Consider the following 55,695-nt stretch of genomic DNA (forward strand, 5'->3'; position numbering starts at 1 on the left):
TCGGAACGGAACCCAGGGCGCTTCAACGCACCCCACGTCGTCGCCCTCGTCCGAGCCGGCAAGACCTTCGAGAAAGGCAAACTCGTCGAATCCGACACCCCATCAACATCGCAAGAGGAGGCCGCCTGAAACAACCTCATCCACAGGTCTTGACAATATCTCCGATACGAAGGCGCCATTTGCACTGACAATTGAGACCGCGCTCCTCGTGGGAGTTATCACGCTGTCGGGCGAGGGGCGGGTGCTCCATGACCTTGGGGGCTGGGCCGTAGTCTGGTACGTCGTTGGCATCCTCCTCTTAGTAGCTAGCGTCCTATGTGCGGCCTGGGTTGTGCGTCCCCGGCTACGGGCCTCCAACCTCGAGGTTGAGGCGCCGGACAACTTTGTCTATTTCGGACACCTGCGGCACCTGACGCCCGAAGCCGTTCAGGATCGGCTCGAGGGCCCGACTCTTCTTCCGGTACTGTCGAAACAGCTCGTGGAGATGAGCAAGATAGCGTGGACAAAGCACCGGCTTGTGCAGTTGTCTATGAGTCTTTCTCCGATTGGCGTTATGGCACTTGGCATATGTGCGACATGCTGACTTGTGTGAGGCGATGCTCGGTCGTCAGAGCAGAGGGGTTGCCGCTGCATGGGCGCCGCAAGAGATCGATCTACGCCAAATGTTCGCCGAAAGTGACTTGGATGGCCGACCACATGGAGAATCAAAATTGACACGACTCATCGAGGCACGCATGTTCTGTCAGACTTCCGGGGGTAGCGCTGCTAATCTCCGCTGCATCTCGACAGCGCGACGCGGGTTGTCGGGCTTGAGCCTCGCCCCAACCCCCTTCTCAGTTCAGCCACTCCCGGCTGTACACGTCCTGCCATCGCACATGCACCTGGGCGCCGGCCCGCCGTGCGCTGTCCGGGCCGAGGGTCTGGCCCAGAACCTGTTCGACGGCGTCGCGGACTCGGTCGGCCTCGGCGTGGAGGTCGTCGCGGTAGCGGGCGACGAGCCCGATCGTGAGGCCGGTGAGTTCATCGTCGTCGCCGTCCAGCCGGACGTGGACCACCAGGCGGCCGACGGCGTTCCGCACCCGCGTGGCCAAGAGTTGCTTGAGGACGCGGTCGTTGACGCGGACCCTCGGGTCGTCGGTGGCGAGGTCGCGGCCGGGCCGACGGAGCCGGGGCAGTCCGGACGCGATCGCCGAGACCAGGCGTGCGACGTCGCCGGTCGGCTCATCGAGGCGGCGGCTCGCGTCCACCAGCCAGGCGTCGGTCGGATCTCCGCCTACAGCCTCTGAATTCATGTCCGCGTCCTCCTCTCTCGACTCTGTCGCTGTGCTTCGGGTTCGCCGATGCGTTCCTCCGGGCTCGGCATCCCGCTACTCCCAGGCTTCCACGGCGCGAGGCGAGTGGTGAGGAAGGTCCGACTGCGCTGGAGGTGCCCACGCACCGAACCGTTGCTGATCTTCAGTACCGACTCGATCTCGCCGAGAGAGAGGCCCTCGACCTCCCGAAGCCACCACACCGCCCGCGGTACGGGCGGCAGGTGCGTCAGTTCGGTGCGGAGTGCTTCGACCAATTCGGCTCGCTCGGCGGCCTCGCTCGGCAGCGGCTGGGCCGACTCGAGGTCGGCGAATTGCTCGTTCTCAGTGGGCAGTTCCCGGCGGCGGCGATAGTGGTCGATCACCTTGCGATGAGCGATGCCGAGCACCCAGGTGCGGACCGCGCTGCGGAACTCGAAGTCCGGCAGTGCGCGCCACACCGCGATCATCGTCTCCTGCGCGACGTCCTCGGCGACCTGCGGATCGTCGATCATGCGCCGGACGAATCGCAGCAGGAGCGGCGCCGTTCGGCCGATCAGGACGTCGAAGGCCTCCGGATCACCGGCACCTGCGGCGGCGGCCAACTCCTCGTCGGAGAAGTCGTCCAGACCTGGGCTCGCCCGGTGACCGTTGGTGTGATTCAGATCATTCACCGATTCGCGTGCAACTTTCTGTTCGGCTGCGACTGACTATATACAACCCCGGAACCGACGGGGTCCCTTGGAAAGGACCAGCATGAGCGAACAGACCACCGCGAAGTCGACCGACGCAGGCACCGACACCGACGGTCCGCGCACCACCGGGCGCGACGTCCAACTGGCCCGGAACTCGACGACCGCGCTCAACGGCAGCCTCGGCACCACGTCGATCGCGGACGTCGTCGTCGCCAAGATCGCGGGAATCGCCACCCGCGAGATCGACGGTGTGTACGACCTCGGCGGTACCACGGAACGCGCTGTCGGCAAGGTCCGCGACGTGCTGCCGGGTACCAGCACCAGCGTGACTCAGGGAATCGACGTCGAGGTCGGGGAGCGGCAGGCCGCCATCGACATCTCGATCGTCGCCGAATTCGGCGTGGCCATCCACCAACTCGCCGGGGCCATCCGCCGCAACGTGATCAACGCGATCGCGCAGATGACCGGCCTGGAAGTGACCGAAGTGAACGTGACCGTGCACGACATCCACTTCGACGACGAGGACCAGGACTTCGGCGAACCGCGGGTCCAGTGATGGCGCCGCCTTCGGCCGACGACGCGCTGGTGAAGGACATCGCCGCCGCCGTGCTCGCGGTACCCGGAGTGGTGGAACTCGACGGCGGAATGTTCGGCGAGGTCGCCACGTATCTCCCGGGCGAACGGGTCAGCGGCATCCGGCTCTCCGACGAGGAGGGCTCGGTGCACATCGTGGTCGATCTACGCCACGACCTGCGCGAGGTGGCGGCGCAGGTGGCGGACACGGCCAGTGAGATCAGCGGCCGCCGGTTCTCGGTGACCATCGAGGACGTCACCACCGGAGAACCCGCCGCCGCCGGGACCGCGACGACCGAATCTGAAGGAGAACTCGATGACTAAAGCTGCGACGATCGGCCTGTTCGCGGGCCTGCTGCTGGCGTTGGCGGCCACCACCGGCGGATTCGGCGGTCTGATCCTGGCGCTGATCCTCGGAGCCGTCGGGCTGATCGTGGGCCTGCAGGTCGACGGCACCATCGATGTGCGCGCGATCGCGCGCGGACGCAGCCGTGGCTGACGTCTCGGCCCCGTCGGCCAACGTGCCGGACACCACCGCGCCCGGTCGGCTGACGATGGCGGACAGCGTCTTCGAGAAGATCGCGTTGGCCGCCGCGTTGAGCGTCGACGGCGTGGTCCGTCACGACGGATCGATGGCGGGTCGGCTGGGCGCGTTCGTCGGCGGTGAGGCGACCGCGGGCTCCGACTATCCCCGGGTGCGGGTGGAGAGCGCGGGCGGCGCCGCCCATGTCGTGGACCTCACGTTGGCGCTCGCGTGGCCCTCACCGATCTCCGCCACCTGCTCACGGGTGCGGCAGAAGGTCGGCGACGAACTCGACCGGCTCACCGGGAACCGCCCGGTGCGCGTGAACGTCGCGGTGGAGGCGGTGGTGCCCGGAGCCGCCGCGAGATTCAGGAAGAACGGCTTCGTGCAACTGCCCGATCCCGACGACGGGCCCGCTGCAGGCGAAGCCGTTGACGAAGGGGGAAGACCATGACACCGTCGGCCGCCGAAGACCGTGACGACGAGTTGCGGGACATCAGCGATGAACCGATTCGCGATCCGGCGGGGTTCCCCGGAGCCGCCATCGCCGGCGGGCTGCTCGGGGTGGCGCTGCTCGTGCTGTGCGGGGCGATGATCCGGGACTTGCTGGTGACCACCGGCGCCGTCTCCGGGGAGACCTGGACTCACCGTGCCGCCGACAATCTCGGGTCGTCCACCTGGAGCGGTTGGATGTGGGCGATCCCCGCCGTCTGCGCCGTGGTCGGCCTCGTCCTGCTCTGGCTCGCGGTGAAGCCCCGCCGGCGAACGCACCTCAACGTCGACGGCGTCCGCGTGGTGTGGACCCGCCCGGTCGACGTCGCGCGCCGCGCGAGCGCGGCGGTCTCCGAGGTGCCCAACGTTCGGCATGCGCTGACGACGGTGGGACGCCGCCGCATCAGGGTGACCGTCCGCACGTCCGGGCCCGTCGACCGCGATCGCATCGCGCAAGTGGCCGATGACGCGGTCGGGGCGGTGAGTTCCGGCAAGCACGTGGTGGTGAAGGTCCGGGGGCCGAGGAAAGAGTTCGTCGAATGAACCGCGGAGCCGCAGCCCTGCACCGACTGTCGATCGGTGTGATCGGGCTTCTGTGTCTGGTACTGGCCGCAGGGGTGATCCTGCACCAACTGTCGGTGCACCCGGTCGAGGGGTGGGTGGACCGAATCGACACCGGAGGCATCCGTGACGCGACCGCCGCCGGTTGGTTCGCCGCCGTCCTGGTCGCCGTCGCACTGCTCGCGTTGTATTGGGGCTGGAGGCTGATCCGGACCACGATCGCGCCGCGCCGACCCGAACTCCTGGTGCTGAACGGCAGCGGGCCCGAGGGGATGATGACGGTCTCGCTCAAGCAGGTGGCCTCGGCCGTCGAAGAACAACTCGCCACACAGACTGTCCTGCGCCAGGTGCGCGTGCAGGCGATCGACGACCGCGGCGAGGCGATCATCCGCATCACGGTCGACGTCGCACCCGAGCGCTCGTACGACGAGATCGTCGGCATTGTGACGCCGACGATCGAAGACCTCCGAATCGCGCTGGGGGATTCGGATGTGCACGTCCAGGTCTTCATTCACCTGGACGCGCTGCAATAACCGAAGTGAAATCCGAGAAGAGGAGTTGCCGCAATGGCGATGGAAGACAAGATGAGCAACAAGGCCGACGAGCTCAAGGGCAAGGCCAAGGAGGCCGGCGGCTCGCTGACCGGCGATGACGACCTCAAGAACGAGGGCAAGGCCGATCAGGCCGCGGCCGCGGTGAAGAAGGGCGTCGAAGAGGTCAAGGACGCGGCCGCCAAGGTGAAGGACAAGCTCACCGGCGACAAGTGATCGCACGCCGGCCCGTCGGGAACTCCCCGGCGGGCCGGCGCTTCTTTGTGTCCGCACGTTACCTTCTGGAAGGTAAACTGGCCGGATGGAGTCCGAGACGCGGGTGCGCATCCTGCAGGCGGCCAAGGAACTGGCCCAAGAGAGCGAATCGGTGCAGGGGGTGACGATCTCCCTGGAGTCGGTCGCCGCTCGTGCCGGGATCACCAAACCCGGCCTGATGTACCACTTTCCGACCAAACGGGAACTCATGCTCGGTCTGGTGGAATACGCTGCGCGCCACTGGGACTCGCTGTTGCGCGCGCACGCCGGAGCCGGTCCCGCCGACCTGGCCGTCTTCGACCGCTACCGCGCGTACGTCACCGTCGCCACCACCGCCGACGTGTCCCGGGCCGACTACTGGATCTTCACCGATGCGCTCTACCACCCCGCACTGACCGAACCCTGGGCTCGTGTCCTCGGGCCGTGGTTCGCACTCGAGGACGTGCCCGCACCGGCGCGGGCACGGCTGACGGCCGCGCGTTTCTGCGCCGACGGGGCGTGGATGTCGGAGGCCACCGGCGTGTTCCCCGCCGACGATCTTCCCGCCGTCCGACGCCACGCGCTCGCGCTGATCGATGCCGCCGAGGGGGCGGAGCGGTGAAGTGGCTGCTGCTGGGCGGCGCCATCGCCGCCGAGGTGACCGGAACGCTCACCCTGCGCGCCACCGTCGACCATCCCGGCTGGATACCCGTGGTGATCGTCGCCTACTGCGCGGCTTTCGCTCTGCTCGCGCAGACCCTGCGCGCCGGTATGCACATCGGCGTCGCCTACGGGATCTGGGGTGCCTCCGGCGTCGCCCTCGTCGCAGTGCTCGGCGTGGTGATCTTCGGTGAGACGCTCGGGGTGCGGGCGATCATCGGAATCGCGCTGATCATCCTCGGTGTGGTCGTGGTGGAGACGGGGGCGAAGACCGTCGGCACCGCGAGCGAGGAGCAGGTGCTGTGAGCTGGGTGTGGCTGCTGCTGTCGATCGCCTCGGAGGTCACCGGCACCTTGGGCTTGCGTGCGGCCGGTGCCGGTCGCCGTCGCTGGCTGATCCTGGTGGGGGTCGGATACACCTGTGCCTTCGTCTTCCTCGGCTTCGCCCTCGACGCCGGCGTGCCGGTCAGTGTCGCGTACGGAATCTGGACCGCCGTCGGCATCGTGGCGATAGCGACGCTCGCCCGCGTGATCTGGAAGGATCCGTTGACCGGCCGGATGCTGCTGGGCACGGCCCTCATCATCGCCGGCGTGCTGCTGGTGGAACTCGGCTGACGCTCGTTTCGTCGACGTCCAGAATCTTGGACATTCCGCGTGCGGACTACGCGCGCATAGTGGGTTCACTCTCAATCAGCCAATCGAGGAGGACTCCTATGACCGCGTTATCCGACCATATCGTCGATGCCCACAACCGAGGACTTGCAGAGAAGGATATGGAATTGTTCGGCAGCATCTTCGCCGATGACGTCGCCGTGGAACTGCCGGGCGGGACGAGTTTCGAGGGCCGCGACGGGATCGTGCAGACAGCCGTCGCGTTCTACACCGCCTTTCCCGACATCCGGCTCACGCCGCGCCAGATCTGGGCCGACGACAACGGCGTCGTGGTGGAGCAGGTCTTCACGGGGACGCACACCGGCCCGCTGGCCACGCCGAACGGGGAGGTGCCGCCGACCGGAAAGAAGGTGGAGTTCGGACTCATCGACACCTTCCTCGTCACCGACGGAAAGGTGAGCGCGCACCGCGTCTACTACGACAACCTCGCACTCCTGGGACAGCTCGGGCTGGCCTGACGGACAGACACGACGGCGGGGCGGATCACGGCGGTGTGCCGGGTCCGCCTCCCGCGTGTTCCGGAGCCCGTCACCGTTCGGCGTAGTTCTCCAGCAGCCGCCGGCCGATGATCATCCGCTGGATGTCGGCGGTTCCCTCGCCGATCAGGAGCATGGGGGCCTCGCGGTAGAGGCGTTCGATCTCGTACTCCTTGGCGAAACCGTATCCGCCGTGGATCCGGAAGGCGTCCTCGACCACGTCGCGGCAGTACTCGGAGGCCAGGTACTTCGCCATTCCGGCTTCGAGGTCGTTCCGTTCGCCCGCGTCCTTGACGCGGGCGGCGCGGACCACCATCTGATGCGCGGCTTCGACCTTCGTCCCCATCTCCGCGATGCGGAAGAGGACGGCCTGGTGCTCGGCGATCGGCTTGCCGAAGGTCTCGCGCTGCTGGGCGTACGAGGTGCCGAGCTCGAAGGCGCGGTGGGCGACGCCGACGGCGCGTGCGGCGACGTTGACGCGGCCGACTTCGACGCCGTCCATCATCTGATAGAAGCCCCGACCCGGCTCGCCGCCGAGGATCTCGGCGGCGTCGATGGAATAGTCGTCGAAGAGCAGTTCGGTGGTGTCGACGCCCTTGTACCCCATCTTCTCGATCTTTCCGGGGATCGTGAGGCCAGGGGCCGCCTCGCCGAATCCGGGCGTCTTCTCGATGAGGAAGGTCGTCAGATTCTGATGCGGACGGTCGCGCCCCTCGGGAGTGCGGACCAGGACGGCCACGAGTGACGAGCTCGCGCCGTTGGTGACCCACATCTTCTGGCCGTTGACGGTGTACCGTCCTCGGCCGTCGGGGGTGGCGGACGTCGTGACGGCGGCGACGTCGGACCCCAGACCGGGCTCGGACATGGAGAAGGCGCAGGTGAGGTCGCCGGCTGCGAGGCGGGGAAGGTACTTCGCCCTCTGTTCCGGTGTGCCGTGCTGCTGCAGCAGGTAGGCGACGATGAAATGCGTGTTGATGATGCCGGAGACGCTCATCCAGCCACGGGCGATCTCTTCCACGACCAGCGCATAGGTGAGCAGCGACTCGCCGAGTCCGCCGTACTCCTCGTCGATGGTGAGGCCGAAGAGCCCCATCTGCTTCATCTGCGCGACGATCTCCGTCGGGTACTCGTCCGCGTGTTCCAGATGGGTGGCCATGGGCAGAATCTGCTGGTCGACGAAATCCCGGACCGTCGCGAGGATGTCTCGCTGTTCGGTGCTGAGGTTCTCGGTCGCACACAACTTGCCCATGGGTCCTCGTCTCTGTTCGCTGCCCCAACCATCGTGCATAATATGCGGTTCTGCCTCCGGGGTGAGGCGGATCTGGTGACGTACGCCGCCCAGGAAGCTCTTCGACCTGCCGTGATGTCACTGGCAGAAGCGCCGGTGCACCCGCATCTCGTGGCACGTGAGACCTTCGTAGAAGTGGAGGGCGTACCGCAGCCGGCGCCCGCGCCGCGGTTCAGTCGGACGCCGGGCTCCATCTCGCGGCCTCCGGCCGAACCGGGTGAGCACACCGACGAGGTACTGACCGACTGGGGCTTCGACGCCGAGCGCCTCGCCGCACTGCACGCATCGGGTGCCATCAGCTGAACCGCGCACGGGTCAATCAAATTGCAACGCACGACGCGCCGGACACTCGAGTGCCCGGCGCGTCGTGCGCATTGTGTGAAAGATATTATCCAGGTGACAGAACCGACACCAGTGAGGCGGCAGATCATCGTGAGTGCACCCGTGTCGACAGGCCGTGGACGGCATAAGCAGTTGCCGGACGCGGTCACGAGCTACGTCCGTGAACAGATCATGTCGGGCAACCTCAAGCCGGGCGAATTCTTGCGGATGGAGCCGATCGCGGAGACGGTCGGCGTCTCGATCACTCCGGTGCGCGAGGGCCTGCTGCGCCTGTCGAACGAAGGATTCGTCACGGCCGTGCCCCGCCGTGGTTTCGTGGTCGCGGAGTTCACGCGACAGGACGTGCGCGATCTGTTCTGGGCGCAGGCACAGTTGTCGGGAGAACTCGCCGCGCGTGCGGCCGAGCGGATCACCGATGTCCAGCTCCAGCAGCTCGAAGAAGTGATGGCGCAGTGCGATGCCGCGGTGAGTTCGGGCAATACCGAGGCCATCGGGGACCTCGGACACCAGTTCCACCGGCTGATCAATCTCGCGGCCGACTCCGACCGGCTCGCTCGACTGCTGGCGTCCATCGTCAAGCACCTGCCCAACTCGTTCTACGCGTCGATCGAGTCGCATGTGCGCACGGTGACGCCCGAACACCATCAGATGCTCGACGCGCTGACCGCGCACGACGCCCAGCGCGCACGCGAGATCACCGAGAAGCACATCGTCAACAGCGCCGACTACGTGGTCCAGATGCTCGAGGAGCGCGGACTGTGGAAGGACGCGGAGTAGGCGTGCCGGTCACGACGTCCGTCGAGGCGTCCGCGCCGGTTGACATTCAAGTAGGTCGAAGCCGGATGATGTCCGGGTGGCAGATTCCAGGTTGATGTCGATCGGATCGTTCGCGCGGCGGAGCGGTCTGACGGCGAGTGCGTTGCGTTTCTACGCTGATGCAGGTGTGCTTCTGCCTGCACAGATCGATCATTACGAAACCCGGCACCGCGACGCTCGAGTCGCCGGACGAGGACGGTCGCGTCCTCGAGGCGCTGCTCGACAGCCGCTGGAGCTGCCGCGGCTATCAGGAGGGCCGGCAGGTTCCGCGTGCGGACATCGAGCGGCTGCTGTCGATCGCTCAGCGGTCGCCGTCGTGGTGCAACACGCAGCCGTGGCAGGTCATCGTCACCCGAGGGCGAGGGAACGGAGCGATCCCGCGCGGCTCTGACCGAGTGGGATCGGCGAAGCAGGCGATGGAGAACTTCCGGCTCTTCGGTGCGCCGCACGTCGCGATCGTGACGACCGACGCGGTGCACGATGTGTACGGTGCCGTCGATTCCGGGCTCTACGTGAGCAACTTCCTGCTGGCGGCGCGGGCACTCGGTCTCGGCGCCATTCCGCAGGCGGCCCTCGCGATGGCGTCTCCGCTGATCCGGTCGCATTTCGCGATCGCCGACGATCGCAAGGTCCTGCTCGGCATCTCGTTCGGCTACGCCGACCCCGACCAACACCTACCGCACCTCGCGTGCGGAGCTGTCGGACGTGGTGCGCTGGGTCGACGCCTGAGAGAGGCCCGGACGCGGCCCGCTCACTGCGCGGCCGCGCCTGCGTCGCGCTCGACCGGTGCGACCTTGACGTGATCCGGCCGCTTCAGCGTGCCCTCGCCGATCAGCTCCACATCGGCCTTGATGTTGAGGGCCGAGCGGATCCGGTCCTCGATGGCGGCCTTCACCTCGGGGTGGCGTGCGGGGTCGACGGCGTCGGCGACTTCGGCCACCACAGGCAGTGGACGCTGGGTGGAATGACCCTCGAAGTCGGGGCGGATACGGATGTGCCCGGTGGTGAGCGGCGCCATCTCCTCCACGAGTTGCTTCACCGCTGACGGGAACACGTTGATGCCGCGGACGATGAGCATGTCGTCGGTGCGCCCGACACACCGAACCTTGTATCCGGTCCGACCGCAGGCGCAGTCGGTGGCGGTGACGACGACGTGATCGCGGGTGCGGAAGCGCAGCAGCGGCGACGCCCGACGCCCGAGGGCGGTGTACACCACTTCCCCCTCGACGCCGGCCGCGGGGGCGAGCACCTGCCCGTCGGCGGGATCGATGATCTCGGCGATGATCAGATCCGGCGAGTGGAAGTGCATGCCCTCCCCGGCTTCGCATTCGCCCCAGTAGATGCAGCCGAGGTCGGTGCCGCCGAGCATCTCGCGCGAGGTGGCGCCCCACAGCGACTGCAGCTTGTCGCGGATCGCGGGCAGTCCGCCGCCCGGCTCGCCGCCGACGCTGATGCTGCGGACGCCCAATTCGGCGGCGGGCACACCGACGATGTCCGGCGCCTGTTCGGCGAGGTAGGCGAGGAAGTTGGGCGTGCCGATGAGCGCCTCCGGACGCTGGTCGGCCTGTACGCGCAGCAGACGCTCGGCACCGGCCTCCGCGCCGATAGGGATGTCGACGATGCCCATGTGCCTGGCGATCTGGACCACCGGGAGCCCGCCCACGAAGCCTTTGCTCATGCCGAATCCGTGCAACATGCGGTCGCCCGGCCGGAAGCCGTTGGCGTACAGGGCCCGGGCGCCGAGTTCGCTCCAGATCGTGATGTCCGATTCGGTGAGGCCGACGTACGACGGGCTGCCGGTGGTGCCCGACGACGCCTGGATCTGGACGATCTCCGACATCGGCGCCGCCACGTGCGAGCCGAGCGGAGGATGCTCCGCCAGACTGTCCCGGAGCTCCTGCTTCTCGGTGAAGGGGAGATCGGCCAGGTGGTCGAGCGTCGTCACTCGGTCGATGTTCACCGAGTGCTCGGCGAATTTCGCCCGGTAGAACTCGCTGTTGGCGGCGAGGTACGCGAGCTGCTCGGCCAGCCGCGACTCCTGCATCGCCCGCGCCTGGTCGGGGCCGATCACCTCGACGGCGCTCCAGTAGTCGGCGGAGAACGGTCGGGTGCTCATGCTGTCTCGGCTCCTCTTCAACGCGATCCGGGTCGATGCGATCCGGCCGGCGCACCGGGGCTGCTGCTGTGTCCCGGGCCACTGGGTTATCTGAGCATAATATATTATGCTACCGATGATGGACGTGATCCAGACGACGATCCCGGCTAGAAAGGCTTTCAGCTCATGGCACTGACCAAGGACGAACAAGAGATGGTGTCGTTGGTCCGCGACTTCATCGACCAGCGGGTGGCCTCGCGTGTTCGGGAGTTCGAAGCCGACGACATCTATCCCGAGGAATTCATCGAAGAGATGAAGGAACTCGGCTTCTTCGGTCTGCTCGCGCCCGCCGAGTACGGCGGCGTCGACGTCAGCATGGCGTGTTTCGCCCGGGTCTGCGAGGAACTGGCGCGCGGGTGGATGAGCCTCGCCGGCGCGATCGGCGGACACTCGGTGATCACGTATCTGATCAAGACCTTCGGCACCCAGGAGCAGAAGGACAAGTACCTGGCGGAGATGGCCGAGGGCAAGATCCGCGCGACGATGGCTCTCACCGAGCCCGGCGGCGGCAGCGATCTGCAGGCCATGCGCACCTACGCGGCGCCCGGCGAGGACGGCTTCACCATCAATGGATCCAAGACCTGGATCTCCAATGCGGCGCACTCCGGACTGTTCGGCCTGCTGTGCATCACCGACCGTGACGCCAGCCCGGCCCACAAGGGCATGAGCGTCATCCTCGTGGAGCCGGGCGACGGCTTCACCGTCTCCAAGAAGCTCCCGAAGCTCGGCTACCGCGGCGTCGAGGCCTGCGAGCTGGTCTTCGACGGCATGAAGGTGCCCGCCGACGCCGTCCTCGGCGGAGAGCCGAACAAGGGCTGGGGCCACATGATGCGCGGCCTCGAGGTCGGGCGCATCCAGGTGGCCTCCCGTGCGCTCGGCGTCGGTCAGGCGTCGCTCGAGGCGGCCACCAAGTATGCGCAGGAGCGCGAGTCGTTCGGCAAGCCGATCTGGAAGCACCAGAGCGTCGGCAACATGATCGCCGACATGGCGACCAAGCAGCAGGCCGCCCGCCTGCTCACCGTCGACGCCGCTGAGAAGCTCGACCGCGGCGAGCGCGCGGACCTCGAGGCCGGAATGGCCAAGCTGTTCGCGTCGGAGACGGCGATGCAGCTGGCTCTCGACTCGATCCGCGTCCACGGCGGCTACGGCTACTCCAAGGAGTACGACGTGGAGCGCTACTTCCGCGACGCACCGCTGATGATCGTCGGTGAGGGCACCAACGAGATCCAGCGCAACGTCATCGCCGCGCAGCACATCGCGCGCAACAAGATCTGATCGAGAAGGAACTGGACTTCACCATGACTCAGCAGACCCTTCGCCGCGCGGCCATCGTGAGTCCGCTGCGCACCCCCCGTCGGCACGTTCGGCGGTTCCCTCAAGGATGTGCCGGTCGAGGATCTCGGCGCCGGCATCATCAACGCGGTCGTCGAGCGTTCGGGCATCGACCCGGAGCGCCTCGACGACGTGGTGTTCGCGCAGTCGTACGCCAACTCCGAGGTGCCGTGCGTCGGCCGATGGCTGGCGCTGAACGCCGGCCTGCCGATCGCCCTGCCCGGAATGCAGCTGGACCGTCGATGCGGCGGCGGACTGCAGGCCATCGTCACCGCGGCGATGATGGTGCAGACCGGTGCCGCCGATGCCGTGCTCACCGGCGGCATCGAGTCGATGAGCCGGATCGAGTACTACTCCACCAGCAATCGCTGGGGTTCGCGCGCGGGCAACTCGGTGCTCTACGACCGCCTCGACCGCGGCCGCGAGCGCAGCCAGCCCGAGCATCGCTTCGGCAAGATCTCCGGAATGATCGAGACGGCCGAGAACCTCGCGAAGGACTACGGCGTCTCCCGCGAGGCCGCCGACGCCTACGCGGCCCGCAGTCATCAGCGTGCGCACGCGGCGTGGGAGGCCGGGAAGTTCGACGACGAGGTGGTCCCGGTGACCGTCCCGCAGCGCAAGGGCGATCCGATCGTCTTCGCCCGCGACGAGGGCATCCGTCCCGGTTCCACCGTCGAGACGCTGAGCAAGCTGCGCACCGTGAGCCCGGGCGGCACCGTCACCGCGGGCAACGCCAGCCAGCAGAACGACGCGGCGGCGGCCTGCATCATCGTGGCCGAGGACAAGCTCGACGAGCTGGGTCTGGAACCGCTCGGCTTCCTCACCGGCTGGGCCGCCGCGGGCTGCGATCCGGCGCGCATGGGCATCGGTCCGGTACCCGCGGTCCAGCGGCTCGCCGCCCGGACGGGCGTGTCCGTGCACGAACTGCTCGACGCGCTCGATGTGGTGGAGCTCAACGAGGCGTTCGCGGTCCAGGTCCTGGCGGTCCTGGAGGGCTGGGACTGGCGGGACGAGGAGCGCGTCAACGTCAACGGCTCGGGCATCTCGCTGGGGCACCCGATCGGTGCGACGGGCGTCCGGATGGTCACGACGATGCTGCACGAGTTGCATCGCCGCGGCGGAGGCAAGGGCCTCGCGACCATGTGCATCGGCGGCGGCCAGGGCATGGCGGCCACGTTCGAAGCGGTCTGACAGAGCGGTTCCCGGGATTTCGGTCCCGGGTTCCGTTCCTTATTGTATATAGTACTAGCAAGCTGTCATTGGGGATCGCCATGCAACACCCGCCCCTCGAAGGCATCCGGATCCTGGAGATCGGCGGATACAAGACTCCAGCCTCTTCGACGTCCGAGCCGCCCACGGACTCAAGATGGTCGGCTTCACGGCGGCGGCGGGATCGGAGGCGGCACGTCGGCTGCCGCTGAGCGGATTCGCCGATCAGCCGGTGACGACCACCAGGAACTCGGCGATGCACGAGGGTTTGGCGGCGCCCTCCGCGGTGATCACGTACTTCGCGGTCACCGTCGCACCGGCCGGTCCCTCGGCGATGTCGGTGAACGTCACCGTGGCGGTCAGCGAGCTGCCGACCGGGACCGGCGCCGGAAACCGGACCTTGTTCAGGCCGTAGTTGAGTCGGGCCGAGCCGAACTCGATCGAATACAGATCCCGCCCGAAGAGCGGGATCAGCGAGAGCGTCAGGAATCCGTGAGCGATGGTCGTGCCGTACGGGCCGTCGGCGGCGCGCTCGGTGTCGACGTGGATCCACTGGTGATCGCCGGTCGCATCGGCGAAGGCGTCGATGCGCTCCTGTTCCACGACGAGCGGCGCGCTCGGGCCGATCTCCTCGCCGAGGGCGTCGCGGAGCTGATCGAGCGACGAGAACACGCGGGTCATGACCAGGCTCCCTGGTCGGTGGTGGTTCCGGTGGCGAAGGCGAGGTCGATCGCGGTGTGGACGTCGCCACCGGCGCCGACGAGTTCCACGCGGGCGTCGATGCCCGTGCCCGAGTACACCAGCGCGGCGTCGTCTCCGCAGAACAGCGGCTTGGAGTTGCGATGCGAGACGGTGTCGACCACGGTGCCGTCGGCCAGCAGGCGATGAGTCTCCGCCAGCGACAGCGTCATCAACGGTCCGTGCACCACCAGTCCCGGATAGCCCTCCACACGGGTGGCGTACGGCCAGTCGTAGTGGATGCGATGGGCGTTCGCGGTGGCGGCGGAGAACCGCATCAGGAGCGTCGGGTCGGTCAGGAAATCCCACCGGCGGGTCTCCGACGGCACGATCGGGCTGCCGACCGGGACGAAGGCCGAGGCCGGAGCGGGGTCGGCCGCCGGCTGCGCGGAGACGGGTGCCGCTTCCCGGTAGATGAGGTTCTGCTTCTCGCGCACCGCGGCGGTGCCGTCCGGCGCGTACAGCGTGGTGGCGACCACCACGATCACCAGCCGGCCGCTGCGACCGGTCTTGTCGGTCACCGACTCGACGGTCGACTCGCGGGTGATGGTGTCGCCGACCCGGATGGTTCCGGGGAACGAGACCGTGCCGCCGGCGAACATGCGCCGGGGCAGACCGACCGGCGGCAGGAACGAACCGAGCCGCGGGTGTCCGTCGAGACCGAGGCTGCTCGAGACGGACCACTCCGGGAGCGCGACCCAATGCCACAGCGGGGGCAGCGGATCGCCGATCTGCGGTACGGGCAGACCGTCGTCGAACAGATGCGCCAGGGCGCGGACCCGGCCGGCGTCGACCACTTCCTCGGTGGTGACGGTGTGAGCGGTCCAGCCCTCGAAGACGGGAGTGTCGGCGGTGCCGGTCATGGTCACATGAACCGCCCGCCGGTGACCTCCATGACCGTTCCGGTCATGTACGAGGACAGGTCGGAGGCGAGGAACAGCGCCACCTTGGCGATCTCGTCGACCTCGCCGGCGCGGCCCATAGGGATCTCGACCATCTTCTGATCCCAGACCTTCTGCGGCATGGCCTCGGTCATCGCCGTGCGGATGAGGCCCGGCTGAATCGCGTTGACGCGGATCCCCACGTGGGCGAGTTCCTTGGCGGCGGCCTTCGACAGACCGACGATGCCGGCCTTGGCGGCCGAGTAGTTGGTCTGGCCGGCCAGACCGATCTTGCCCGACAGCGAGGACATGTTCACGATCGCTCCGCTGCCCTGCTCGCGCATGATGGTGGCGGCCAGGCGGGTGCCGTTCCAGGTGCCCTTGAGATGCACGTTGATGACCTGGTCGAACATCTCCTCGGTCATCTTGCGCATGGTCGCATCGCGGGTGATGCCCGCGTTGTTGACCATGACGTCGAGGGAGCCGAAGGTGTCGACGGCCGTGCGCACGAGCGTCTGGACGTCGTCGGAGGAGGTGACGTCGCCCGCGACGCCCACGGCGACCTCGGGACCGCCGAGCGCCTCGGCGGCCTTGGCGACCTGCTCGGGGTTGATGTCACCGAGCACCACGCGGGCGCCTTCGGCGATGAAGCGCTGAGCGATCGAGTAGCCGATGCCCTGCGCGGCACCGGTGATGACGGCGGTCTTGCCTTCGAGAAGTGGTCCGGACATTTTGCGGTGCTCCTGTGGGTTGAGGTTTGTCGAGTTTCGAGTTCGAGGTCGGGCGCTACGCGCGGTCGAGGATGCTGCGCGCGCGATCGACGACGGGTTTGTCGACCATCTGGCCGTCGACCACGGCTACGCCGTCGGTTCCCAGCGCTTCGATGATCCGCCGCGCCCACGCGATGTCGTCTGCGCTGGGGGCGAACGCCGACGAAGTGGGGTCGAGCTGCTTCGGATGAATGACGAGCTTGCCCGCGAAGCCGAGACGTCGCGCGTACGCGACGTCGGCGCGGACCCGGTCGGGATCGTCCACCGATCCGGTGACGCCGTCGACGGGACCGGTGAGACCGGCGGCCGCCGAGGCCAGGACCAGCGCGCCACGGGAGGCCGCGAGGGCTTCGGTGTCGGTCGGGTCGACGCCGAGTTGCGCGGCGAGGTCGAAGGTACCGATCGCGAGACGGACCACGCCGGGAGCCGATGCGATCGACGCGGCCGCCAAGACGCCGCGCGCTGTCTCGATCAGGGCGATCACCGCGCTGCCGGTGGTCTCGGTGAGCCGCGCGGCCGCCGCGGGATCCTCGGCCTTGGGCAGCATGATCGCGGCACCGCTGCCCGCGAGGGCGGACACGTCCGCGTCGAAGTGCTCGGTGTCGGCGGCATTGATCCGCACCGCGCACGTGTGACCGGCGGCGATCCACGCCGCGGCCTCGGCACGAGCCTTCGCCTTATTGGCCGCGGGCACGGCGTCTTCGAGGTCGACGACCACGAGATCGGCACCCGCGGCGGCGGCCTTCTCGAACCGCTCCGGGCGGTCGCCGGGGACGAACAGGAGGGTGTGAGCGCCGCGGGCGAGGTCGCCGGCGGCGTGGTGCGCAGCTGTCGTCACTGCTTCGTCGCATCCTTCTTGGCCTGGCGGACCAGCCCGCCGCCGATGATGAGGCGCTGGATCTCGCTGGTGCCCTCGTACAGGCGCAGCAGTCGGACGTCACGGTAGATCCGCTCCACCGGCATCTCCCGCATATAGCCGCTGCCGCCGTGGACCTGGACGGCCTTGTCGGCCACCTGGCCGACCATCTCGGTGCAGAACACCTTGGCGACCGACGGCGAGATGCGGCGGTCCTCGCCGCTGACGTACTTCGCGGCGGCGTCGCGCACCAGCGCACGACCGGCGGAGATGCCGACCTGCATATCGGCGATGTGGGCCTGCACCAGCTGGAAGTCGCCGATCGGGGTGCCGCCCTGGGTGGTCACGGCGACATGGCGCAGGGACTCGTCCAGCGCGCGCTGCGCCGAGCCGACGGCGAGGGCGGCGATGTGCACGCGCCCGCGGGCGAGGGAGGTCATCGCGGCCTTGTAGCCGACGTCGACGTTGCCGCCGACGAGTGCCGACGCAGGGACGCGGACACCGTCGAAGTGGACGTCGGCGGTCCAGGCGCCCTCCTGGCCCATCTTGCGGTCGTGCTCGGCGACCGAGACGCCTGCCGTCTCGGCGGGCACCAGGAACACGGCGATGCCGGGACCGTTCTCGTCGGCGGGACGGACCCGCGCGAAGGTGACGAACAGATTCGCCAGCGGTGCGTTGGTGATGAAGCACTTGGCGCCGTCGATGACCCAGTCGCCGTTCTCCTGCTCGACGGCCTTGGCGCGCAGACCCGCGGGGTTCGACCCGGCGCCGGGCTCGGTGAGTGCGAACGAGGCGACCACCTCGCCCGAGGCGATGCGCTCGAGCCACGCGGCCTTCTGCTCGTCGGTGCCGAAGTTCACCAGTACCTGTCCGGCGATGCCGTTGTTGGTGCCGAACATCGACCGGAGCGAGAGTGCGGTGTACCCGAACTCCTGCGCCAGTTCGACGTCCTGCGTCAGGTCGAGGCCGAGGCCGCCCCACTCCTGAGGAATCGCGTAGCCGAACAGTCCGATCTCCTTGGCGGTCGCGACCAGATCAGCGGGAATCGCGTCGTTGTCGGCGATCTCCCGTTCCCGCGGTACCACCCTGGTCCGGATGAACTCGTGAACAGCGTCCTTGATCTGGGCGAAGTCCTCGGGACTGACCTGTGACATGAAATCTCCTCGCGCTCGTTCGTGGCGACTGCCACCTACGCATAATATATTATTGATGATCTGAGTGGTAGGGCCGACGCGGCGCAGTCGCCGCTCGATGGTCCCGCGTCAACGCATAATGCATAATCCATAATCATGGCTCCGAGCGCAGTTCCCGGCCCCCTCACCTATAGCTGGAAGGTCGTCGGCCCATGCAGACGTATGACGATTTCGAATCCCTGACCATCGACCGCCCGTCGGAGGGCGTGCTCCGCATCGTGCTCGACGGGCCGGACATGCACGCGGTCGGCCCGCAGCGGCACAGCGACCTCGCCGACATCTGGACGCGTATCGCCCGCGACGAGTCGGTCAAGGCCGTGCTGATCCGCGGCGAGGGCGACCGGGTCTTCTCCGCCGGCGGCAGCTTCGACCTCGTCGAGGACATGGTCGGCGACTGGCACGACCGCACCCGCGTGCTCCGCGAAGCCCGCGACCTCGTCCGCAATCTCATCGACCTGCCGCAACCGTTGGTCTCGGCGATCAACGGTCCCGCGGTCGGCGCCGGCCTCGTGACCGCCATGCTGTCGGACATCTCGGTGGCGGGCCGTCGAGCCAAGATCATCGACGGTCACGTCCGCCTCGGGGTCGCTGCGGGCGACCACGCGGCGATCACCTGGCCGCTATTCGCGGGCATGCCGAAGGCCAAGTACCACCTGCTCCTCAACGAGGTGATGACGGGCGAGGAGGCCGAGCGACTCGGCATGGTCTCGCTGTGCGTCGACGACGACCAGGTGCAGGACAAGGCGATGGAGATCGCCGAGCGGCTGGCCGGCGGCTCGGCATCGTCGATCCAGTTCAGCAAGCACGCGCTGAACAACTGGTATCGACAGAACTGGGCGATCTTCGACGCTTCGCTCGGCTACGAGTTCTACGGATTCGGCGGACCCGACGTGCAGGAGGGCGTGGCATCGCACCGCGCCAAGCGCGATCCCGACTTCAACGTCCCCGGTCCGCTGTTCACCGGCAAGGTGGAGCGTCGATGACCGCGACTCGCTCGGAGGCGCCGCTCGCCGGGATCACCGTGGTGACGATGGAGCAGGCCATCTCCGCGCCGCTCGCCACCCGTCACCTGGCCGACCTGGGCGCGCGCGTCATCAAGGTCGAGAACCCCGGCTACGGCGACAGCACCCGGCACTACGACAGCGTCGTCAAGGGCACCTCGGCGCACTTCACCTGGCTGAACTACGGCAAGGAGTCGGCGGCGCTCAACCTCAAGGATCCCGCCGACGTGGAGATCCTCGTCGCCATGCTGGGCCGGGCGGACGTGCTCGTCAGCAACATGGCGCCGGGGGCCCTCGACCGGCTCGGCCTGGGCATCGACAGTCTCGCGGAGCGGTTTCCGCGGCTCATCATCGCCGACGTCTCCGGTTACGGCAAGGGCGGTCCCGCCGATCACAAACGCGCCTACGATCTGCTGATCCAGGCGGAGACCGGATCGTGCGCCATCACCGGCACCGAAGGCGCCCCGGCCAAGCCCGGCATCCCGATCGCCGACATCGGCACCGCGGTGTACGTCTACTCGACGGTCCTGGCGGCGCTCTACGATCGCGACCGCACCGGCGCCGGGGCGGTCATCGAGGTCTCGATGCTGGACGTGGTCTCGGAGTTCATGGGATTCGCGCTCAATCAGGTGATCCACACCGGCGTCGAACCGATCCCGGTCGGCATGGGATCGCCGATGATCGCGCCCTACGGCGCGTACCCCACCTCCGACGGTCAGACCGCGGTGCTCGGCACCACGAGTGATCGCGAATGGCAGCGGCTGTGCGAGATGATCGATCGGCCGGATCTGGCGGCGAACGAGACCTACGCGCACAACGACGACCGCGTGGTGCACCGGGCCGAGCTCGACGAGGCCGTGGCCGCGTGGACGCGGGAGCACACGCTGGACGAGATCGCCGCCGCGGGCGATGCCGCAGGCATCGGCAACGCGCGGTTCAACACCGTCGGCGATCTGGCGAAGCATCCCCAATTGTCCGAACGCGGACGCTGGCGCACCATCGGGACGCCGGGCGGCGAGGTTCCGGCGCTGCTGCCGCCGGCCGCCGCCCGCTCCTGGCCGCGACTGTCCGGGTCGGTGCCCGCGCTCGGCGAGCACACCGACGCCGTCCGCGGCGAGTTCAGCCAGGCCGCCGCGTCCGCGACCACTTCTGGGGAGGAAGCATGAGCACCGCTCTCGCACGTCCGCTCGACGGTATTCGAGTCGTCGAATTCGCGAGCTTCGTCGCCGGCCCCAGCGCCGGCATGGCACTGGCGCAGCTCGGCGCCGAGGTGATCCGCGTCGATCCGATCGGCGGAAACGCGGACTTCAAGCGCTGGCCGCTGTCGGTGCGGTCGGACGAGAGCCTGTACTGGAACTCGCTCAACCGCGGCAAGAAATCGGTCTCACTGAACCTGCGCGCCGATGCGGGCCGGGACCTGCTCCTGGCGCTCGCCACGGCCCCCGGTCCGGACGCGGGCATCGTCGTCGACAACGCCGTCGGACGCAGCTGGTTCTCGTACGAGGCGCTCGCCGCGCGTCGCGCCGACGTGATCGCGGTGCGGGTGGAGGGCCGGGCCGACGGCTCGGCCGCGGTCGATTACACGGTCAACGGCGGTTCGGGCGTGGCCTCACTGACCGGTCCGGCCGACACCGATCGGCCGGTCAACCACATCCTTCCCGCGTGGGATCTGCTGTGCGGGCAGGAAGTGGTGACCGCGGTACTCGCCTCGCTGCGCCGTCGTGACCGCACCGGTCAGGGCGCGCACGTGCAGATCGCACTCTCGGATGTCGCGATGGCGGCGGTCGCCAACCTCGGCTGGTTCTCCGAAGCGGCCGAGCGCGGCCCGCGCGCCCGCCACGGCAATCACCTGTACGGCAGTTTCGGCACCGACTTCGCCTCGTCCGAAGGCGACCGGGTGATGATCGTCGCGCTCACCCCGCGCCAGTGGAGCGCCATCGGGGCGGCGACCGGCACCACCGAAGTGCTGGCCGCCCTGGAGAAGTCGCTCGGCGCCGACTTCAACACCGACGAGGGCCGCTACGCCCATCGTGAGCTGATCGAAGCCGTCCTGCGGCCGTGGTTCGCGGCGCACACCACCGAGCAGGTGCACGCCGGCCTCTCGGCCGCCGGCGTCCTGTGGGGCCCGTACAAGACCACCGCCGACGTCGCCGCCGAATTCGCCGAGGACCCCTCGGCCGAGCCGGTCCTCACGGCGATCGACCAGCCGGGGATCGGTGAGGTCATCTCGGCGAACGCCCCGGCCCGCTGGGACTCCGAGTACTCGGGCACCGCGCCGGCGACCGACCTCGGACACGACACCGACGCGGTCCTCTCCGAGGTCCTCGGTCTCGACGCGCCCGCACTCGCCCGTCTGAGGGAGGACGGCGTCATCGCGTAGCCCTGGCCCGAGATCAGTGTGCGATCAGCGGTCTTCGTGAACGACCATCACCGGGCATCCCGCCACCTGCAGGACCGCCTGACTCGTCGAGCCGAGGAGGAGACCGCGGAAGCCTCCGTGACCGCGGCTGCCGATCACCACCAGCTGAGCATCCGCTGCAATCCGGTTGATCTCATCGGCGGGGGTGCCGGCGGTGATCACGGTGGTGGTCTCGACGCCGGGGAAATCGTCGGCGTAGGCGGCCAGATGCTCTGCCAGCGTCTCGTCGGCTTCCGTACGGGCGCGCTCCAAGACGCTGGGGTCGTCGTAGAACTCCTCGCCGGTCAGTCCGCCGTAGGCATGCACTGCGGTCAGCGAGGTGCCCAGCGACGCGGCTTGATCGAAACCGTGCGCGATGACCGACTCCGACAGTGGGGAGTCGTCGACGCCGACCACGACGGGCCCGGTGCCGGGGCGGTCGTCCACCGCGTCGTCCCTGCCGGGCACGACGACCACCGGGCAGTTCGCGTGCGCGGTGATGTCGGTGCTCACCGAGCCCATCAGCAGCCCTTGGACTCCGCCGAGGCCGCGGCGTCCGACGACCAGCAGGTGCGCCCGCGTCGAAGCATCGCGCAGGACCAGCGCGGCCCTGCCCTCGACGATGTGCCGATGAGCGGTGACGTCAGGCGCGACCTCCGCCGCGAGGTCGGTCGCGGTCTGCGTCGCGGTCTCGGCGAATGCCCGGGCGGCACGGATGGCGGCGTCTTCCGCGGAGAGGCCGGCGAAGCTGAACTGTGGGCTGAACGGGTGGACGGCACTGACGATGTGCAGGTCGCGGTGCAGGCGAGCGGCGGCCAGTGCGGCCCAACGTGCGGCGTTCAGGGCCTCGACGGAACCGTCGACGGCGACTACGACGGGGGCATCGGCTGACGACATCTCGACATCCTCTCCTCTATTCTCCACCTCCGCCGGGGGCTGCGGCGGTGCTCGGACGACTCAGCAGCTTGACGTCGTCTCGCTTCGACTCTACTGACGGCCGATTGGCTGGGGCGGTGCCGTCGCAGCGAACGTCGGGTCAGGAATCAGCTGGCGCGTGGAGACAGATCGTCCTGGTGTTCTACGCGGTGACCGCGCAGGCGCCGGCCGGCGACACGATGAAGGTCTTCCGAGGTCTGTCGAACTCGAGGTGAGCCGACCGGCCGGGCTTCGAGTGTCCGAGAAGTGTCCAATTTCTTGGACAATCCGGTGCGGTCGGTCTCTTGAAGAATGGTGCCGTATGCGCGGACGCACGACCAGCGGCGTTCCGGCGAAGATCTCATCCGATTGGGAGGATTACCAATGCTGAGATTTGACGGCAAAGTCGCACTGATCACGGGTGCCGGTCGCGGCCTCGGACGGTCGCACGCAGAACTGCTCGCCGAGCGGGGAGCCGCTGTGGTGATCAACGACCTCGATTCGGCTGCGGCGCAGGAGGCCGTCTCCGCGATCACCGCGGCGGGCGGACGCGCGGCAGTGGCGACGGGCGACATCACCAAGGACGCGGAGGCGGTCGTGAACGCGGCGGTCGACGCCTTCGGGCGGCTCGACATCGTGGTGAACAACGCGGGCGTGGACAGCCCGTCCCCGTTCGGCCCCACGGCGGTCGACTCGATCAGGCGGCACATGGAGATCAACTTCCTCGGAACCGTCGCCGTCACCGCGGCGGCATGGCCGCACCTGGTGGCGAACAGCGGTCGGGTGGTCAACACCTGCTCGCCGACGCTGTCGGGCTGGGAGGGCGAGAGCGCCTACGTGGCGTCGAAGGGGGCCGTGTACGTCTTCACCCGGACGGTGTCGATCGCGGCGCTCAAGTCCGGAGTCCGCGTCAACGCGATCGCCCCGACCGCGTACACCCGGATGGCGTCCGAGGCGGATCTGCCGGATGCGCTGAAAGAGAACCTCAAAGCCAACTACACGACAGCGATGGTGTCGCCGGTAGTCGCCTACCTCGCGCACGAGGAGTGCAGCATCAGCGGAGAGACGATCCTTGCGCAGGGCGGACTGATCCAGCGCTTCTCGCTCGCGATGAACGACGGCTACACGAACACGGAGATCACTCCGGAGGACGTGAAGGATCATCTCGAGGAGATCCTCGACGACAGCTCGGCGAAGCCGCTCGGTGTGGTGGGGTCCGAGAGCGAGACCTCGCTGCTCGATCTGTTCGAGTGAGCTGTCCCCGTCACGACGTCGGCGGGGCAGTAGCGTCAGGCGGCGGTGAGGCGGGCCAGGTAGCCCTCGATGCGGGAGTCCTCCGGTCCGGGCGGGGCGTGTGGACCCTGATCGGGGAGCAGCTCCGCGTGGTGAATGTGGTTGACCCGCCACGCTTTCCGCCCGTGGCCAGTCGTGATCGGACGCCAGGCGACGCGTCCGGCGTGCGGGCCGTCGTTCAGGATCATGGTCTCCCAGTCGCCGAGCATCTTGCCGACCGACCGATTATGCCGTCCGCACGCGGCGCCGAGGTGATCGATGTTCGTCGGGCCGCCGTCGGCGGAATCCGGGAAATGATGGGCTTCTGTTCGCGCGAACGGCGCCGTGCAGCCGGGTGCGGTGCAGCCGCGGTCGCGGGCGAACAGCATCAGACGTTGAGCCTTCGAGGCGAGGCGCCGTCCCCGACCCAGGTAGAGCGGCTGACCCTGGCGTGGGAGAACACCGCCAGATGCGGCGTCGCGCCGGATGCCGCCTCGACCAGCTCGGCCACCGGCAACCTTGTTCCGGTCGCGGTGAGTGCGATTCCGGCGTGTTCGCGGAGTTCTTTGTCGGTGACGGTGATGACCAGCTGCGACGACAGCCGCCCACCGCCGGTGGTGCCTGCGGCGGTGAACGCCCGCTCAGCATCCAGCAGGGCGACGAGCGCGTCGTGGCCGCGTTTCCCGGCGGTGCGATCATCGCGCTCGGCGGCCGCGGCGAGCGCTGCTGGGTCGGCTGCCTCGCGTGCGCCGCATGGGGAGTCGGGGTCGGCGGGGTTGTTCATGCCGGGCGCGGCCCAAGACTCGAGCGTTACCTCCAACTTGGCCCGCAGAGCCGGGGTCAGGGAGGCGGTGACTTTGCTCATCAGCTGCCGGTCCTGCGGCATGAGCGCGAACTTCCGCCGGCGTTTGCGGTCCCGCTCGTCAGTGAGTGACCCGTCCGGGTCGAGATGGGCCAGGAGTCGGTGTCCGGCGGTGCGGACTCCTTCCGGGGTCAGCTCCCGGGCCACCGAAGCCAACTGGACTTCGGCGAGTTTGCGGGTCTGAGTGTCGACGGCGGCGGGGATCTTGTCCATGATCGCGTCGATCTCCAGCACATGCGCGGTACCGATGGCTCCGGCATTGACCGCCTCGGCCGTGGCCGGACACGCCGGCGTGAGAGTTTGGCCTTGCATGCCGGTGAATCGGCCGATCGCCGCGACAGAGGTCCGCCGACGACGGGCTTCACCGTCGCCGAGGTGAAGCCCCGACGACAGGTATTGATGCAGTGACAGGAAGCCGTCTTTGCGGTAGGCGCCGCGGTCGGAGACTTCCACCAGCAGGGCCGCGTCTACCCCGTCCAGCCGGCGATGCACGTGCTCGAGGGCTTCGGCGGTCTCCAGCAACTCGCGTTCGGTCACGGCGGCGAAGCGAGCGGCGGCGAGCCGGGTCGTAGCGGCTTCGATGACCGCGGCTAGCGCGGCCGGGTCCTCCGGCAACACCAGCGACGACTGTGCATCCATCCTGCTCACCGCCTCCCCGTGGTGCTCGACGACTGTGTGATCGTCGGTATGGGTGAACACTATCCCGGCCCTACGACAAAACGGCCTGACCTGCGTATGCACGGACCACTGCATCGCGTGGCCCTCGCCACAGCACCATCTGATAACGTGTGTTTGCACACTCGCGTGAGTGTGGAGACCTGCGAAGTGCTGCCATCCGACTACGCTCCTGGTTCATGACTGACTACCCCGAGACGGCCGCCATGGCCGTCGTCGCGCGCGGAATCGCCCAGAAGGGCCCGTGGGGACAGGTGTACGGTCCCCTCGACCTCGACATCCCGATGGGCGGGCTCACCGTATTGCGCGCCGAGCCGGGTCCCGGACGCACGGCGCTGCAGATGACGATCGCCGGCCGGATGAAAGCCAAGACCGGGCGGCTCGACGTGCTCGGCCGCACGTCCGCGCGAGCGATCTTCAAGGTCGCCTCGCTCGCGGGGGTCGCCGCCCTCGACGACGTGTACGCCTCGGTCCGAGTGGTCGACCTGCTGACCGAGAAGATGCGGTGGGACGCGCCGTGGTACCGGCTGATCCGGAGATCGACCGAACAGGATCTGGAGCGGATCTGCCGTCCGGTGTTCGGCGACCTGCCGTTGCCGGATCTCACCGCATACGTCGAGGAGCTCTCCGAACTCGACGGCCTGCTGCTGCGCGTCGCCCTGGCCAACACCCGGCGGCTCCCGTTGCTGGTGGTCGGCAACATCGACCAGGTGTCCAGCGACGACGATCAGCGCATCCTGATCTCCCGTCTGGCCGAGCTGGGAACCGGACAGACGGTCGTCACGACCACGGTGAACCGCATCGATCCCGCACTCGGGTACCGGGCGTTGATCGACGTTCCGTCGATGCTGCCGAGAGAGACTTTCCACGCGCCCGCAGGCGCCGACTCCGAGGGGGAGATCTGATGCTGGCGGGAATGTCGCTGGGCGCCGAGCTGAAGCGCTACTCGAAGGGGGCGATGCCGCGCATCGCCATCGTCACGATCATCCTCATGCCGCTGCTCTACGGTGCGATGTACCTGTGGGTGTTCTGGAATCCGTTCGACGAGGTCTCGAAGGTCCCGGTGGCACTGGTGAACGAGGACCAGGGCGTGAAATCGGGCGCGTTCGAGATCAACGCGGGCGATCAGGTCGCAGACCAGCTGCTGACCTCCGGACAGCTCGACCTGCACGAAGTGAACGCCGATGAGGCGGCCACGGGCCTGGCCCACGGAGACTACTACTTCACCATCACCATCCCGCACGATTTCACGTCGGCGATCACGTCGGCGACCACACCGAATCCGCACAAGGCGAAGATCGAGTTCACCTTCAACGACGCCAACAACTACCTGGCGGGCATCATCGGGCAGAACGCCGCGGCGCAGGTGACCCAGGCGATCAACGACAAGGTCGGCCAGCAGGCGGTGGACCAGGTGCTGGTCGGACTCACCACGGCGGGCAAGGGCATCGAGAAGGCGGCGGACGGATCGGCGCAACTCGCCGACGGACTGCACACGGCGAACTCCGGCGCACACGAACTGGCCTCGGGATCACGCGAACTCGCGACCAACATGGTCACCGCCCGGGACGGCTCCGCCGAACTCGCCGCGGGGACGGCACAACTCGCGAACGGGATCGACGCGGCCACCACACCACTGCTCGGATTGCTCAACAGCGTGCAGTCGTCGGGGGTGAAGCCCTCTGCGTACGCGAACGACGCCGCGAAACTGTCGTCGGACCTCTCCGGCGTGCTCGACCTGATCAGCGCTGCCGGTGCCGGACAATCGCAGGCGGAGAAAGCCGTCTCACAGGTCGCCACCGCTCTCCGCAACAGTTCCGACCCCAACATGCGCGCCCTCGCGAACGGGCTCGCGCCGGTTCAGGACTTCCTCCGAACCCAGGGTGTGACGCCGTCGACCACCGCGACCGTGAATCGGTTGGCGAAACAGTCCGACGCCCTGTCGGCCCAGCTCGGGGACGCGAACTCACCGTTGCGCAGCACCTTGGCGATGCTCGAGAACGGCGGTCTGGCGAGCAAGGTGGGCGAACTGCGTGACGGTGCCGGACAGCTGAAAACCGGTGCGGCGCAACTGCACAGCGGACTCATCCAGCTCACCGACGGCAGTGAACGCCTGGCGACCGGGGCCGGTCGACTGGCCGACGGCACCACCGAACTGTCCTCGGGTGCCGACGAACTGTCGAGCGGGCTCGCCGACGGGGTGAAGCAGATCCCGAACTTCGGCGGCACCGAGCAGCGGCTCAAGACCGCGTCGAATCTGTCGCAGCCGGTCGCGCTGAGCACGTTCACCGAGAATCGCGCGCCCACCTTCGGCACCGGCTTCGCGCCCTTCTTCCTGTCGTTGGCGATGTTCATCGGCGCCATCATCATCTGGATGATGCTGAAGCCGCTGCAGTCGCGGCCGGTGATCGGCGGCCTCGGCGGTCTGCGATCGGTCCTCGCGTCGTACTGGCCGGCAGTGCTGATCGCCGTCGCGCAGGTCGTGGTCATGTTCGTGGTCGCGCACTTCGCGGTCGGACTCGACGCCTTCCATCCGCTGGGCATGGTCGGTTTCATGCTTTTGGTGTCGGTCACCTTCCTGGCGATGATCCAGATGTTCAACGCGGTCCTGGGAGCGGCCGTCGGCCGGGTGGTGTCGCTGGCGTTCCTGATGGTGCAGATCGTCGCGTCGGGCGGCATCTATCCGGTTGAGACCACAGCGACACCGGCTCAATGGTTCCACCCCTACGACCCCATGGGCTACGCCGTCACCGGTCTCCGCCAGGTCGTCAGCGGCGGCATGGATCACCGGCTGTGGGTGTCCGTGGCGGTCCTGGCCGGGGTGACGGTGGTGTCGCTCGCGATCAGTTCCTGGGCGGCCAGACGCAACCGGCAGTACACCATGACGCAGTTGTATCCGCCCATCGAAGTGTGAGCCGGGCCAGATTCCCCGGTGAGACGCGGCGTAGCTCGTGTCGAGGTCGCCGGTCCTCATCGGGGAATCTGATCCGTGAAGTGGCTGCGAAGGTGCGCGCCGCGGCGGATTGCCGTCATGATCCGGGCGTTGGTCTCCGGCCAGCGGAAGACCACATCGTCATAGGTGAATCGCAGTGGGTAGTAACCCAGTTCGAGAGCAATGGCATCGCGGGTTCGGTCGTTCTGGAAGTGCCTTCGGTCGCTGTGGAACTCCCATCCGTCGATCTCGATGCTCATCCAGCGGCCCACTAAGAGGTCCACGCGCCCCAGACCGTCGATCGTCACCTGTATCCGGACCTTGACGTTCTGGCTGTGCAGCCGGAATCTCGTCATCGTCTCCGGTCCTGACTCGGCCCGGCCGTCGCAGCGGTCGATGAGTTTCGTGATGTGCCGGGGCGCGGCGCGGAACTGATACTCGATCTGTTCGGCGGTCATGAGACGCTTGTTGAGAATCGAATCGCAGACCACGACGAAGCCCTCGTCGTCGAGGCATCGCGCGGCATGCCGGAGGGCAGTGGGGACGTCGTCGACGAGTCCGCACTCGGGCTCGGGCCGACCGAACTGGCGGCAGAACGGTCCCTTTCGGTTCCGGACCGCCGAGCTGTTCCCGCGGACATGGAACCGATGGTCCTCGGGCGTCCAGACCCCGTGCCGATTCAGTGCGGTGACGCAACTGATGACGCCGCCTCGCCGCACTGCGGCGATATCGGCGGCAGCGGGCTCGCCGACCGCGTACCAGCCGTGCCGTACTCGCCGCGCGGTCTTCTCGCGGATGAGGATGTCGAGGTCGGCGCGCCCGAGCATCGCGAGGAGATCGCGGTGCGGATACACCCCGTCCGGAATGCGTTCCATGTCGCCACGATCATCCGAATACGGATGCGGTACATGGCTTTCGGCCGCTCAAATGCAGATTGTGGACCGATCGGGGCTTCTCCACAGCATCGTGCCGGGCGGATCAGGTTCCCCGCTCAGCGGCACCATGCCCCGTAGGGGAGGTGGTAGCGCTGAGCGGGGAAATCGGTCCGAGCCAACCCTGAACGGCGCGGGTTCAAACGAAGATGACGAAGCCCGCGGCGATCACGACCATGGCGACCGTGAGTGCCCACACCGCGGCGGGACCGGGCATCTGTCCGCCGTTGTCGAGGACGTGGTTGACCCGCTGCCACCGCCACGCACCGGTCAGGGCTGCCAGTGCGCCGAGGACGACGAGCGAGACGCCCAGGGCGGTCTTGGAACCGGTGACCCCGAAGTCGTCCACGATGTGCAGGACCGCGACGCCGGCCGCGATGAGTCCGAGCGCGGTACGGAGCCATGCGAGCATGGTCCGTTCCGCGGCGAGGGTGAAGCGTGCGTCGGTGGCGCCCGGGGGCGGCGGCGAGGGGGTTCGATCCTGCTCAGTCATAGCGGTGCCGGTTCATCATTCCGTGACGTCGTGGTCGTGATGTCACTGTCTTGACGTCTGCTGTGCGAGTTCGATCAGCTTCGCCGTCGTCCGAAGATTACGTCCGGTGCCGGTGACACCGAGCCCTTTGGCGATGCGCGCGGGCGTCAGCTTGGAATTGCCCACGCCGGCGGGCGCGGGATAGTCGATGTGAAGATCCCTGCCGATCACTCGCATGCGTTCGCCGTTCCCGAAGTCGCGGGCGCAGAACTCGGCGGCGGCGTCCGGATCGGGTACTCCGGTGAGGAAGTAGATGAGTCCGTGCGGCGGGTCGCCGAACGGATAGTCGGCCAGTGCTCGGGACATCTCGTCGGGGGTGCGGCCGATGGCTTCCCGGAAGTACCCGAATTCGTCGGAGATCGCCTGCTCCAGGGCGCGGTCGAACCCCTCGGGATCTCCCGGCGGTGTGCACAGGAGATTGCCGGAGGCGATGTACGTGCTGACGTCGTCGGCACCGAGTGCGGTGGCGATCTCGCGCAGGCGCGCCATCGGCAGCTTGGCGCCGCCGACGTTCACGGCGCGGATCAGAACGATGCGGCCAGCGGCCATTCGGATCTCCTCACCCGGTAGCGTTGGACGTCATGAGCGACGCCGGAACCACTTCGAAGATAGTGGAGATCTCGACTGATGGTGCGTGCCTCGGAAACCCGGGCCCCGGGGGCTGGGGAGCGATCCTGCGCTACGGCGACATCGAGAAGGAGATCTCCGGCGGCGAGGCCGACACCACCAACAACCGGATGGAGCTGACCGCGGCGATCGAGGCGCTCCGTGCGCTGAAGCGACCGTCGACCGTGATCCTTTACACCGACTCCAGCTACGTCCGGAACGGGATCACGAAGTGGGTCGCGGGCTGGCAGCGCAATGGCTGGAAGACGGCGAGCAAACAACCGGTCAAGAACGCCGACCTGTGGCAGGAGCTCATCGCCGCCGAGGACGTGCACACCGTCGAGTGGCGCTGGGTGAAGGGCCACGCCGGCGACAAGTACAACGAGATCGCCGACACCCTGGCCACGAGTGCGGCCCGAAGGCTGCGGGACGGCTAGGACAGGACCCCGCACCTCACCGCACCACACGAGGGAACGAAGAACGACGAGAGCGCTCACACGGGAGCGTCCACATCCTCGATCGGCGCCGAGAACTGGGCGTTGTACAGCCGGAAGTACGCGCCACGACGCTCCAGCAGCGACTCGTGGTCGCCCTGTTCGACGATCTGCCCGTTCTCCATCACCACGATCAGGTCCGCGTTGCGGATCGTCGAGAGCCGATGCGCGATCACGAAGCTCGTGCGGTCCTTGCGGAGATTCGCCATCGCCTTGCCGATGAGCAGTTCGGTGCGGGTGTCGACCGAACTGGTGGCCTCGTCGAGGATGAGGATCGTCGGCTTGGCGAGGAAGGCGCGCGCGATGGTGATCAGCTGACGCTCACCCGCGCTCACTCCGCCGCCCTCGTCGTCGATCACGGTGTCGTACCCGTCCGGCAGGGTGCGGACGAAGTGATCGACGTGGCTGATCCAGGCCGCCTCCATGACGTCCTCACGGCTGGCGGCGGGATCGCCGTAGGCGATGTTGTCGTAGATCGTGCCGCCGAACAGCCACGAGTCCTGTAGCACCATGCCGGTGCGCTCCCGCAGGTCATCGCGGGTCATCTCGGACGAGTCCACACCGTCGACGAAGATGGTTCCGCCGTCTATCTCGTAGAACCGCATGATGAGGTTCACCAGGGTCGTCTTGCCGGCACCGGTCGGTCCGACGATCGCGATCATGTCGCCCGGCTTGGCCTCGAGTGAGAGGTTCTCGATCAGCGGCTGGTCCGCGCGGTAGCGGAACGAGACGTCGTCGAAGACGATGTGTCCCTCGTCCACCGCGGGAGTCTTGGGCGCTGTCGGATCCGGCTGCTCCTCGTCCTCGTCGAGAACGTCGAAGATGCGTTCGGCGGAGGCGACGCCGCTCTGCATGAGGTTGAACATCGAGCCGATCTGGGTGAGCGGCTGGGTGAACTGGCGCGAGTACTGGATGAACGCCTGCACCTCGCCCAGGCTGAGCTGTCCGGAAGCGACGCGCAGACCGCCGACCACCGCCACCGCCACGTAGTTCAGGTTCCCGAGGAACATGATCGTCGGCATGACGATGCCGGAGATGAACTGAGCGCGCCACGACGAGGCGAAGAGCTTCTCGTTCCGGTCGTCGAAGACGCGTTCGACCTCGGCTCGCCTGCCGAAGGCGGTGACCAGTTCGTGGCCGGTGAAGGCCTCTTCGATCTGCGCGTTGAGGGCGCCGGTACTGGTCCACTGACCCACGAAGTGCGGCTTGGACCGCTTGGCGATCAGTGCGGTGGCGATCGCCGCGACCGGAACGGTCGCGATCGCGATCAGCGACAGCAGCGGCGAGATCGTCAGCATCATGATCAGAATCGCGACCACCATCAGCAGGGAGTTGAGCAGCTGGCTGATGGTCTGCTGCAACGACTGCGACAGGTTGTCGAGGTCGTTGGTGACGCGGCTGAGCAGATCGCCGCGCGCCGAGGCATCGTAGAACGACAGCGGAAGTCGGTGGATCTTGCTCTCCACCTCGGCTCGCAGCTTCGTCACGGTTCCGACGACGACCTTGTTCAGCAGATAGGCACCGAGCCAGCCGAGCACCGCCGAGGCCGCGTACAGGGCCAGCACGGTCGCCAGAATCCGGCCGACGGCGGTGAAATCGACTCCGTGGCCGGGGATCACGTCCATCGACGAGACCATGTCGGCGAAGGTGTTCTGGCCCTTGGCGCGCAGGCCTTCGACAGCCTGCTCCTTCGAGATGCCCGACGGCAGCCGCGCCCCCACCACACCGGCGAAGAGTTCGTCGGTGGCGTCGCCGAGCACCCGCGGGGCGTACGCGGTCAATGCGACGGATCCCACGATGGAGCCCAGGACCACGAGCATCTTTCCTCGATGATCACCGAGACGACGAACGAGGCGCTTCAGCGACGGTTTGAACGACTTGGCCTTCTCCAGCGTGGGAGCGGCTCCGGGAGGTCCGCCGCGGGTCATGCGCCTGCTCCGATCGACAGCTGAGACTCCGCGATCTCAGCGTAGGTGGGACACGACTGCAGCAACTCGGTGTGGGTGCCCAGACCGACGATCGTTCCGCGGTCGAGGACCACGATCTGGTCGGCGGCGGTGATCGTCGAGATGCGCTGTGCGACGACGACCAGCGCCGCATCGCGGGTGGCGGGCACCAGGGCCTCGCGCAGACGCGAGTCGGTGGTGAGATCGAGCGCCGAGAACGAGTCGTCGAACAGGTAGATCGACGGCTTCCGGATGAGTGCTCGCGCGATCGCCAGCCGCTGACGCTGACCGCCGGAGACCGTGGTACCGCCCTGTGCGACCGGAGTGTCGAGACCGTCGGGCATGGCGCGGACGAAATCGGCGGCCTGCGCGATCGTCAGGGCCTCCCACATCTCGTCCTCGGTGGCATCCGGTTTGCCGTTCCGGAGGTTGCTCGCGATGGTGCCGGAGAAGAGGTAGGGGCGCTGGGGGACGAGACCGAAGTGCCTGCGCAGTGCGTCGGGGTCGGCGTCGCGCAGGTCGGTGCCGCCGATCGTGATGGATCCGCCGGTCACGTCCAGCATCCGCGGCAGGAGGTTGATCAAGGTGGTCTTGCCCGATCCCGTCGATCCGACGACGGCGGTGGTGGTGCCGGGCGCGGTCTGGAAGCTGATCCCGCTGAGCACGGGCTCGTCGGCGCCCGGGTAACGGAATTCGACGTCGTCGAGGCGCAGGACGGCCGGATCGCCGACGATCGGTTGCGGGGCGGCCGGCGCGGTCACGGTGGTCTCGGTGTCGAGGACCTCGCAGATGCGGTCGGCGCAGACGCCCGCCCGAGGCGCCATCATCGCGAGGAACGAGGCCATCATCACCGACATCATGATCTGCATGACGTAGCTGATCATGGCGGTGAGCGCGCCGATCTCCACCGATCCGTCGTTGACCGCGTGCGCGCCGAACCAGAGCACCGCGACCAGCGTCAGGTTGGTGATGAGCATGACGGACGGGAACATCAGCGCCATCATGCGGCCGACGCGGAGGGACGCCTCGGCGAGGTCGTCGTTCGCGCTGCCGAAGCGTTCGGTCTCGTGCTGTTCACGGACGAAGGCACGCACCACGCGAATGCCGGTGACCTGCTCGCGCATGATGCGGTTGACGTTGTCGATGCGCGTCTGCATCGCGCGGAACCCGGGGATCATGCGCGAGATGATGAGGCCCATCGTGATCCCGAGAACCGGGACGGCCACCACCAGCACCCATGAGATGGGCGCTGCCACCCGTAAGCCCATCACGATGCCGCCGATGCCCATGATCGGAGCCGTCACCAGGATCGACATCGCCATGACCGCCAGCAGCTGTACCTGCTGCACATCGTTGGTGGTGCGGGTGATGAGCGAGGGGGCACCGAACCTGCCGACTTCTCGGGTGGAGAATCCGTTCACCCGGTGGAGCAGATCGTGCCGGATGTCGCGGCCGCCGCCGAGCGCGGCCCGCGAGCCGAAGTACATCGCGGCCACCGAACCCGCGATCTGCGCGAGCGACACCAGCAGCATCCAGCCTCCGGTGGAGAGGATGTAGCCGGTGTCGCCGTTGGCGACGCCGATGTCGATGATGTCGGCGTTCAGGGTGGGCAGATACAGCATCGCGGCGGTCGCCACCAGCTGGAGGCAGACCACCGCGACGACCGCGCCACGATAACGGAGGACATACGTCCGCAGTAGGCGAATGAGCACGGGTCCACATTACGTGCGGTGTGTGACACGCGCGATCGGGATTCGCGCGCCGCCCGTGCGGCGCTACGTGAGCGCGACCGCAGCCTCCGGGGTGTATGTCAGGTACGTGAAGGACTCGAAGAAATAGAGGTTCACCGTGTCGGCGTCGTGCGAGTCGTAGCCGATCGACACGTCCTGACCGATCGACAGTTCGAAGTCGCCACCCCGGGTGCTCAGCAGGAAGCCGCTGGAGATGGCCGGCGCCCAGACGATCTCGCCGTCGACCAGGATCCGGCGCAAGTGGTCGCGCACCGGGTTGCCGTGATCGGAGGTCTCGTTCACCTGCGTGTAGTGCTCCGCCGAGAGCGCGAGCGAGTACGGTCCGTCGACCGACTCCAGACGCAGCTTGCTGATCGCCTGGCTGATGGCCTCCGGGTAATCGCGGACGTCGTCGGGCAGCGCGATCGAGTTCACGCCGGACTCGTGGGCGATGCCGTTGATCTTGGCGGCCGCGTAACCCTCGAAGATCGCGCGGTCCTCGGCCAGAGCCAGTTCGCGCGCGGCGCGAACCACGGGGTCCCAATCGGAATCGGAGGCGCCGCGGTCGACGTTGTCGATCGCCTCCCGGGTGACGGTGAACGGCACCTTGAACTCCACCAGCGGCTGAGTGTGGCGCAGGAAGGCGGTGATCCCGTCGGCCGGCGAGTCGATCTTGGTGCGGTGCCCGCGGGTGACGGAGTCGACGTCCAGTCCCAGCGGACCCTTCACGTCGACGAGACGACGACCGGCGATGTTCCGCTTGAACGAACGGGACGCCTCCTCCTCGATCTCGGCCCACGCAGCGGCGGAGATGGGAGCGAGTTCGCGGTGCAGATTGTTCATCGTGTTTCCTAACTCGGTGTGGTCGTGCGGTGGTCGGAGGGAACTGGGACTGTGGGAACTGTGACTGGGAACGCTGACCGGCCCGAGCGGCCGGTGATCGCCGGCTATCGGAGGGAGCCGATTCCGAGCGAGCCGTCCGACCGGGCGTCGGGCTGTTCCGGGGCGGTCTCGGGGACCGGGCCGGGGGCGGGCGGCTGTTCCTCGAGGAAGTCGCGGGTGGGCACGAAGAACTGCGCTCCGCTGACCGCGGTGGTGAAGTCGAGCAGACGATCGTAGTTGCCCTCGGGCTCGCCGATGAACATCCGGCGGAGCATCTCCTCGCTCACATCAGGCGCGCTCGAGTACGCGATGTAGAACGTGCCCTTCTCTCCGCTTCCGGAGATGTCGCCGTACGGCATGTTGTCGCGCACCACGTTGATCTCGTTGCCCTCGTCGTCGGTCACGACGTTGAGCGCGATGTGCGAATTGGTCGGCTTCACATCGTCGTCCATCTCGATGTTCTCGAGTTTGGTGCGGCCGATCGCGTTCTCCTGCTCGGGCACCGGGAGACCGTTCCACGACTCGAAATCGGTGACGTACCGCTGCGTGACGACGTAGCTGCCGCCGGCGAAATCCGGATCCTCGTCGCCGACGGTGATGGCGTCGATCGCCTCCTGCCCGACCGGGTTCTCGGTGCCGTCGACGAAACCGATGAGGTCGCGCATGTCGAAGTAGCGGAAGCCGTGAACCTCCTCGACGGTGGTCACGGCGTCGCCGAGGCGTTCGGTCCAGCGCTGGCCCACTTCGAAGCACAGGTCCATGCGGTCGGCCTTCACGTGCAGCAATAGGTCGCCCGGGGTGGCGGGCGCCGAGTGCACGGAACCGGCCAGCGCGGTGAACGGCCGCAGCGACTTCGGGCGCGGGCCGGCGAACAGCCGATCCCATGCCTGCGATCCGATTCCGACGATCGCCGTCAGCGCCGACTCGGGGGCGCGGGAGCCGACCGCCGTCGACAGTCCGGGCAACTCGGCCAGCGCGTCGCGCACCGCGGCCTCGCCGCCGTCGTTGACGGTGAACACGAGAAAGGCGGCGGCGCCGGTCTTACGGGTGAGGATCGTCTGAGGCGTGGGCACGGAACCAGCCTAACGCGGCGATCGGACAGTTTCCGGCGCAGACTCACGATGGCCGGCACCCTGGCGGGTGCCGGCCATCGTGAGCGGTGTGTCCGATCAGAAGAACGCGGGGCGGAACGTGGTGGCCCACGACTGCTTGAAGCGGTCCTGCCAGTAGTCCCACCAGTGCGCGCCGTCCGGAGTGATGTGCGTGGTGAGGTGCACGCCGGGGACGGTGGCGACGCGGGCGATGTACAGCTGGGAGCTGGTCGACGCCGCGACCTCCAGCGGAACCATCTGGGCGAACTTGACGGGGTTGAAGCTGCCGCTGCCCGGAGTCAGGCTCGAGTCGTACTTGCTGCCGACGCCGGTCCCGGAGGACACGTACACGTAGTGCCCGGCCAGGTTGCCCGCCGACAGGAACGGGTCGTTGGCGAACCACTCGCCTGCGGGGTAGAAGCCCCACATGTTGGTCGGGTTGCCGCCCATCTCGGCCACCGAGGCCTGGATGCCCTGGGTGAAGCCGGGCATGGTGACGGTCGGGTAGCCGCTGTAGGACGCGACCGCCTTGTAGAAGCTGGGGTGTCGCGAGGCCAGGTTCAGGGCCGCGGTCCCCGACATCGACAGGCCGGCGATGCCGTTGCGTCGGTTGTCGCTGTTGTGGTGCTTCTTCATGTACGCGGGCAGCTCACGCGTCAGGAAGGTCTCCCACTTGTTGACGCCGAGCTTCGGGTCGCGCTGCTCCCAGTCGGTGTAGAAGCTGCCGCCGCCGCCGAACGGGATCGCGACGTTGGTGCCCTTGCCGACCATCCAGCTGTCGACCTTGGTGTTCTGCAGCCAGCCGCTGGTGTTGTTCGGGGCGCGCAGGCCGTCGAGCAGGTAGAGCGTCGGCTTCGGGCCGCTCCCGCCGCCGTCGACGATGCGGACCGGGACTTTGCGGTGCATCGCGTTCGAGTACACGTACTCGGTGGTGCCTGCGGCCTGTGCCTGCGGCGTGACGGAGACTGCGGTGCCGACGAGGGTCGCCAGGGCGGCGATCGCGATCGTCAAGCGCTTGCCGACGCTCTTTCGCATATGAATCCTTCGGTCTGTTCGGTCGCGGGAGCGACTGTCGTGTCACCGGATCGGGGCCGGAGCGGTGCCCCGATCTCGATCCGTGAGCCGATCGGCCCGAGTCGCCGCGGGTCGATCGACCCGCAGCACCCCCGCACGAGTGGTGAGATTAACGGACTCCCGACGCTGCCGCAAAGGCAAGAGGGCGGTTCGGTGCTGGTCGTAGCCGTTTCGGGACCCGTTTGCGGCGGTCAGGTCACAAATCGATAAACCTCGCGGGATTTGTCGGCGACGGCGCCGGATTCAGGCCATCCGGACGTAGCCGTCATCGCCGAGCTCGTACACGGGGTCCGCGCCGGTATTCGCGTAGCCCTCCTCGCGGAGCGCAACGCGCTGATTCTTGAAGGTCGACGTGCGGGCCAGCGCCGGCACCACCCGGAGGTACAGCGGCACCGCGTAGTGCGGTAGCCGGGCGCGCAGCTCGGCTGCGACCAGCCGGGGGTCGAAGTCGTCCTCGACGACCACCGCGGCCATCCCGGCGCGACCGTCGGCACCCGGCACCGCCACCCCGTAGACCACCGACTCGGCGACGCCGGGCACCGCGTTCAGTGCGGCCTCCACCTGGGTGGTCGCCACGTTCTCGCCCTTCCAGCGGAAGGTGTCGCCGAGGCGGTCGACGAAGGCGACGTGCCGGAACCCGACGTCGGCCACCAGGTCGCCGGTGTTGAAGTAGGAGTCGCCGTCCTTGAGGGCGTCGCGGACGATCTTCTTCTCGGTGGCGGCGGGATCGGTGTATCCGTCGATCCGGGCCAGCCGGGTGATCTTCCCGAGCAGCAGTCCGGGTGTGCCCTTCGGGACCTCGATCACGCGGCCGTCGGGGCCGCGGACCGGCAGTCCGGTCGCTTCGTCCGCTTCGACCACGATGTACGGCAGGGGACAGAAGCCGACGGTCTTGCGCTGATCGAGGATGTTGACGAACCCGATGTTCGATTCGCTCGCGGCGTAGAACTCGACGATCCGGTCGATCCCGAACCGGTCGGCGAATTCGTCCCAGATCTCCGGGCGCAGGCCGTTGCCCGCGGCCAGCCGGATCGAATGCGCGCGGTCGGTGGGCCGGGGCGGCTGAGCCAGCAGGTAGCGGCAGAGTTCGCCGATGTAGCAGAAGGCCGTCGCCTCGTTCTCGATGGCCTCGTCCCAGAAGCGGCTCGCCGAGAACTTCGGACTGATGGCCAGGCAGGCGCCGGCCGCGAGCGCCGTCGCGACACAGACCGTCAGCGCGTTGTTGTGATAAAAGGGCAGCGTGACGAACAGGACGTCGTCGGACCGCAGCCGCAGGCCCATCGAGAATCCGTTCATCGCGGTCTGCCAGCGCCCGTGGCTCATCACGCTGGCCTTGGGCCAGCCGGTGGTACCCGAGGTGAAGATGTAATACGCGGGGTCGTCGGCTCGCACATCCGCGGTCGCGCGCGGGTCCGCTTGCACCGCGGGATTCCGGGCCGCGAGCGCGGAGCCCCGCGCGTCCATCTCGGCCAGGGCGATCGGATCGGTGTCGACGCCGGTGAGGGCGCCGAGTTGCTCGCCGCATTCGTCGTCGTGGAGTACGACGAGCCGGGCGCCGCGGCGGTTCGCGTCGTCGAGCACACCGAAGCTGTGATCCAGGGCGTCGCCCGGCTGCGTGTGGTTCACCATTCCCGTCACCGCGCCGAGCTTGACGATCGCGAGCATCGCGATCACGCATTCCGGACTGTTGTGCGCCATCACCGCGACCACGTCGCCGCGGCGGACCCCGTGCTCGGCCAGCACGGCCGACCACCGGTTGGCGCGGCGGTTGCACTCGCCGTACGTGTGAACGGTGCCGCCGGTGCGGAGGAAGGGACGATCGGGATGGCGTGCCGCCGCCGCGGCGAAGGCCCGGCCCACACTCCATCTCCGGTGTTCGTCGAAATGAATGAGCGACGGCCGTTGCCGGGCCAGGACCGGAACGTCGCGCAGCAGCCCCAGGACGCCCCGCGCCATCGACGCCCAGGTGACGGGATCGGCTGCCGCGGAATGAACGGTCGGGGTCGGTGCGGCCACGGGTGCCTCCTCGTCAGACGAATCGTGCGTGTCGTCTCAGTATCGGGCCGTGCGCGCCGCGGCGTGGCGAGTTCGGTCGCCGCGGGACGTCCCCGCTCTCGCCCGGTGCGCGTGGGACTTCCGCCCGTCGGCGGCCCCGGCCGGCGCGGGTAGTGTCAGTCCCGACGGCCTGTGCGATGGGCCACACATCTTCGCGGAGAGGACGAGTCGGGTGTTGAAGCAGACGCAAGCGGCGGACGCCATTGTGGTGGGCGCGGGGTTGGCGGGACTGGTCGCCACCTACGAACTGACCAAGGCGGGGCGCACGGTGGTCGTCGTCGATCAGGAGAATCGACAGAATCTCGGCGGCCAGGCGTTCTGGTCACTGGGTGGACTCTTCCTCGTCGACAGTCCCGAACAGCGTCGGCTCGGCATCAAGGACTCGCCCGACCTCGCTCTCCAGGACTGGATGGGATCGGCCGGCTTCGACCGCGACGACGAGGACTACTGGCCGCGGCAGTGGGCGCGGGCCTACGTCGAGTTCGCGTCGACGATCAAGCGGCAGTACCTGCACGATCTCGGTCTCCGTTTCACACCGGTGGTCGGATGGGCCGAGCGCGGGGGCGGATTCGCCGACGGCCACGGCAACTCCGTGCCGCGGTTCCACCTCACCTGGGGCACCGGGCCCGAGGTGGTCCGCATCTTCGCCGAGCCGGTACTCGAGGCGGAGAAGCGGGGACTGGTCACCTTCGCGTTCCGGCACCGGGTCGATGAACTGATCGTTGAGGACCGTGCGGCGGTCGGGGTGCGTGGGCGGGTCCTCGAGCCCACCGACGCCGAGCGCGGCGTACCGAGCTCTCGCACCGAGGTCAAAGACTTCGAGCTGCGGGCGGGGGCAGTGATCGTCACCTCCGGCGGCATCGGTCACAACCACGACCTCGTCCGCGAGAACTGGCCCACCGAGCGGCTCGGCCCCGCGCCGGAGTTCATGATCGCGGGCGTTCCCGACTACGTGGACGGACGCATGCTCGGGATCACCGAGGCCGCGGGCGGAAACATCGTCAATCGCGACCGGATGTGGCATTACACCGAGGGCATCATGAACTGGAACCCGATCTGGTCCGACCACGCCATCCGCATCATTCCCGGCCCGTCGTCGCTGTGGCTCGACGCGAACGGAAATCGTCTCCCCGCGCCCAACTTCCCCGGTTTCGACACCAACGCCACCATGAAGGCGATTCTGGACACCGGCTACGACTACTCGTGGTTCGTCCTCACCAAGTCGATCATCGAGAAGGAGTTCGCGCTGTCGGGATCCGAACAGAACCCCGACATCACGGAGAAGTCGCTGAAGACCGCGGCGAGGAGCCGCCTGGCCAAGGGGATGCCGGGGCCGGTGGAGGCTTTCACTCGGCACGGAGTCGACTTCGTGGTCCGCGACAATCTCTCGGATCTGGTGGCCGGGATGAACGAGATCGGCCGCGGCGGCCACGTCGATCTCCAGTCCCTCGAACGGCTCATCTCCGCACGAGATTCACAGGTAGAGAACTCCTACAGCAAAGACGCGCAGATGATGGCGGTGCACAATGCGCGGAACTACCTGGGCGACAAGGTGGTCCGCGTCGCCAAGCCGCACCGTCTACTCGATCCCGCACACGGCCCGCTGATCGCGGTGCGCCTCAACATTCTCACCAGGAAGACGCTGGGCGGTCTCGAGACCAATCTCGACTCGCAGGTGATGCGTCCCGACGGCAGCGCCTTCGACGGTCTGTACGCCGCGGGCGAGGTCGCCGGCTTCGGCGGGGGCGGCGTTCACGGCTACAACGCGCTCGAAGGAACCTTCCTCGGCGGCTGCATCTTCTCCGGGCGCGCCGCGGGACGGGCGGTGGCCCGACAGTCGCGCCTCTGACCGCCGCCGTCCCGGCCGGATCACGCATCCGGCCGGGACGGGGCCGTCGGTCAGCGCTCGTGCCGGCCCGGCTGATCCTGGTCGGGGGTGCGGTAGCGCTCCACGTCGGGCATCGGGCGCGTCGGATCGGCGAACGGATAAGGCGAACCGGACTGCGCGCCCTCAGATCCCGGGATCGGGGCGAATCCGTCGGCGGGAGCCCCGAACGACTGGGTCTGGGCCTCATCCATCGGTGACGAGATCGCACCGTAGCCGCCGATGGCCTGGGTGGACGGCTCCTGCGGAGTCTGCGGCAGCACCGTCGTCGTCTCACCGGCGGAGTACTGCTCGTACGGCCCGCCCTGCGGCGTCGGAATCACCGTGGTCTGGGCCTCCGGGCTCGCGGCTTCGCCCGCACCACCGTCATCCGGCGTCGGCTCGTCGCCGCGGGTCTGGTCGGCGTCGTCCGGCCCGTCGCCGCGTCGGCGCCCCAGCCACACCAGCACGGCCCAGGCGATCAGGAACAGCGCACCGAGCACACCGAGGATGATCGGCGTGATCGTGCCACCCCACTTGAGCTGGTCGAGGTAGCTCTGGGCCCGCTGCGCCTGGTGCGAGACCGTCTCGTCGTTCCACTTGAACGTGCCCTTCAGCGCATCCATGCGGAAGTCGCGGACGGCGCGCGGCGAGTCGTCGCTGTCGTCCGGCGACTTGAAGTACTGCTCCTGGTCCTCTTCGCCGTAGACGATGGTGCCGGTGACGGGCTCCACGTACACATTGCGCGTGGCCTTGGCGTAGCGGTGCATCGTGACGATGTCGTTCGGCTTGACGCCCTTGCCCTTGATGCCCCACCACTTGGCAGGCATGTCCAGGATGGTGCCGAGCGGTGCGTCGCCCTGCGGATTCGGGAGATTCGAGAGGTCGGTCTCGGGAACGTCAGCGACGAAATGGTAGGTCTTGACGCCGTCGATGGTCTTCTCGCCGACGTACTTGGCGATCGCGTCCTGACGGGTGGTGGTGTCGTAGTAGTAGTACTCGCGCTTGCCGACGTCGAATCCGAACTTGTACTGGAAGCCCTTGCGGTCCTCCAGCTTCACCGAGACCTCCTCGACGTTGCCGCCCTCCGGGACCGCCTCCAGCTGCAGTTCGCTCACTGCACCGTTGGGCGCGGATGTCTTGCGATTCACTGACACTCGGTCGACCGTCGCGTTCAGCAGGCCGTCGTTGCACTTGCGGTCGGCGTCGCTCGACGCCATCGTCGGGTCGCTCTCCTTGCCCGCGGCGTCGCGGACGCGGTCGATCTGGACCGTCTGGCCGGACTGCACCGTCGCCTGGTCCTTGTTCGACGGCTCGACGATGACCGACCGCCGCTGCTGCGTCAGATGAGCCTCGAGAGTCGCAGCCTTGGACTTGGTGACCGAGCAACGGTCGAAGATGGTGGCCGGGAAGCGGTTCGCCGAGTCACCGTCGGTGGGAACGGTGGTCGCGACCGACGTGATGTCGAGGTCGAGGGGCACCACCTTCAGCCTCGGCACCAGGTAGGTGGGGACGGCGATGGCCGCGACGATGCACGCGACGCCGAGGAAGGCAAGCAATGCCAGCGCGGCACGTTTCATATCGGGTCGTCTCCTCTGTATCGGTCGATCTGCGTGCTTCGGTCAGCTCTTCGTCGTGTCGGACGCCGGCCGGCGACCACGTCGGTCGCGTTCGGCTTCCTTCATGATTCCCGCCATGTAGCCGTAGATCTCGCGATCGGAGATCGCCTTCCAGCGCGGAGCCAGCAGCTTCATGTATTTCTCTACATACAACAGTTGTTTGCCGACGAGCACCAACTCCCGCGGAAGCCGCGCGTCGTGGGCTTTCGCGACTGCGGCGAGCCGGCGCCCCAGATCGGTGTACGACATCGAGGCCATGTCGGTGGCAGACAACGGTGCGGCCACCTTCTCGATGTCGGCGCCGCCCTGGGCCGTCGACCCCGGATTGTGCACCGCGCCCAACAGGAAGATCGCGCGTCCGGCGGCATCGTAGTCCTGTTTGACGATGAGGTCGACGACCAGTTGCCGGAGGATGCGGCGGGTGCGCGCGTCGAACCGGCCGACGATGCCGAAATCGAGCATCACCAGCTTCCCCTGGTCGTCGACGAGGACGTTCCCCGCGTGCAGATCGCCGTGGAACAGTCCGCCGTGGAATGCCGAATCGAGAAGTGAGAGGAGCAGATTGCGGCACAGTGCCACACCGTCGTGCCCCGCGGCCCGGACGGCGCGGACGTCGTCGATCCGGGTGGCGTGGATCCGCTCCATGGTCAGCACCCGAGCGGTGGTGAGCTCGCCGTACACGCGCGGGACCCGGACTCGGTCGCCGAAGGGACCGGGCTGCAGACATTCGAACCACTCGGCCATGGTGGCGGCCTCGTTGCGGAAGTCGAGCTCGGAACCGAGTCCGTCGGCGAAGTCCTCGACCACGTGGCGCGCGCTGAGCATACGGCCGTACTCGGACATCTCCACGAGCCCGGCCAGACGTTCCAGAATCGCGACGTCGGGCGCCAGCCGGTCGGCGATGCCCGGTCGCTGGATCTTGACGACCACCTCTTCGCCCGATGCCAGCGTCGCGGTGTGGACCTGGGCGATCGAGGCCGACGCGATCGGTACCGGATCGAACTGCGCGAAGACCGCTTCGGGCTCGGCGCCGAGTTCTTCGACGAAGACCTGCCGCACCAGCGCGGGGTCGGCCGGTCGGACTCGGTCGAGCAGGGTCTCGAATTCGTCGGCCATGGTGTTGCCGAACACTCCCGGGCTGGACGCGATCAGCTGACCGAGCTTCACGTAGGTGGGACCGAGGTGCTCGAACGTCCGGCGCACCTCATGGGCGACGTCGGAGGTGCCCGGCGGGCGCCCGCGCAGCAGTCCGGTCACCGCGCCGAGCGCCAGCCGCCCGGCGCCGGCCGCGGCGTGGCCGGCGGTGGTGGTGAAGCGGGTGACCTCGGTGACCGCCGAGACGCTGGGCAGGCCGGGGCGTGCCTGCGCGCTGGGGGATTCCTGATTGGTCATCACAGTTGCCCAAGTGTAGTGGGCGAATGGGCGCCGACCGCCGGGCCGACGCGGCGGTCGTCGTGTCGGGGTCGAGGCAGGGGGCCACTAGTGCTCCGGCTCACGGCGGCGTAGTCTCGACCGCATGTTTTCGATCGACAGTCGATAACCTGTCGATCGCCTTTCGTTGGGAGCTCAGCATGGTCGAGGAGAGTCGCGCCGACCTCGTGGTGGTCGGCGCGGGTGTGGCGGGGCTGACGGCTGCGCTGACGGCTGCGGCCCGCGGGCTGACGGTGACGGTGCTGACCAAGGGGCGTACATGGGCGCAGCCGGGCGCGGAGCACTCCGCGTCCACCTTCTACGCGCAGGGCGGCATCGCGGTGGTGGAGCCCGGGAACCCCGGCGACTCGGTGGCCCTGCATCTGGCCGACACACTGGCCGCCGGTGCCGGACTCACCGATCCGGTGGCGACGGAGCCGATCCTGGCCGGGGGCTGGCCGGCGGTGACCCAGTTGGTCGGCTGGGGCGCGGAGTTCGACTTGGGGGCCGACGGCCGGTTCCTGCGGACCAGGGAGGGCGGCCACAGCGTCCGTCGCATCATCCACGCAGGCGGCGACGCCACCGGCGCGCGGGTGCAGCAGGCGCTCGCCTCCGCGGTCGCCGCGGCGCCGATCCGAGTCATCGATCACGCCTCGGCCAACGCGATCCTCACCGGCGACGGTCGCGCCGCGGGGCTGGAGTTCGTCACCGCCGGCGGTCGCGGGGTGGTCCGGGCGCCGGCGGTGCTGCTCGCGACCGGCGGTCTCGGTCACGTGTACTCGGCCACCACGAACCCCGCTGCGTCGACCGGTGACGGTGTGGCGCTGGCGCTTCGGGCCGGAGCACAGGTCGCCGACCTCGAATTCGTCCAGTTCCATCCCACCATGCTGTACGTGCCCGGGGCGCGGGGCAGGCGCACGCTGGTCAGCGAGGCCGTGCGCGGGGAGGGCGGCGTGCTGGTGGACGACCACGGCGCCCCGGTGACCGCCGGCGTGCACCCGCAGGGCGATCTCGCCCCGCGGGACGTTGTCGCACGGGCGGTCACCGCGGCGATGCGGCGGACCGGTCGGCCGCACGTCTGGCTCGACATCTCGGGAGTGGAGGACTTCGAGCGCCGGTTCCCGACTGTCACGGCCGGTGTGCGGGCCTCGGGGCTCGACCTCGCGGGCGGGCGGCTGCCGGTGGTCCCCGGCGCGCACTACCTCTGCGGAGGTGTGGTGACCGACAGCCACGGTCGTACCAGCGTGCCGGGTCTGCTCGCGGCCGGGGAGGTGGCGCGCACCGGGTTGCACGGCGCCAACCGGCTGGCGTCCAACAGCCTTCTCGAAGGGCTGGTCATGGGCCGGTCGGCGGCACTGGCGGCGGTCGAACTCGCGGCGGTCGAGCCGCCGCGAGTGCCGGCCTGCGCGCCGCCTGTCCTGCCCGCATGCGACAGGATCGAGTTGCAGGACGCGATGTCGGAGGCGGCCGCGCTCGACCGGAACGCCGAGGGCCTGGCGTCGGTCGGTGCGCTGCTCGAGGCCGCACCCCTTCGCGGCCTCGCGACCGTGGCCGACATCGAGGACGCCAACCTCACCCTGGCGGCGCGTGCGGTGGTCGCAGCCGCGCTCGAGCGCCGGGAGTCGCGCGGCTGTCACTACCGTTCGGACTTCCCCGGGAGCGAGGAGGCGCCGCAGCCGCGGTACTTCGCCCTCGTCGAAGGCCGGATGCGCAGCGTCCCGCGCCTCCGGCCGGTGACCTGTGCCGGATCTGCCGAGCCTATGGCCAGTGTCGGAGGGGCTCCGTAGACTCGATCGGGGAACTCACGGGAAGGTGATGTGCAATGCGCGGTGGTGGTTGCTGGTCGTCGATCGTCGCCACTCCCGATGAGCGCTCCGCACTGCATCTGACGCCCTCCCACGATTGGCTCGTGGCCTGCGTGCTGCCCGCCGGTCATGACGGCGCCCACGGATCCGACGGCGCGCAGAGCCATTCCGGTCGCCGTCGCTGGCTGATGTGGGACGACTACGCGCGCGGTGCGCAGACCCTCGCCGAGGAGTTCGAGTGTCCCTCGCAGGCTCTCGACGGTGCGCCGTGTCTGTTCTTCGCCGGTCACGGCGGTCCGCACCGGTACGCCGCGCCGGTGGGCCGCGACTTCCCGGCCGAGCCGGTCGTGGACAGCGCGCCCGCACCGGCGCCTGTGCCGGAGCCTCGGTCCGCCCCGGCATCACCGCCGCCGCTGCCGCCCGAGGACGAGTCGTTCAGCGTCTCGGCGCTCGACGATCTCTTCGCGGGGATGCCCAGCCTCCGGGATCTGCCGACCACGGATCTGCTGGTCTTTCCCGAGAGCAGTTTCCACCCGGCCGCACCCGCATGGCCGCAGTCGCGCGGTGACTACGTCGCCGAGCACCGTCCGGACGGTCCGCGCGCGCCGGAGGCGGTGGTCTCCGGTCCCGCGCGCTTCGAACCGGCGGAGCAGGTGATCGATGCGGAGGTGGTGGAGGCGCCGGACGCCGAACCGAAGCGGGGGCGTCGGCGGCGGCTGCGTGAGGACGCGGATCCGGCACCTCGGCCGGCCGAGGCCGGCCGCAGCAGGCATCGGGCGGCGCACGATGCGGAGGACTCCGCCGGTGCGGCCACTGTGGACCCGAACATGCTCGAGGTCCGGCCCGGCGCGGCCTCGGTGCTCACCACCCCGATGGTCGAGGTGATCTCCTCTAGTTGGGATCCCGTGCGGATGGGCATCCCGGTCGCGCGCCGACCACTGCCGGGCGACTCCGACGTGTGGTCGGTGGCGGAAGTCGTCGAAGACGCGGCCGCGCACGTGCGGTCGCTTCCCGAGGCCGCTCAAGACGGCGAGGTGTCGGCGGCGCTCCTCGATGTCGCCGAATCGCTGGGCCGTCTCGCGGACGCGCTCAAACCCTCCTGCTGAATCGACTCCGGCCCGTCGCCGGATTTTTTGGCTCCCGCACCGTTCTGTCAGCCCGGTCCGGAAGCCAAAGTTTTCGTGTACCGCGCGCCCTCCTGAAATTCGATACCCCTAGGGGGTAGATGTACGCCGAAATTCGGAGTAGAACTGTGGCTGAGATACCCACAGGGGGTATCGAAGGGAGGCGGGATGACCACCGACGAGACGGCGACCGCCCGCGACCATGCAGGCGGCGGGCACACCGGTCACGGATACCTGCCCGAGAAGGACAAGTTCATCCGTCGACTCAAGCTGATCGAGGGTCAGGCCCGAGGTCTGCAGCGAATGGTCGAGCAGGAGGCGTACTGCATCGACATCCTCACGCAGGTGTCGGCGATGACCAAGGCGCTCGAGTCCGTGGGGCTCGGGCTGCTGCACGACCACATGAACCACTGTGTGGTCGAAGCCGCACGCGAAAGCGACGAGGCCGCCGCGGCCAAGGTCGATGAGGCCATGAAGGCCATCACCCGCCTGGTCAAGTCCTGACCGCGGGCGAGTCCGTTTCCCGACAGACGACATCAACCAGATCACACGAATGAGGAGAGAATCCATGAGCACCACCACCACTGTCACCGTCACTGGCATGACCTGCGGCCACTGCGCAGCTTCGGTCCGGGAGGAGATCTCCGAGATCGCAGGAGTGGAGAAGGTCGACGTCGATGTGGCCAGCGGTCGCGTCGACATCACCAGCGCCGCCCCGCTCGATCCGGCCGCCGTCGGCGCTGCTGTCGCCGAGGCCGGCTACCGGGTCCAGTGACCGCGTCGGCGAGACCGGGCGTGCGGATCGCCGCATTCGCCGCCGGTCTCGCGGTGGTCTTCGGGGCGATGTTCGGCGTCGGCCGGGCCGTCGGCCCCTGGGACACCGCGCCGCAGCCGTCCCACGGCACCCAGATGCAGCACGACCAGGAGGGAACGCACAGATGACGCAGCCGATCGCCGCCGACCGGGAACTCGATCTGGAACTGATCGGGATGACGTGCGCCTCGTGTGCCAACCGGATCGAACGCAAACTCAACAAACTCGACGGAGTCACCGCCACCGTCAACTACGCCACCGAGCAGGCGCACGTGGAATACGACGGCGACCTGACCTCCGACGATCTCATCGAGGCGGTTCGGGCAGCCGGATACGACGCCGAACCGGTGCGTCCGGCGGCCACGGACGCCGAGCAGGCCGACGAGGATCCGGCGCCGTCGCGGGCCGAGGCCGAGCTGACCGCTCTGCGCCAGCGGCTGGTCGTATCGGCGGTGCTGACGGTTCCGGTGATCGTGCTGGCGATGGTTCCCGCATGGCAGTTCACCTACTGGCAGTGGCTGTCGCTGACCCTCGCGGCACCCGTGGTCGTGTGGGGTGCGCTGCCCTTCCATCGGGCGGCGCTCGCCGGAGCCCGGCACGGCACCACCACCATGGACACCCTGGTCTCGGTCGGCACCCTCGCCGCTTTCGGGTGGTCGATCTACGCCCTGTTCTGGGGTGATGCCGGCGTCCCCGGCATGACCCACGGCTTCGACTTGATCGCCTCCCGCGGCGACGGATCGTCGAACATCTACCTGGAGGCCGCGGCGGGAGTCACCACCTTCCTGCTGGCGGGCCGCTATTTCGAGAAGCGCGCCAAGCTCCGCGCGGGTGACGCGCTGCGCGCGCTCGCCGAAGTCGGCGCCAAGGACGTGACCGTGCTGCGCGACGGTCGGGAGGTCACGGTTCCGATCGGTGACTTGCAGGTCGGACAGCGATTCGTGGTCCGGCCGGGTGAGAAGATCGCGACCGACGGCCGGGTGGTCTCGGGAGCTTCGGCTGTCGATCAGTCGATGCTCACCGGCGAGTCGATCCCCGTCGAGGTGGCGGTGGGAGACAAGGTCGTCGGCGGCACGGTGAACGCGCACGGCCGCCTCGAAGTGGAGGCGTCGGCGGTCGGCGCCGATACCGCACTCGCCCACATGGCGAAGATGGTCGCTGACGCGCAGGCGGGAAAGGCGCAGGTGCAACGATTGGCCGACCGGATCTCGGCGTACTTCGTCCCGGTCGTGATCGCGATCGCGGCGGGCGTGCTCGGTTTCTGGCTCGGTGTCGGCGGCGGTGTGACGCTGGCGCTGACGGCCGCGGTGTCGGTCCTGGTCATCGCCTGCCCGTGCGCGCTCGGTCTCGCGACCCCCACCGCGCTGATGGTCGGGACCGGCCGGGGAGCCCAACTCGGCATCCTGCTGAAGGGGCCCGAGGTGCTCGAGTCGACTCGCCGAGTCGATACCGTGGCGCTGGACAAGACCGGCACCGTGACGACCGGCGAGATGGCCGTCCGCGACGTGATCACCGCCGACGGCGTGGATGCGGACGACCTGCTGGCGCGGGCCGCGGCGGTGGAGTCCGGGTCGGAGCACCCGATCGGCCGCGCGGTCTGCAAGCACGTCGCCGAACTCGGGCTCGACGTTCCCGAGACGGCGGACTTCCGCAATCTCGCCGGTGCGGGCGTGACCGCGTTCATCGACGGACTGCGCGTCACCGTGACCGGTCCCCGTGACGTCCCCGTTCAGCTCGGTGAGCGGATGCGTGAACAGATCGCCACGGCCTCGGCGGAGGGGGCGACGCCCGTCGTGGTCACCTATCTCGACGCGGTGGCCGGCGTGATCGTGGTGGCGGACACCGTCAAGCCCACGTCGGCGGCGGCGATCGCCGAACTCAAGCGGATGGGGCTGCGTCCGGTACTCCTGACCGGCGACAACGACGGTGCCGCGCGGCATGTCGCGGCGCAGGTCGGCATCGACGAGGTGATCGCCGATGTGACGCCGGACGGGAAGGTGGACGCGGTCCGCCGCCTGCAGGAGTCCGGCCGCGTGGTCGCGATGGTCGGCGACGGTGTCAACGACGCCGCGGCACTGGCCTCGGCCGACTTGGGGTTGGCGATGGGAACCGGCACCGACGTCGCTATCGAGGCGGGCGATCTCACGTTGGTGAGCGGCGACCTGTGGGCCGTGGTCGACGCGATCGCGTTGTCGCGCAAGACACTCAGCACCATCAAGGGGAATCTGTTCTGGGCGTTCGCCTACAACGTGGCGGCGCTGCCGTTGGCCGCCGCGGCTCTGCTCAATCCGATGATGGCGGGTCTGGCGATGGCCTTCTCCTCCGTATTCGTCGTCGCCAACAGTCTGCGGCTGCGCGGATTCCGGTCTCGTCGCGTCTCCGCGTAAGCCGTAGCGGATGGCGGCGAAGTCTTAGGATTACCAAACCTCAGATCATTTCGGTAAACCTTTCCTCGCTGGTCAGAGACGGTTTACGGGCCTATTGTGAAATCATCGCGGCGAAGGTCTCGTCGAGGAATTCATATGCAGGGGAGCGGATATGAAAATGAATGAGGAACTCGAAGTCGAGTTCAGCAAGCAGATCACCCGGGAATTCGAATCGGCGATGCTCTACCGGCAGTTGGCAATCGAGTTGGAACTGCGCGACCTTCCCGGAATGGCCTCGTGGATGCGCAGCCATTCCACGGAAGAACTCAGCCACGCCGACCGCCTCATCGAGCACATGACCAACCGCGACAACCGCCCGCTCATCGGCGACATCACGATTCCGTCGGTCAAGGCCGACACGGTCACCGAGATCTTCGAGGTGGCGCTCGACGCCGAGCGCGACGTCTCGGAAGCGATCCGCGCGCTGTACCGGCTCGCACAGGAGCAGGGCGACATCGACTCGCGGCCGACCATCGACTGGTTCGTCTCCGAGCAGGTCGAAGAGGAGGCGACGGTCGGCGAGATCGTCGGTCGCCTGCAACTGGTGAACGAGGACGGCTCCGGCCTCCTTCGGATGGATGCGGAGCTGGCGTCGTCGAACGTCTGACAGATCAACGAGCCGATGGCCCGGCGCCCCAACGGGGTGCCGGGCCATTCCTCTTATATAGGGGCCCGGAACCGGCCGGCCCAAGTCTCTAGAACACGTTCTATTTCTGGTCTAGGCTGTCTCCCATGAGTGGACTGGACCTCCCTGAAATCGTGAATGCCTCTGACGTCGCCGAGTACAGCGACACCGTCGACGTGCTGGTGATCGGCGCAGGCATCGGCGGCTGCTGCGCGGCGCTCGAAGCGGCGGAGGCCGGGGCGTCGGTGCTGGTGCTCGAGCGATCGGCCGCGGCCGGCGGCACCACCTGCATGGCGGGAGGACACTTCTACCTCGGCGGTGGCACCGCGGTGCAGACGGCCACCGGACACCAGGACAGCGCGGAGGAGATGGCCAAGTACATCACCGCCGTCTCGCGCGACCCGGAGCCGGACAAGATCAAGGCCTACTGCGACGACAGCGTGGAGCACTTCGGCTGGCTCGAGTCGCTCGGCTTCCAGTTCGAGCGTTCGTACTACCCGGAGAAGGCGGTCATCCAACCGCAGACCCAGGGACTGATGTACACCGGCAACGAGAAGGTGTGGCCGTTCTGCGAACAGGCCGTCCCGGCGCCGCGCGGTCACAAGGTGCCCGTGCCCGGCGACACCGGCGGCGCGGGCATGGTGATCGAGCTCCTGGTGAAGCGTCTCGGCGAGCGGGGCGTGCCGATCCGCTACGAGGTCGGGGCGCGCAGGCTCGTCGTCGACGACTCCGGTGCCGTGGTCGGCGCCTACTGGAAGGCCGGCGGCGAGGACGGTTTCATTCGCGCCTCCGCCGTGGTGATCGCCGCGGGCGGATTCGTCATGAACCCCGACATGGTCGCCGAGTACGTCCCGCAGTTGGCGGAGAAGCCGTTCACGCTCGGCAGCACCTACGACGACGGTCTCGGAATCCGAATGGGCGCCTCGGTGGGCGCCGGACTCAAGCACATGGACCAGGCGTTCATCACCGCGCCGGTGTACCCGCCGTCGATCCTCCTCACCGGCCTGGTCGTGAATAAGGAGGGCAAGCGGTTCGTCGCGGAGGACTCCTATCACTCGCGGACGTCCGGATTCGTGATGGACCAGACCGACCGCGCCGCCTTCCTCATCGTCGACGAGGCGCACATGCAGCGGCCCGAGTTCCCGCTGGCGCCCTTCATCGACGGCTGGGAGACGGTCGACGAGATGGCCGACGGCCTCGGCCTCGATCGGGCCACGCTGCACGCGACCCTCGATCGGTACAACGAGTACGCCGCCAAGGGCGAGGATCCGGACTTCCACAAGAGCCCCGAGTTCCTGGCGCCGCAGGACACCGGGCCGTGGGCGGCGTTCGACATGAGTCTCGGGAAGGCGCTGTACGCCGGGTTCACCGTCGGCGGCATGGCCACTTCGCTGGACGGCCAGGTGCTGACCGAGGAGGGCTCCGTGATCGACGGACTGTACGCCGCCGGAGCCTGTGCGGCGAACCTCGCGCAGGACGGAAAGGGCTACGCCAGCGGCACCCAACTGGGGGAGGGCTCGTACTTCGGTCGCCGGGCGGGGCGTCACGCGGCACATGCAGCGACCGTGCGAAATCGGGTTACTGTCCGGTAAGTGACGTATCTAACCGGCCCCTGGTCCGCGTGGCAGGGCGTGCTAACGTCATGCCACGTTTTCCATCAGCAGGGTCGGTCACGTGGCCACCTGCGGCGTGTCGCGCGAGTTCGATGAAGCACTGGCCGACGCAGGCTTAGACGCCCGTACATCCCGTGGGGCTCCCGCCTGTCGTCTACAGCGTTGGCGTCGAATCATCGTGCGCCATGTTCTGTAAGACAAGGTGAAGCTGAATATGAGTGTGGGAGAGGCAGTGAAATGCTGATCGGTATCCCCCGGGAATCAAAGGCGGGCGAGACTCTCGTCGCCGCGACCGCTAAGACGGTGGCGCAGCTGCAGCAGCTCGGCTACGAGGTGATCGTCGAGGCCGGCGCCGGTGATCGCGCCGAGCAGCCGGACGGGGCGTTCGCTGAGGCGGGCACGCGTCTGGGTTCGGCCGACGAGGTGTGGGCCGCTGACGTCGTGGTCAAGGTCAACGCCCCGACGGACGACGAGATCGCCCGTATGCGGCGCGGTGCGGTCCTCATCTCGATGATGGCTCCAGCCCGTAATCCGGAACTGCTGGAGAAGCTGCGCAGTGCGGGCATCACCGCGCTGGCGATGGACGCGGTACCGCGTATCTCGCGTGCACAGTCCATGGACGTTCTCTCGTCGATGGCCAATGTCGCGGGTTACCGCGCAGTGGTCGAGGCCGCACATGAGTTCGGCCGGATGTTCACCGGTCAGGTGACCGCGGCGGGCAAGATTCCGCCCGCGCGTGTGTTCGTGGTCGGTGCCGGCGTGGCCGGTCTGGCGGCGATCGGTGCCGCTTCGGCGATGGGCGCCGTGGTGCGTGCCTTCGACGTGCGTCCCGAGGTGGCCGAGCAGGTCGAGTCGATGGGCGCCGAGTTCGTCAAGGTCGACTTCGAGGCGGAGAAGTCCGAAGACGGCTACGCCAAGGAGATGACGGCCGAGCAGGAGGCCGCGACCGCCTCGATGTACGACGAGGAGGCCCGCGCCGCCGACATCGTCATCACCACCGCGCTGATCCCGGGCCGTCCGGCACCGAAACTGCTGAGCGCCGACACCGTCGCCGGAATGAAGAACGGTTCGGTGATCGTCGACATGGCGGCGGCCAACGGCGGCAACGCCGAGGGCACCGTGGCCGACGAGAAGGTCGTCACCCCCGGCGGTGTCACGATCCTCGGCTACACCGATCTCGCGGGCCGGCTGGCCGCGCAGACCTCGCAGCTGTACGGCACCAACATCGTCAACCTGCTGAAGCTCCTGACGCCGGAGAAGAACGGTGAGCTGACGCTGGACATGGACGACGTCGTCCAGCGCGGCATCACGGTGACGCGCGACGGCGAGGGCATGTGGCCGCCGCCCCCGGTACAGGTGTCGGCGGCACCGAAGGCCGCCGCCGCGGAACCGGCCGAGGTCGCCCCGCCCAAGGAGCCGATGTCGCCCGCCAAGAAGGTCGCGCTCTCGCTGGTCGGGATCGTGATCTTCGGTCTGGTGGTGGCCTTTGCGCCGCCGCCGATCCCGCAGCACTTCACGGTGCTCATGCTGGCGATCGTGATCGGCTACTACGTCATCGGCAATGTGGCGCACGCGCTGCACACGCCGCTGATGTCGGTGACCAACGCCATCTCCGGTGTCGTCGTGGTCGGTGCGCTGTTGCAGATCGCGTCCGACAATGTGACCGTTCAGATCCTGTCGACGATCGCGATTCTGGTCGCATCGATCAACATCTTCGGTGGCTTCGCGGTCACCCGTCGCATGCTCGCCATGTTCAGCAAGGGGGCGTGATCACTCATGGGAATCACTGCAATCACCGTTGCGGCGTATGTCATCGCATCGCTGCTGTTCATCCTTTCGCTCGCCGGACTGTCGAAGCATGAGTCGGCCAAGAGCGGTCTGACCTACGGCATCGTCGGCATGGCGATCGCGCTGGTCGCCACCATCGTCCTGGTCCTGAAGAACATCGTCGACCTCGACTCGCTCGACATGAAGTGGGTGCCGATCGTCCTGATGTTCGGCGCCGTGGTCGTCGGCGCGCTGATCGGTCTGTGGCGCGCCAAGATCGTCGAGATGACCGGCATGCCCGAGCTCATCGCGCTGCTGCACTCGTTCGTCGGTCTGGCCGCCGTGCTCATCGGCTGGAACGGGGCGATCGAAGGCTTCGACGTCACAGGCGTCGATCCCGGAAACGTTCGGTCGCTGACCAACATCCACGAGGCGGAGATCGCGATCGGCATCTTCATCGGTGCGGTCACCCTCACCGGTTCGATCGTCGCCAACCTGAAGCTCTCGGCGAAGATGAAGTCGGCGCCGCTGATGCTTCCGGGCAAGAACTTCATCAACGTCGGTTCGCTGGTGGTGTTCGCGGTTCTGACGGGCGTGTACGTCGCGTCCGACACCCACGACAACACCACGTCGATGATCCTGCTCGCGGTCATCACCGCTCTGGCGCTGTTCCTCGGATGGCATCTGGTCGCCTCCATCGGCGGCGGCGACATGCCGGTGGTCATCTCGATGCTGAACTCGTACTCCGGTTGGGCCGCCGCGGCCTCGGGCTTCCTGCTCGGCAACGATCTGCTGATCGTCACCGGTGCGCTGGTCGGCTCGTCGGGTGCGTACCTGAGCTACATCATGTGCAAAGCGATGAACCGGTCGTTCATCTCGGTCATCGCCGGCGGTTTCGGCATCGAGGCCGGACCGGCCGACGACACC

At 68.0% G+C, this 55,695-nt stretch carries 56 protein-coding genes and 3 pseudogenes (1 of these 59 only partly in view); 36 read left to right on the forward strand and 23 right to left on the reverse strand.

Going from position 1 to position 55,695, the window contains the following annotated elements:
• Positions 1 to 241 precede the first annotated feature (241 nt).
• Complete coding sequence (locus Y710_RS19090) at positions 242 to 583, forward strand: Pycsar system effector family protein (RefSeq protein ID WP_223291356.1); 342 nt, start codon at positions 242 to 244, stop codon at positions 581 to 583.
• Between the two features lie 250 nt (positions 584 to 833).
• Here Y710_RS19090 and Y710_RS08590 read toward each other — a convergent pair whose 3' ends face one another.
• Together Y710_RS08590 and Y710_RS08595 are read right to left on the reverse strand one after the other, a co-directional pair.
• Positions 834 to 1,292 (reverse strand): hypothetical protein, encoded by a 459-nt coding sequence (locus Y710_RS08590; protein ID WP_045538723.1) that lies wholly within the window; start codon positions 1,290 to 1,292, stop codon positions 834 to 836.
• On the reverse strand, positions 1,289 to 1,963 hold the full coding sequence (locus tag Y710_RS08595; RefSeq protein WP_006896936.1) for an RNA polymerase sigma factor: 675 nt from the start codon (positions 1,961 to 1,963) through the stop codon (positions 1,289 to 1,291). Before Y710_RS08595 ends, Y710_RS08590 begins: the two co-directional genes overlap by 4 nt.
• Positions 1,964 to 2,045: 82 nt before the next feature.
• On the opposite strand from Y710_RS08595, the gene Y710_RS08600 reads away from it, so the two are divergent.
• From Y710_RS08600 to Y710_RS08650, 11 genes are all read left to right on the forward strand, one after another.
• Complete coding sequence (locus tag Y710_RS08600) at positions 2,046 to 2,540, forward strand: Asp23/Gls24 family envelope stress response protein (protein WP_062367185.1); 495 nt, start codon at positions 2,046 to 2,048, stop codon at positions 2,538 to 2,540.
• Entirely contained in the window at positions 2,540 to 2,881 is a 342-nt protein-coding gene (locus tag Y710_RS08605) for an Asp23/Gls24 family envelope stress response protein (RefSeq protein ID WP_006896934.1), read from the forward strand. The genes Y710_RS08600 and Y710_RS08605 overlap by 1 nt, the downstream gene beginning before the upstream one ends.
• A complete protein-coding gene (locus tag Y710_RS08610) occupies positions 2,874 to 3,056 on the forward strand; it encodes a hypothetical protein (protein ID WP_006896933.1) in 183 nt (60 codons plus the stop codon). The genes Y710_RS08605 and Y710_RS08610 overlap by 8 nt, the downstream gene beginning before the upstream one ends.
• Positions 3,049 to 3,534, forward strand: coding sequence for an Asp23/Gls24 family envelope stress response protein (locus Y710_RS08615; protein ID WP_006896932.1), 486 nt, complete (start codon positions 3,049 to 3,051; stop codon positions 3,532 to 3,534). Before Y710_RS08610 ends, Y710_RS08615 begins: the two co-directional genes overlap by 8 nt.
• On the forward strand, positions 3,531 to 4,115 hold the full coding sequence (locus Y710_RS08620) for a DUF6286 domain-containing protein (protein ID WP_006896931.1): 585 nt from the start codon (positions 3,531 to 3,533) through the stop codon (positions 4,113 to 4,115). Before Y710_RS08615 ends, Y710_RS08620 begins: the two co-directional genes overlap by 4 nt.
• Complete coding sequence (locus Y710_RS08625) at positions 4,112 to 4,666, forward strand: hypothetical protein (RefSeq protein ID WP_062367187.1); 555 nt, start codon at positions 4,112 to 4,114, stop codon at positions 4,664 to 4,666. The genes Y710_RS08620 and Y710_RS08625 overlap by 4 nt, the downstream gene beginning before the upstream one ends.
• Before the next feature lie 33 nt (positions 4,667 to 4,699).
• Positions 4,700 to 4,900: a CsbD family protein gene (locus tag Y710_RS08630; RefSeq protein ID WP_006896929.1), complete on the forward strand. Its 201-nt coding sequence runs from the start codon at positions 4,700 to 4,702 to the stop codon at positions 4,898 to 4,900.
• Positions 4,901 to 4,985: 85 nt separating this feature from the next.
• A complete protein-coding gene (locus Y710_RS08635) occupies positions 4,986 to 5,540 on the forward strand; it encodes a TetR/AcrR family transcriptional regulator (RefSeq protein WP_062367190.1) in 555 nt (184 codons plus the stop codon).
• Positions 5,537 to 5,884 carry a DMT family transporter gene (locus tag Y710_RS08640; protein WP_062367192.1) on the forward strand — a complete coding sequence of 116 codons (348 nt, stop codon included), beginning with the start codon at positions 5,537 to 5,539 and terminating at the stop codon, positions 5,882 to 5,884. The genes Y710_RS08635 and Y710_RS08640 overlap by 4 nt, the downstream gene beginning before the upstream one ends.
• Positions 5,881 to 6,192, forward strand: coding sequence for a DMT family transporter (locus tag Y710_RS08645; RefSeq protein WP_062367194.1), 312 nt, complete (start codon positions 5,881 to 5,883; stop codon positions 6,190 to 6,192). Before Y710_RS08640 ends, Y710_RS08645 begins: the two co-directional genes overlap by 4 nt.
• Positions 6,193 to 6,290: 98 nt before the next feature.
• Positions 6,291 to 6,707 carry an ester cyclase gene (locus tag Y710_RS08650; protein WP_082781281.1) on the forward strand — a complete coding sequence of 139 codons (417 nt, stop codon included), beginning with the start codon at positions 6,291 to 6,293 and terminating at the stop codon, positions 6,705 to 6,707.
• Positions 6,708 to 6,777: 70 nt separating this feature from the next.
• Here Y710_RS08650 and Y710_RS08655 read toward each other — a convergent pair whose 3' ends face one another.
• A complete protein-coding gene (locus Y710_RS08655; protein ID WP_062367198.1) occupies positions 6,778 to 7,974 on the reverse strand; it encodes an acyl-CoA dehydrogenase family protein in 1,197 nt (398 codons plus the stop codon).
• 114 nt (positions 7,975 to 8,088) lie between these two features.
• Here Y710_RS08655 and Y710_RS08660 point away from each other — a divergent pair, with 114 nt between their 5' ends.
• The 4 genes and pseudogenes from Y710_RS08660 (at position 8,089) to Y710_RS08670 (ending at position 9,900) form a co-directional block, all read left to right on the forward strand.
• On the forward strand, positions 8,089 to 8,316 hold the full coding sequence (locus Y710_RS08660; RefSeq protein WP_039867638.1) for a hypothetical protein: 228 nt from the start codon (positions 8,089 to 8,091) through the stop codon (positions 8,314 to 8,316).
• Between the two features lie 129 nt (positions 8,317 to 8,445).
• Entirely contained in the window at positions 8,446 to 9,132 is a 687-nt protein-coding gene (locus Y710_RS08665; protein WP_231875711.1) for a GntR family transcriptional regulator, read from the forward strand.
• A 94-nt stretch (positions 9,133 to 9,226) separates the two neighbouring features.
• A pseudogene (locus Y710_RS19095) lies at positions 9,227 to 9,322 on the forward strand (MerR family DNA-binding transcriptional regulator); the annotation flags it as partial.
• Positions 9,291 to 9,900, forward strand: a pseudogene (locus Y710_RS08670) (nitroreductase). The pseudogenes Y710_RS19095 and Y710_RS08670, both read left to right, overlap by 32 nt.
• Before the next feature lie 22 nt (positions 9,901 to 9,922).
• Here the strand turns inward: Y710_RS08670 and Y710_RS08675 are convergent.
• Positions 9,923 to 11,287 carry a phenylacetate--CoA ligase family protein gene (locus Y710_RS08675; RefSeq protein WP_045538727.1) on the reverse strand — a complete coding sequence of 455 codons (1,365 nt, stop codon included), beginning with the start codon at positions 11,285 to 11,287 and terminating at the stop codon, positions 9,923 to 9,925.
• A gap of 165 nt (positions 11,288 to 11,452) precedes the next feature.
• On the opposite strand from Y710_RS08675, the gene Y710_RS08680 reads away from it, so the two are divergent.
• Entirely contained in the window at positions 11,453 to 12,601 is a 1,149-nt protein-coding gene (locus Y710_RS08680; protein ID WP_006896918.1) for an acyl-CoA dehydrogenase family protein, read from the forward strand.
• Between the two features lie 23 nt (positions 12,602 to 12,624).
• Positions 12,625 to 13,849 (forward strand): annotated as a pseudogene (locus tag Y710_RS08685) (acetyl-CoA C-acetyltransferase).
• A gap of 243 nt (positions 13,850 to 14,092) precedes the next feature.
• Here Y710_RS08685 and Y710_RS08690 read toward each other — a convergent pair.
• From Y710_RS08690 to Y710_RS08710, 5 genes are read right to left on the reverse strand one after another with little or no spacing between them, the layout of a single operon-like run.
• On the reverse strand, positions 14,093 to 14,548 hold the full coding sequence (locus tag Y710_RS08690; protein WP_006896916.1) for a MaoC family dehydratase: 456 nt from the start codon (positions 14,546 to 14,548) through the stop codon (positions 14,093 to 14,095).
• Positions 14,545 to 15,468 (reverse strand): HTD2 family dehydratase, encoded by a 924-nt coding sequence (locus Y710_RS08695; protein ID WP_062367367.1) that lies wholly within the window; start codon positions 15,466 to 15,468, stop codon positions 14,545 to 14,547. Before Y710_RS08695 ends, Y710_RS08690 begins: the two co-directional genes overlap by 4 nt.
• Positions 15,469 to 15,470: 2 nt before the next feature.
• On the reverse strand, positions 15,471 to 16,217 hold the full coding sequence (gene fabG / locus Y710_RS08700) for a 3-oxoacyl-ACP reductase FabG (protein WP_006896914.1): 747 nt from the start codon (positions 16,215 to 16,217) through the stop codon (positions 15,471 to 15,473).
• A 55-nt stretch (positions 16,218 to 16,272) separates the two neighbouring features.
• Positions 16,273 to 17,094 (reverse strand): HpcH/HpaI aldolase/citrate lyase family protein, encoded by an 822-nt coding sequence (locus tag Y710_RS08705; RefSeq protein ID WP_062367202.1) that lies wholly within the window; start codon positions 17,092 to 17,094, stop codon positions 16,273 to 16,275.
• Positions 17,091 to 18,266: an acyl-CoA dehydrogenase family protein gene (locus Y710_RS08710; protein ID WP_006896912.1), complete on the reverse strand. Its 1,176-nt coding sequence runs from the start codon at positions 18,264 to 18,266 to the stop codon at positions 17,091 to 17,093. Before Y710_RS08710 ends, Y710_RS08705 begins: the two co-directional genes overlap by 4 nt.
• Before the next feature lie 191 nt (positions 18,267 to 18,457).
• Between Y710_RS08710 and Y710_RS08715 the strand changes: the two genes are divergently transcribed.
• From Y710_RS08715 to Y710_RS08725, 3 genes are read left to right on the forward strand one after another with little or no spacing between them, the layout of a single operon-like run.
• The gene (locus Y710_RS08715; RefSeq protein ID WP_062367205.1) at positions 18,458 to 19,288 is read left to right on the forward strand and encodes an enoyl-CoA hydratase/isomerase family protein; all 831 of its coding nucleotides are present in this window, start codon (positions 18,458 to 18,460) and stop codon (positions 19,286 to 19,288) included.
• Entirely contained in the window at positions 19,285 to 20,472 is a 1,188-nt protein-coding gene (locus Y710_RS08720) for a CaiB/BaiF CoA transferase family protein (RefSeq protein ID WP_062367207.1), read from the forward strand. The genes Y710_RS08715 and Y710_RS08720 overlap by 4 nt, the downstream gene beginning before the upstream one ends.
• On the forward strand, positions 20,469 to 21,686 hold the full coding sequence (locus Y710_RS08725; protein WP_006896909.1) for a CoA transferase: 1,218 nt from the start codon (positions 20,469 to 20,471) through the stop codon (positions 21,684 to 21,686). The genes Y710_RS08720 and Y710_RS08725 overlap by 4 nt, the downstream gene beginning before the upstream one ends.
• A 24-nt stretch (positions 21,687 to 21,710) precedes the next feature.
• Here Y710_RS08725 and Y710_RS08730 read toward each other — a convergent pair whose 3' ends face one another.
• Positions 21,711 to 22,601: a universal stress protein gene (locus Y710_RS08730; protein ID WP_062367211.1), complete on the reverse strand. Its 891-nt coding sequence runs from the start codon at positions 22,599 to 22,601 to the stop codon at positions 21,711 to 21,713.
• Between the two features lie 402 nt (positions 22,602 to 23,003).
• On the opposite strand from Y710_RS08730, the gene Y710_RS08735 reads away from it, so the two are divergent.
• Positions 23,004 to 23,873 (forward strand): SDR family NAD(P)-dependent oxidoreductase, encoded by an 870-nt coding sequence (locus Y710_RS08735; RefSeq protein WP_045538555.1) that lies wholly within the window; start codon positions 23,004 to 23,006, stop codon positions 23,871 to 23,873.
• A 35-nt stretch (positions 23,874 to 23,908) separates the two neighbouring features.
• Here Y710_RS08735 and Y710_RS19275 read toward each other — a convergent pair whose 3' ends face one another.
• Positions 23,909 to 24,280 (reverse strand): HNH endonuclease signature motif containing protein, encoded by a 372-nt coding sequence (locus Y710_RS19275; protein ID WP_331709893.1) that lies wholly within the window; start codon positions 24,278 to 24,280, stop codon positions 23,909 to 23,911.
• Positions 24,280 to 25,392, reverse strand: a complete 1,113-nt coding sequence (locus tag Y710_RS08740) for a DUF222 domain-containing protein (protein ID WP_331709894.1) — start codon at positions 25,390 to 25,392, stop codon at positions 24,280 to 24,282. Before Y710_RS08740 ends, Y710_RS19275 begins: the two co-directional genes overlap by 1 nt.
• 215 nt (positions 25,393 to 25,607) lie before the next feature.
• Here Y710_RS08740 and Y710_RS08745 point away from each other — a divergent pair, with 215 nt between their 5' ends.
• Together Y710_RS08745 and Y710_RS08750 are read left to right on the forward strand one after the other, a co-directional pair.
• Entirely contained in the window at positions 25,608 to 26,333 is a 726-nt protein-coding gene (locus Y710_RS08745; RefSeq protein WP_006896904.1) for a hypothetical protein, read from the forward strand.
• Positions 26,333 to 28,342, forward strand: a complete 2,010-nt coding sequence (locus tag Y710_RS08750; RefSeq protein ID WP_062367213.1) for a YhgE/Pip domain-containing protein — start codon at positions 26,333 to 26,335, stop codon at positions 28,340 to 28,342. Before Y710_RS08745 ends, Y710_RS08750 begins: the two co-directional genes overlap by 1 nt.
• A gap of 56 nt (positions 28,343 to 28,398) precedes the next feature.
• Here Y710_RS08750 and Y710_RS08755 read toward each other — a convergent pair whose 3' ends face one another.
• The 3 genes from Y710_RS08755 to Y710_RS08765 form a co-directional block, all read right to left on the reverse strand.
• Positions 28,399 to 29,235 carry an endonuclease domain-containing protein gene (locus tag Y710_RS08755; RefSeq protein ID WP_062367215.1) on the reverse strand — a complete coding sequence of 279 codons (837 nt, stop codon included), beginning with the start codon at positions 29,233 to 29,235 and terminating at the stop codon, positions 28,399 to 28,401.
• A gap of 196 nt (positions 29,236 to 29,431) precedes the next feature.
• Entirely contained in the window at positions 29,432 to 29,785 is a 354-nt protein-coding gene (locus Y710_RS08760; RefSeq protein ID WP_062367218.1) for a YidH family protein, read from the reverse strand.
• A gap of 42 nt (positions 29,786 to 29,827) precedes the next feature.
• A complete protein-coding gene (locus Y710_RS08765) occupies positions 29,828 to 30,373 on the reverse strand; it encodes a DUF1697 domain-containing protein (RefSeq protein ID WP_062367221.1) in 546 nt (181 codons plus the stop codon).
• A gap of 32 nt (positions 30,374 to 30,405) precedes the next feature.
• Between Y710_RS08765 and rnhA the strand changes: the two genes are divergently transcribed.
• Complete coding sequence (gene rnhA / locus Y710_RS08770; protein ID WP_062367223.1) at positions 30,406 to 30,867, forward strand: ribonuclease HI; 462 nt, start codon at positions 30,406 to 30,408, stop codon at positions 30,865 to 30,867.
• Positions 30,868 to 30,923: 56 nt separating this feature from the next.
• Here the strand turns inward: rnhA and Y710_RS08775 are convergent, their stop codons facing one another.
• The 6 genes from Y710_RS08775 to Y710_RS08800 all read right to left on the reverse strand — a co-directional run bounded on the left by Y710_RS08775 (position 30,924) and on the right by Y710_RS08800 (position 39,663).
• Positions 30,924 to 32,852 carry an ABC transporter ATP-binding protein gene (locus Y710_RS08775; protein ID WP_062367225.1) on the reverse strand — a complete coding sequence of 643 codons (1,929 nt, stop codon included), beginning with the start codon at positions 32,850 to 32,852 and terminating at the stop codon, positions 30,924 to 30,926.
• Entirely contained in the window at positions 32,849 to 34,582 is a 1,734-nt protein-coding gene (locus Y710_RS08780) for an ABC transporter ATP-binding protein (protein WP_062367226.1), read from the reverse strand. The genes Y710_RS08775 and Y710_RS08780 overlap by 4 nt, the downstream gene beginning before the upstream one ends.
• Before the next feature lie 63 nt (positions 34,583 to 34,645).
• Complete coding sequence (locus Y710_RS08785; RefSeq protein ID WP_006896896.1) at positions 34,646 to 35,443, reverse strand: family 1 encapsulin nanocompartment shell protein; 798 nt, start codon at positions 35,441 to 35,443, stop codon at positions 34,646 to 34,648.
• A gap of 104 nt (positions 35,444 to 35,547) precedes the next feature.
• Positions 35,548 to 36,555: a Dyp-type peroxidase gene (locus Y710_RS08790; protein ID WP_062367228.1), complete on the reverse strand. Its 1,008-nt coding sequence runs from the start codon at positions 36,553 to 36,555 to the stop codon at positions 35,548 to 35,550.
• 96 nt (positions 36,556 to 36,651) lie between these two features.
• On the reverse strand, positions 36,652 to 37,608 hold the full coding sequence (locus tag Y710_RS08795; RefSeq protein ID WP_062367230.1) for an alpha/beta hydrolase: 957 nt from the start codon (positions 37,606 to 37,608) through the stop codon (positions 36,652 to 36,654).
• A 282-nt stretch (positions 37,609 to 37,890) separates the two neighbouring features.
• Entirely contained in the window at positions 37,891 to 39,663 is a 1,773-nt protein-coding gene (locus Y710_RS08800; RefSeq protein WP_006896893.1) for a long-chain-acyl-CoA synthetase, read from the reverse strand.
• 211 nt (positions 39,664 to 39,874) lie between these two features.
• Between Y710_RS08800 and Y710_RS08805 the strand changes: the two genes are divergently transcribed.
• A complete protein-coding gene (locus tag Y710_RS08805; RefSeq protein ID WP_006896892.1) occupies positions 39,875 to 41,551 on the forward strand; it encodes an FAD-binding dehydrogenase in 1,677 nt (558 codons plus the stop codon).
• Positions 41,552 to 41,601: 50 nt separating this feature from the next.
• On the opposite strand, the gene Y710_RS08810 is transcribed toward Y710_RS08805, so the two are convergent.
• Complete coding sequence (locus tag Y710_RS08810) at positions 41,602 to 43,146, reverse strand: cell envelope lipid trafficking protein PgfA (protein ID WP_062367232.1); 1,545 nt, start codon at positions 43,144 to 43,146, stop codon at positions 41,602 to 41,604.
• Positions 43,147 to 43,188: 42 nt separating this feature from the next.
• Positions 43,189 to 44,577, reverse strand: coding sequence for an ABC1 kinase family protein (locus Y710_RS08815; RefSeq protein WP_006896890.1), 1,389 nt, complete (start codon positions 44,575 to 44,577; stop codon positions 43,189 to 43,191).
• Positions 44,578 to 44,756: 179 nt separating this feature from the next.
• Between Y710_RS08815 and nadB the strand changes: the two genes are divergently transcribed.
• The 10 genes from nadB to pntB all read left to right on the forward strand — a co-directional run.
• A complete protein-coding gene (gene nadB, locus Y710_RS08820) occupies positions 44,757 to 46,382 on the forward strand; it encodes an L-aspartate oxidase (RefSeq protein ID WP_062367234.1) in 1,626 nt (541 codons plus the stop codon).
• Positions 46,383 to 46,417: 35 nt separating this feature from the next.
• Positions 46,418 to 47,506, forward strand: a complete 1,089-nt coding sequence (locus Y710_RS08825) for a hypothetical protein (RefSeq protein WP_062367236.1) — start codon at positions 46,418 to 46,420, stop codon at positions 47,504 to 47,506.
• Positions 47,507 to 47,692: 186 nt separating this feature from the next.
• Positions 47,693 to 48,028: a metal-sensitive transcriptional regulator gene (locus Y710_RS08830; protein ID WP_006896887.1), complete on the forward strand. Its 336-nt coding sequence runs from the start codon at positions 47,693 to 47,695 to the stop codon at positions 48,026 to 48,028.
• Between the two features lie 64 nt (positions 48,029 to 48,092).
• Positions 48,093 to 48,299 carry a heavy-metal-associated domain-containing protein gene (locus Y710_RS08835; RefSeq protein ID WP_006896886.1) on the forward strand — a complete coding sequence of 69 codons (207 nt, stop codon included), beginning with the start codon at positions 48,093 to 48,095 and terminating at the stop codon, positions 48,297 to 48,299.
• A gap of 20 nt (positions 48,300 to 48,319) precedes the next feature.
• On the forward strand, positions 48,320 to 48,466 hold the full coding sequence (locus tag Y710_RS18930) for a hypothetical protein (RefSeq protein ID WP_169317718.1): 147 nt from the start codon (positions 48,320 to 48,322) through the stop codon (positions 48,464 to 48,466).
• The gene (locus tag Y710_RS08840; protein WP_062367238.1) at positions 48,463 to 50,724 is read left to right on the forward strand and encodes a heavy metal translocating P-type ATPase; all 2,262 of its coding nucleotides are present in this window, start codon (positions 48,463 to 48,465) and stop codon (positions 50,722 to 50,724) included. The genes Y710_RS18930 and Y710_RS08840 overlap by 4 nt, the downstream gene beginning before the upstream one ends.
• 151 nt (positions 50,725 to 50,875) lie before the next feature.
• Entirely contained in the window at positions 50,876 to 51,370 is a 495-nt protein-coding gene (locus tag Y710_RS08845) for a ferritin (protein ID WP_039867631.1), read from the forward strand.
• 125 nt (positions 51,371 to 51,495) lie between these two features.
• Positions 51,496 to 52,980 (forward strand): FAD-binding protein, encoded by a 1,485-nt coding sequence (locus tag Y710_RS08850; protein ID WP_006896882.1) that lies wholly within the window; start codon positions 51,496 to 51,498, stop codon positions 52,978 to 52,980.
• Between the two features lie 258 nt (positions 52,981 to 53,238).
• Entirely contained in the window at positions 53,239 to 54,771 is a 1,533-nt protein-coding gene (locus tag Y710_RS08855; protein WP_006896881.1) for a Re/Si-specific NAD(P)(+) transhydrogenase subunit alpha, read from the forward strand.
• A 6-nt stretch (positions 54,772 to 54,777) separates the two neighbouring features.
• Positions 54,778 to 55,695 carry the 5' portion of a Re/Si-specific NAD(P)(+) transhydrogenase subunit beta gene (gene pntB, locus Y710_RS08860; protein WP_006896880.1) on the forward strand. 531 nt of this gene lie beyond the right edge of the window, so 918 of the gene's 1,449 nt are visible here — the first part of the coding sequence; it begins with the start codon at positions 54,778 to 54,780; the stop codon falls past the right edge of the window.

The sequence above is a fragment of the Gordonia sp. QH-12 genome (genome assembly GCF_001578675.1).
Taxonomy (GTDB): Bacteria; Actinomycetota; Actinomycetes; order Mycobacteriales; family Mycobacteriaceae; genus Gordonia; species Gordonia sihwensis.

What these genes read in the sequence shown, in the direction of transcription:
- Y710_RS08845 (WP_039867631.1), top strand. Translation starts at nt 50,876, where the DNA reads ATGAAAATGAATGAGGAACTCGAAGTCGAGTTCAGCAAGCAGATCACC.
- Y710_RS08760 (WP_062367218.1), bottom strand. Translation starts at nt 29,785, where the DNA reads ATGACTGAGCAGGATCGAACCCCCTCGCCGCCGCCCCCGGGCGCCACC.
- Y710_RS08590 (WP_045538723.1), bottom strand. Translation starts at nt 1,292, where the DNA reads ATGAATTCAGAGGCTGTAGGCGGAGATCCGACCGACGCCTGGCTGGTG.
- Y710_RS08750 (WP_062367213.1), top strand. Translation starts at nt 26,333, where the DNA reads ATGCTGGCGGGAATGTCGCTGGGCGCCGAGCTGAAGCGCTACTCGAAG.
- Y710_RS08635 (WP_062367190.1), top strand. Translation starts at nt 4,986, where the DNA reads ATGGAGTCCGAGACGCGGGTGCGCATCCTGCAGGCGGCCAAGGAACTG.
- Y710_RS08825 (WP_062367236.1), top strand. Translation starts at nt 46,418, where the DNA reads ATGCGCGGTGGTGGTTGCTGGTCGTCGATCGTCGCCACTCCCGATGAG.
- Y710_RS08655 (WP_062367198.1), bottom strand. Translation starts at nt 7,974, where the DNA reads ATGGGCAAGTTGTGTGCGACCGAGAACCTCAGCACCGAACAGCGAGAC.
- Y710_RS08625 (WP_062367187.1), top strand. Translation starts at nt 4,112, where the DNA reads ATGAACCGCGGAGCCGCAGCCCTGCACCGACTGTCGATCGGTGTGATC.
- Y710_RS08710 (WP_006896912.1), bottom strand. Translation starts at nt 18,266, where the DNA reads ATGTCACAGGTCAGTCCCGAGGACTTCGCCCAGATCAAGGACGCTGTT.
- Y710_RS08695 (WP_062367367.1), bottom strand. Translation starts at nt 15,468, where the DNA reads ATGACCGGCACCGCCGACACTCCCGTCTTCGAGGGCTGGACCGCTCAC.
- Y710_RS08730 (WP_062367211.1), bottom strand. Translation starts at nt 22,601, where the DNA reads ATGTCGTCAGCCGATGCCCCCGTCGTAGTCGCCGTCGACGGTTCCGTC.
- Y710_RS08680 (WP_006896918.1), top strand. Translation starts at nt 11,453, where the DNA reads ATGGCACTGACCAAGGACGAACAAGAGATGGTGTCGTTGGTCCGCGAC.
- rnhA (WP_062367223.1), top strand. Translation starts at nt 30,406, where the DNA reads ATGAGCGACGCCGGAACCACTTCGAAGATAGTGGAGATCTCGACTGAT.
- Y710_RS08835 (WP_006896886.1), top strand. Translation starts at nt 48,093, where the DNA reads ATGAGCACCACCACCACTGTCACCGTCACTGGCATGACCTGCGGCCAC.
- Y710_RS08855 (WP_006896881.1), top strand. Translation starts at nt 53,239, where the DNA reads ATGCTGATCGGTATCCCCCGGGAATCAAAGGCGGGCGAGACTCTCGTC.
- Y710_RS08650 (WP_082781281.1), top strand. Translation starts at nt 6,291, where the DNA reads ATGACCGCGTTATCCGACCATATCGTCGATGCCCACAACCGAGGACTT.
- Y710_RS08765 (WP_062367221.1), bottom strand. Translation starts at nt 30,373, where the DNA reads ATGGCCGCTGGCCGCATCGTTCTGATCCGCGCCGTGAACGTCGGCGGC.
- Y710_RS19275 (WP_331709893.1), bottom strand. Translation starts at nt 24,280, where the DNA reads ATGCTGTTCGCCCGCGACCGCGGCTGCACCGCACCCGGCTGCACGGCG.
- Y710_RS08850 (WP_006896882.1), top strand. Translation starts at nt 51,496, where the DNA reads ATGAGTGGACTGGACCTCCCTGAAATCGTGAATGCCTCTGACGTCGCC.
- Y710_RS08690 (WP_006896916.1), bottom strand. Translation starts at nt 14,548, where the DNA reads ATGACCCGCGTGTTCTCGTCGCTCGATCAGCTCCGCGACGCCCTCGGC.
- Y710_RS08775 (WP_062367225.1), bottom strand. Translation starts at nt 32,852, where the DNA reads ATGACCCGCGGCGGACCTCCCGGAGCCGCTCCCACGCTGGAGAAGGCC.
- fabG (WP_006896914.1), bottom strand. Translation starts at nt 16,217, where the DNA reads ATGTCCGGACCACTTCTCGAAGGCAAGACCGCCGTCATCACCGGTGCC.
- nadB (WP_062367234.1), top strand. Translation starts at nt 44,757, where the DNA reads ATGGTCGAGGAGAGTCGCGCCGACCTCGTGGTGGTCGGCGCGGGTGTG.
- Y710_RS08740 (WP_331709894.1), bottom strand. Translation starts at nt 25,392, where the DNA reads ATGGATGCACAGTCGTCGCTGGTGTTGCCGGAGGACCCGGCCGCGCTA.
- Y710_RS08605 (WP_006896934.1), top strand. Translation starts at nt 2,540, where the DNA reads ATGGCGCCGCCTTCGGCCGACGACGCGCTGGTGAAGGACATCGCCGCC.
- Y710_RS08720 (WP_062367207.1), top strand. Translation starts at nt 19,285, where the DNA reads ATGACCGCGACTCGCTCGGAGGCGCCGCTCGCCGGGATCACCGTGGTG.
- Y710_RS08735 (WP_045538555.1), top strand. Translation starts at nt 23,004, where the DNA reads ATGCTGAGATTTGACGGCAAAGTCGCACTGATCACGGGTGCCGGTCGC.
- Y710_RS08600 (WP_062367185.1), top strand. Translation starts at nt 2,046, where the DNA reads ATGAGCGAACAGACCACCGCGAAGTCGACCGACGCAGGCACCGACACC.
- Y710_RS08610 (WP_006896933.1), top strand. Translation starts at nt 2,874, where the DNA reads ATGACTAAAGCTGCGACGATCGGCCTGTTCGCGGGCCTGCTGCTGGCG.
- Y710_RS08725 (WP_006896909.1), top strand. Translation starts at nt 20,469, where the DNA reads ATGAGCACCGCTCTCGCACGTCCGCTCGACGGTATTCGAGTCGTCGAA.
- Y710_RS08620 (WP_006896931.1), top strand. Translation starts at nt 3,531, where the DNA reads ATGACACCGTCGGCCGCCGAAGACCGTGACGACGAGTTGCGGGACATC.
- Y710_RS08795 (WP_062367230.1), bottom strand. Translation starts at nt 37,608, where the DNA reads ATGCGAAAGAGCGTCGGCAAGCGCTTGACGATCGCGATCGCCGCCCTG.
- Y710_RS08810 (WP_062367232.1), bottom strand. Translation starts at nt 43,146, where the DNA reads ATGAAACGTGCCGCGCTGGCATTGCTTGCCTTCCTCGGCGTCGCGTGC.
- Y710_RS08840 (WP_062367238.1), top strand. Translation starts at nt 48,463, where the DNA reads ATGACGCAGCCGATCGCCGCCGACCGGGAACTCGATCTGGAACTGATC.
- Y710_RS08630 (WP_006896929.1), top strand. Translation starts at nt 4,700, where the DNA reads ATGGCGATGGAAGACAAGATGAGCAACAAGGCCGACGAGCTCAAGGGC.
- Y710_RS08660 (WP_039867638.1), top strand. Translation starts at nt 8,089, where the DNA reads ATGTCACTGGCAGAAGCGCCGGTGCACCCGCATCTCGTGGCACGTGAG.
- Y710_RS08755 (WP_062367215.1), bottom strand. Translation starts at nt 29,235, where the DNA reads ATGGAACGCATTCCGGACGGGGTGTATCCGCACCGCGATCTCCTCGCG.
- Y710_RS08745 (WP_006896904.1), top strand. Translation starts at nt 25,608, where the DNA reads ATGACTGACTACCCCGAGACGGCCGCCATGGCCGTCGTCGCGCGCGGA.
- Y710_RS08675 (WP_045538727.1), bottom strand. Translation starts at nt 11,287, where the DNA reads ATGAGCACCCGACCGTTCTCCGCCGACTACTGGAGCGCCGTCGAGGTG.
- Y710_RS08785 (WP_006896896.1), bottom strand. Translation starts at nt 35,443, where the DNA reads ATGAACAATCTGCACCGCGAACTCGCTCCCATCTCCGCCGCTGCGTGG.
- Y710_RS08715 (WP_062367205.1), top strand. Translation starts at nt 18,458, where the DNA reads ATGCAGACGTATGACGATTTCGAATCCCTGACCATCGACCGCCCGTCG.
- Y710_RS08815 (WP_006896890.1), bottom strand. Translation starts at nt 44,577, where the DNA reads ATGACCAATCAGGAATCCCCCAGCGCGCAGGCACGCCCCGGCCTGCCC.
- Y710_RS08830 (WP_006896887.1), top strand. Translation starts at nt 47,693, where the DNA reads ATGACCACCGACGAGACGGCGACCGCCCGCGACCATGCAGGCGGCGGG.